The 57,671-nt window shown below is 39.7% G+C and carries 49 protein-coding genes (1 of these 49 running past the window's edge); 13 read left to right on the forward strand and 36 right to left on the reverse strand.

The genetic code is table 11. The annotated features are described in order from the left end of the window. Positions 1 to 86: 86 nt before the first annotated feature. The 12 genes from Q0779_RS15795 to Q0779_RS15850 form a co-directional block, all read right to left on the reverse strand. Positions 87 to 1,391 (reverse strand): inosine/guanosine kinase, encoded by a 1,305-nt coding sequence (locus tag Q0779_RS15795; RefSeq protein ID WP_298773968.1) that lies wholly within the window; start codon positions 1,389 to 1,391, stop codon positions 87 to 89. Between the two features lie 274 nt (positions 1,392 to 1,665). Continuing rightward, positions 1,666 to 2,310 carry an adenylate kinase gene (gene adk, locus Q0779_RS15800; protein ID WP_298773971.1) on the reverse strand — a complete coding sequence of 215 codons (645 nt, stop codon included), beginning with the start codon at positions 2,308 to 2,310 and terminating at the stop codon, positions 1,666 to 1,668. A 118-nt stretch (positions 2,311 to 2,428) separates the two neighbouring features. Next, positions 2,429 to 3,274 carry a tetratricopeptide repeat protein gene (locus Q0779_RS15805; protein ID WP_298773973.1) on the reverse strand — a complete coding sequence of 282 codons (846 nt, stop codon included), beginning with the start codon at positions 3,272 to 3,274 and terminating at the stop codon, positions 2,429 to 2,431. A 141-nt stretch (positions 3,275 to 3,415) separates the two neighbouring features. After that, complete coding sequence (gene htpG / locus Q0779_RS15810) at positions 3,416 to 5,347, reverse strand: molecular chaperone HtpG (protein ID WP_298773975.1); 1,932 nt, start codon at positions 5,345 to 5,347, stop codon at positions 3,416 to 3,418. Positions 5,348 to 5,601: 254 nt separating this feature from the next. Next, positions 5,602 to 6,201, reverse strand: coding sequence for a recombination mediator RecR (gene recR / locus Q0779_RS15815; RefSeq protein ID WP_298773977.1), 600 nt, complete (start codon positions 6,199 to 6,201; stop codon positions 5,602 to 5,604). A gap of 6 nt (positions 6,202 to 6,207) precedes the next feature. After that, entirely contained in the window at positions 6,208 to 6,537 is a 330-nt protein-coding gene (locus Q0779_RS15820; protein ID WP_298773979.1) for a YbaB/EbfC family nucleoid-associated protein, read from the reverse strand. Between the two features lie 91 nt (positions 6,538 to 6,628). Continuing rightward, positions 6,629 to 9,460 (reverse strand): DNA polymerase III subunit gamma/tau, encoded by a 2,832-nt coding sequence (dnaX, locus tag Q0779_RS15825; RefSeq protein ID WP_298773981.1) that lies wholly within the window; start codon positions 9,458 to 9,460, stop codon positions 6,629 to 6,631. Positions 9,461 to 9,668: 208 nt separating this feature from the next. Then, complete coding sequence (apt, locus tag Q0779_RS15830; RefSeq protein WP_298773982.1) at positions 9,669 to 10,214, reverse strand: adenine phosphoribosyltransferase; 546 nt, start codon at positions 10,212 to 10,214, stop codon at positions 9,669 to 9,671. A 168-nt stretch (positions 10,215 to 10,382) separates the two neighbouring features. Beyond that, positions 10,383 to 10,757, reverse strand: a complete 375-nt coding sequence (locus tag Q0779_RS15835; protein ID WP_298773983.1) for a YbaN family protein — start codon at positions 10,755 to 10,757, stop codon at positions 10,383 to 10,385. Positions 10,758 to 11,432: 675 nt separating this feature from the next. Next, positions 11,433 to 12,179, reverse strand: a complete 747-nt coding sequence (locus Q0779_RS15840) for a putative DNA-binding domain-containing protein (RefSeq protein ID WP_298773984.1) — start codon at positions 12,177 to 12,179, stop codon at positions 11,433 to 11,435. Further along, the gene (locus tag Q0779_RS15845; protein ID WP_298773986.1) at positions 12,179 to 13,027 is read right to left on the reverse strand and encodes a DUF692 domain-containing protein; all 849 of its coding nucleotides are present in this window, start codon (positions 13,025 to 13,027) and stop codon (positions 12,179 to 12,181) included. Before Q0779_RS15845 ends, Q0779_RS15840 begins: the two co-directional genes overlap by 1 nt. Positions 13,028 to 13,105: 78 nt before the next feature. Continuing rightward, positions 13,106 to 13,612 carry a hypothetical protein gene (locus Q0779_RS15850; RefSeq protein ID WP_298773988.1) on the reverse strand — a complete coding sequence of 169 codons (507 nt, stop codon included), beginning with the start codon at positions 13,610 to 13,612 and terminating at the stop codon, positions 13,106 to 13,108. 304 nt (positions 13,613 to 13,916) lie between these two features. Between Q0779_RS15850 and Q0779_RS15855 the strand changes: the two genes are divergently transcribed. Together Q0779_RS15855 and Q0779_RS15860 are read left to right on the forward strand one after the other, a co-directional pair. Next, complete coding sequence (locus tag Q0779_RS15855) at positions 13,917 to 14,834, forward strand: tRNA-dihydrouridine synthase (RefSeq protein WP_298774080.1); 918 nt, start codon at positions 13,917 to 13,919, stop codon at positions 14,832 to 14,834. 108 nt (positions 14,835 to 14,942) lie between these two features. After that, positions 14,943 to 15,299, forward strand: coding sequence for a TraR/DksA C4-type zinc finger protein (locus tag Q0779_RS15860; RefSeq protein ID WP_298773989.1), 357 nt, complete (start codon positions 14,943 to 14,945; stop codon positions 15,297 to 15,299). Positions 15,300 to 15,360: 61 nt separating this feature from the next. Here Q0779_RS15860 and Q0779_RS15865 read toward each other — a convergent pair whose 3' ends face one another. From Q0779_RS15865 to Q0779_RS15875, 3 genes are all read right to left on the reverse strand, one after another. Beyond that, positions 15,361 to 15,963 (reverse strand): DedA family protein, encoded by a 603-nt coding sequence (locus tag Q0779_RS15865; protein WP_298773990.1) that lies wholly within the window; start codon positions 15,961 to 15,963, stop codon positions 15,361 to 15,363. A 121-nt stretch (positions 15,964 to 16,084) separates the two neighbouring features. After that, entirely contained in the window at positions 16,085 to 18,274 is a 2,190-nt protein-coding gene (locus tag Q0779_RS15870; protein WP_298773991.1) for a hypothetical protein, read from the reverse strand. Next, positions 18,274 to 19,452, reverse strand: a complete 1,179-nt coding sequence (locus Q0779_RS15875; RefSeq protein ID WP_298773992.1) for an ABC transporter substrate-binding protein — start codon at positions 19,450 to 19,452, stop codon at positions 18,274 to 18,276. Before Q0779_RS15875 ends, Q0779_RS15870 begins: the two co-directional genes overlap by 1 nt. A 185-nt stretch (positions 19,453 to 19,637) precedes the next feature. Here Q0779_RS15875 and Q0779_RS15880 point away from each other — a divergent pair, with 185 nt between their 5' ends. Next, complete coding sequence (locus tag Q0779_RS15880) at positions 19,638 to 20,294, forward strand: methyltransferase domain-containing protein (RefSeq protein WP_298773994.1); 657 nt, start codon at positions 19,638 to 19,640, stop codon at positions 20,292 to 20,294. On the opposite strand, the gene map is transcribed toward Q0779_RS15880, so the two are convergent. Further along, a complete protein-coding gene (gene map, locus Q0779_RS15885) occupies positions 20,257 to 21,084 on the reverse strand; it encodes a type I methionyl aminopeptidase (protein WP_298773996.1) in 828 nt (275 codons plus the stop codon). The genes Q0779_RS15880 and map overlap by 38 nt on opposite strands. Then, entirely contained in the window at positions 21,077 to 21,283 is a 207-nt protein-coding gene (locus tag Q0779_RS15890) for a ParD-like family protein (RefSeq protein ID WP_298773999.1), read from the reverse strand. The genes map and Q0779_RS15890 overlap by 8 nt, the downstream gene beginning before the upstream one ends. 732 nt (positions 21,284 to 22,015) lie before the next feature. Between Q0779_RS15890 and Q0779_RS15895 the strand changes: the two genes are divergently transcribed. The 3 genes from Q0779_RS15895 (at position 22,016) to Q0779_RS15905 (ending at position 25,212) form a co-directional block, all read left to right on the forward strand. Further along, entirely contained in the window at positions 22,016 to 23,536 is a 1,521-nt protein-coding gene (locus Q0779_RS15895) for an APC family permease (protein ID WP_298774000.1), read from the forward strand. Between the two features lie 185 nt (positions 23,537 to 23,721). Continuing rightward, positions 23,722 to 24,732 carry an APC family permease gene (locus Q0779_RS15900; RefSeq protein WP_298774002.1) on the forward strand — a complete coding sequence of 337 codons (1,011 nt, stop codon included), beginning with the start codon at positions 23,722 to 23,724 and terminating at the stop codon, positions 24,730 to 24,732. Positions 24,733 to 24,819: 87 nt separating this feature from the next. Then, on the forward strand, positions 24,820 to 25,212 hold the full coding sequence (locus Q0779_RS15905; RefSeq protein WP_298774004.1) for a hypothetical protein: 393 nt from the start codon (positions 24,820 to 24,822) through the stop codon (positions 25,210 to 25,212). Here the strand turns inward: Q0779_RS15905 and Q0779_RS15910 are convergent. After that, positions 25,188 to 26,909, reverse strand: a complete 1,722-nt coding sequence (locus Q0779_RS15910; RefSeq protein ID WP_298774005.1) for a phospho-sugar mutase — start codon at positions 26,907 to 26,909, stop codon at positions 25,188 to 25,190. The two genes, Q0779_RS15905 and Q0779_RS15910, sit on opposite strands and share 25 nt — an antisense overlap. Before the next feature lie 141 nt (positions 26,910 to 27,050). On the opposite strand from Q0779_RS15910, the gene Q0779_RS15915 reads away from it, so the two are divergent. Then, complete coding sequence (locus Q0779_RS15915; RefSeq protein ID WP_298774007.1) at positions 27,051 to 27,932, forward strand: RNA pseudouridine synthase; 882 nt, start codon at positions 27,051 to 27,053, stop codon at positions 27,930 to 27,932. A 148-nt stretch (positions 27,933 to 28,080) separates the two neighbouring features. Here the strand turns inward: Q0779_RS15915 and Q0779_RS15920 are convergent, their stop codons facing one another. From Q0779_RS15920 to Q0779_RS15930, 3 genes are all read right to left on the reverse strand, one after another. After that, positions 28,081 to 29,205 (reverse strand): alkene reductase, encoded by a 1,125-nt coding sequence (locus Q0779_RS15920; RefSeq protein ID WP_298774008.1) that lies wholly within the window; start codon positions 29,203 to 29,205, stop codon positions 28,081 to 28,083. A gap of 431 nt (positions 29,206 to 29,636) precedes the next feature. Beyond that, a complete protein-coding gene (locus Q0779_RS15925; RefSeq protein ID WP_298774009.1) occupies positions 29,637 to 30,398 on the reverse strand; it encodes a M12 family metallo-peptidase in 762 nt (253 codons plus the stop codon). Positions 30,399 to 30,573: 175 nt separating this feature from the next. Further along, positions 30,574 to 31,320 carry a hypothetical protein gene (locus tag Q0779_RS15930; RefSeq protein WP_298774011.1) on the reverse strand — a complete coding sequence of 249 codons (747 nt, stop codon included), beginning with the start codon at positions 31,318 to 31,320 and terminating at the stop codon, positions 30,574 to 30,576. Between the two features lie 1,145 nt (positions 31,321 to 32,465). On the opposite strand from Q0779_RS15930, the gene Q0779_RS15935 reads away from it, so the two are divergent. From Q0779_RS15935 to Q0779_RS15950, 4 genes are all read left to right on the forward strand, one after another. Continuing rightward, a complete protein-coding gene (locus Q0779_RS15935; RefSeq protein WP_298774012.1) occupies positions 32,466 to 33,590 on the forward strand; it encodes a LamG-like jellyroll fold domain-containing protein in 1,125 nt (374 codons plus the stop codon). Positions 33,591 to 33,973: 383 nt separating this feature from the next. Further along, the gene (locus Q0779_RS15940) at positions 33,974 to 34,696 is read left to right on the forward strand and encodes a hypothetical protein (RefSeq protein ID WP_298774013.1); all 723 of its coding nucleotides are present in this window, start codon (positions 33,974 to 33,976) and stop codon (positions 34,694 to 34,696) included. A gap of 244 nt (positions 34,697 to 34,940) precedes the next feature. Then, entirely contained in the window at positions 34,941 to 36,788 is a 1,848-nt protein-coding gene (locus tag Q0779_RS15945; RefSeq protein WP_298774016.1) for a hypothetical protein, read from the forward strand. Between the two features lie 210 nt (positions 36,789 to 36,998). Then, positions 36,999 to 38,423: a hypothetical protein gene (locus Q0779_RS15950; RefSeq protein WP_298774018.1), complete on the forward strand. Its 1,425-nt coding sequence runs from the start codon at positions 36,999 to 37,001 to the stop codon at positions 38,421 to 38,423. A gap of 306 nt (positions 38,424 to 38,729) precedes the next feature. Here the strand turns inward: Q0779_RS15950 and Q0779_RS15955 are convergent, their stop codons facing one another. The 11 genes from Q0779_RS15955 to Q0779_RS16005 form a co-directional block, all read right to left on the reverse strand. Then, positions 38,730 to 39,224 carry a nitrous oxide reductase accessory protein NosL gene (locus Q0779_RS15955; RefSeq protein WP_298774019.1) on the reverse strand — a complete coding sequence of 165 codons (495 nt, stop codon included), beginning with the start codon at positions 39,222 to 39,224 and terminating at the stop codon, positions 38,730 to 38,732. Continuing rightward, positions 39,221 to 40,039: an ABC transporter permease subunit gene (locus Q0779_RS15960; RefSeq protein ID WP_298774020.1), complete on the reverse strand. Its 819-nt coding sequence runs from the start codon at positions 40,037 to 40,039 to the stop codon at positions 39,221 to 39,223. The genes Q0779_RS15955 and Q0779_RS15960 overlap by 4 nt, the downstream gene beginning before the upstream one ends. Then, a complete protein-coding gene (locus Q0779_RS15965) occupies positions 40,039 to 40,956 on the reverse strand; it encodes an ABC transporter ATP-binding protein (protein ID WP_298774022.1) in 918 nt (305 codons plus the stop codon). Before Q0779_RS15965 ends, Q0779_RS15960 begins: the two co-directional genes overlap by 1 nt. 30 nt (positions 40,957 to 40,986) lie before the next feature. Continuing rightward, a complete protein-coding gene (nosD, locus tag Q0779_RS15970) occupies positions 40,987 to 42,294 on the reverse strand; it encodes a nitrous oxide reductase family maturation protein NosD (RefSeq protein ID WP_298774024.1) in 1,308 nt (435 codons plus the stop codon). 10 nt (positions 42,295 to 42,304) lie between these two features. After that, on the reverse strand, positions 42,305 to 44,203 hold the full coding sequence (nosZ, locus tag Q0779_RS15975) for a TAT-dependent nitrous-oxide reductase (protein ID WP_298774026.1): 1,899 nt from the start codon (positions 44,201 to 44,203) through the stop codon (positions 42,305 to 42,307). Positions 44,204 to 44,254: 51 nt separating this feature from the next. Next, positions 44,255 to 46,372, reverse strand: coding sequence for a transcriptional regulator NosR (nosR, locus tag Q0779_RS15980; RefSeq protein WP_298774027.1), 2,118 nt, complete (start codon positions 46,370 to 46,372; stop codon positions 44,255 to 44,257). A gap of 426 nt (positions 46,373 to 46,798) precedes the next feature. Beyond that, on the reverse strand, positions 46,799 to 47,926 hold the full coding sequence (locus Q0779_RS15985) for an NAD-dependent epimerase/dehydratase family protein (RefSeq protein WP_298774028.1): 1,128 nt from the start codon (positions 47,924 to 47,926) through the stop codon (positions 46,799 to 46,801). After that, positions 47,923 to 49,686, reverse strand: a complete 1,764-nt coding sequence (gene oleC / locus Q0779_RS15990; protein WP_298774029.1) for an olefin beta-lactone synthetase — start codon at positions 49,684 to 49,686, stop codon at positions 47,923 to 47,925. The genes Q0779_RS15985 and oleC overlap by 4 nt, the downstream gene beginning before the upstream one ends. A 47-nt stretch (positions 49,687 to 49,733) precedes the next feature. Continuing rightward, positions 49,734 to 50,639: an alpha/beta fold hydrolase gene (locus Q0779_RS15995; protein WP_298774031.1), complete on the reverse strand. Its 906-nt coding sequence runs from the start codon at positions 50,637 to 50,639 to the stop codon at positions 49,734 to 49,736. Positions 50,640 to 50,734: 95 nt separating this feature from the next. Next, on the reverse strand, positions 50,735 to 51,784 hold the full coding sequence (locus Q0779_RS16000; RefSeq protein WP_298774032.1) for a 3-oxoacyl-ACP synthase III: 1,050 nt from the start codon (positions 51,782 to 51,784) through the stop codon (positions 50,735 to 50,737). A gap of 361 nt (positions 51,785 to 52,145) precedes the next feature. Further along, positions 52,146 to 53,417, reverse strand: a complete 1,272-nt coding sequence (locus Q0779_RS16005; RefSeq protein WP_367180820.1) for a methyltransferase — start codon at positions 53,415 to 53,417, stop codon at positions 52,146 to 52,148. 285 nt (positions 53,418 to 53,702) lie between these two features. Between Q0779_RS16005 and Q0779_RS16010 the strand changes: the two genes are divergently transcribed. Both Q0779_RS16010 and Q0779_RS16015 read left to right on the forward strand, forming a co-directional pair. Beyond that, the gene (locus tag Q0779_RS16010) at positions 53,703 to 54,653 is read left to right on the forward strand and encodes a hypothetical protein (RefSeq protein WP_298774035.1); all 951 of its coding nucleotides are present in this window, start codon (positions 53,703 to 53,705) and stop codon (positions 54,651 to 54,653) included. A 143-nt stretch (positions 54,654 to 54,796) separates the two neighbouring features. After that, the gene (locus Q0779_RS16015) at positions 54,797 to 55,021 is read left to right on the forward strand and encodes a DUF1289 domain-containing protein (protein ID WP_298774083.1); all 225 of its coding nucleotides are present in this window, start codon (positions 54,797 to 54,799) and stop codon (positions 55,019 to 55,021) included. A 24-nt stretch (positions 55,022 to 55,045) separates the two neighbouring features. Here the strand turns inward: Q0779_RS16015 and Q0779_RS16020 are convergent, their stop codons facing one another. The 4 genes from Q0779_RS16020 to pstA all read right to left on the reverse strand — a co-directional run. After that, complete coding sequence (locus Q0779_RS16020) at positions 55,046 to 55,405, reverse strand: YajD family HNH nuclease (RefSeq protein ID WP_298774036.1); 360 nt, start codon at positions 55,403 to 55,405, stop codon at positions 55,046 to 55,048. Positions 55,406 to 55,498: 93 nt separating this feature from the next. Then, the gene (phoU, locus tag Q0779_RS16025) at positions 55,499 to 56,209 is read right to left on the reverse strand and encodes a phosphate signaling complex protein PhoU (protein ID WP_298774039.1); all 711 of its coding nucleotides are present in this window, start codon (positions 56,207 to 56,209) and stop codon (positions 55,499 to 55,501) included. 71 nt (positions 56,210 to 56,280) lie between these two features. Next, complete coding sequence (pstB, locus tag Q0779_RS16030; protein WP_298774040.1) at positions 56,281 to 57,096, reverse strand: phosphate ABC transporter ATP-binding protein PstB; 816 nt, start codon at positions 57,094 to 57,096, stop codon at positions 56,281 to 56,283. 85 nt (positions 57,097 to 57,181) lie between these two features. Further along, positions 57,182 to 57,671, reverse strand: partial view of a phosphate ABC transporter permease PstA gene (gene pstA / locus Q0779_RS16035; RefSeq protein WP_298774041.1) — the 3' end only. The gene runs 1,163 nt beyond the window's last position; the window shows 490 of its 1,653 coding nt (coding positions 1,164-1,653); its start codon lies beyond the right edge, outside the window; its stop codon occupies positions 57,182 to 57,184.

A 57,671-nucleotide genomic window follows, 5' to 3' on the forward strand; every position in this document is an offset into this window, starting at 1 on the left:
AACGAAGTACATGAAAAAGCCAGTCGGGGGTTCCAACTGGCTTAATAAAAACCGTCAACCTATTTTAGGACTAGACAATCAATTCATTATCGTTCCCAATAGCTCTCTTCTAAACTGTCTTCTTTTTCCGGTAAACCACGAGACAGGCGCGGGCTGTGCTGCGCAAGCACTTCATAAGCCACACGGTTTGCATATTTACAAATTTGAGAAAATGAGGAGTAACATAAACCATCACGAGTATGCTTACTAGAGCCGGGGACAATTTGACGATGGAAAGTATTGGATGATAAGTCGTGTAATAATGCCGCTAATGCACCGTCCCCCGCACCATTAGTATTGCGAATTTTTTCAGGTCCGCCCATATAAGGAGAAATATGCGCGTACACTTTCATTGGCGTTTCACACGCTTGCTTTAATTTTGGTCTTGAAAACTCATAACGATTAAATTCAGGAATGGCACCAGGCAATAAAGTATGACTCGTTTCACGCTTTTCTGACTCTTCAGTATATCCCGCGGTATAAAGCCCTAATGGGCCCGCTGTCGTCAGCACCATGTCACACCAATCTAATGCCTCTTCACTGGCTAATAATGGATCTTTAAACCCCGTTAGCGCTTCCCCTTCATCTTCATTCATGGCTAAAATCGTCACATGCTCAGCGATAAAATTCTGCCACCATTTTGGATCTTCTTCAATCAAAAATCGGGTTCCCAGCGTCAATACAACCGGCACATCAGCCGCCTTGGCATACTCAATCGCTGTCATCGCTGCCTGCGTGATCTGATCGTCACCACTCGCCCGCATCAAGTAAGCCGTCAAAATCAGTGCTGAACTCCCTTGCACAATTTGCTTATCAATATACTCAGGCGTGAGCTTATCCATTGCGCCTTTACTAATGGCAAATGTCCGCTCCCCACATTCAGAGATCAACGTAAAGCAACGCCCTATAGGACCATCAACGGGTTGTAAAAAATTTAAATCAACTTTCGATGAAGTGTTGCACAAATAACGATAAGCGTAGCTACCAATTTCAATGTTTTGACTCATCACTCCAAATAAGACAGAACGATCATCGGCTAGTATGGAATAATTGTGTACCGTATTGCCAATAGTACCACCGGCAAATTCATCACTGATCAAAGCCTGCTGTTTTAACTCCGAATATAATGCATGCGCCATCTCATCATTAATGAGTGTGGAGTTTCCCTTAGGTAATTCATAACGGCTTAATAACTCATCATCGACTTTCGCTTCAATATCAACCAAGGTTTGGTCAATTCCTGCAATATAAGTAGAAAAAGGTCTTGGCTGCTGAATAAGCTGAGCCAATAGAGGATCACGATTATTAACAGGAAAATAATGCTTAGACTTACGTTTACCAGGAAACTTCATATAGCGCTCTCTTTATCCAGCTTCCTTGCTAAATATCATTATAAAAATGGCTTAAAACAAATAAGTGTATGACCCATACACTTATTTTACCGTTTAATTGTACAAAAAATCACTCGTCATTCATCAAGTATAAAGACTGACATTGAGCTTGCTGCAATTTAAGCATAATAACAAGAAAATGACTCAGCTAACATGCAGATATAAAAAATCAGGCTCACAAAAAAGTGAGCCTGATCAGAAAATAGCAAAATAAGGTGAAACACCTTGTCAAAAGCTAGCTCAATGCTGCCACAATTTGTTCACTCACTTGAGCGACTGATTGGCTGCCATCGAACTTATTATAAGTGACATCACTGTTTGAAGCGACTTGCATGTAATACTCAACAAGGGGCTTAGTCTGCTCGTGATATATACCTAAACGTTTACGAACCGTGGCTTCTTCATCATCAGGACGAATAGACAGCGCTTCTCCTGTCACATCATCGATACCTTCGACTTTGGGTGGATTAAACACAATATGATAAACACGACCAGAGCCTGAATGGACACGACGGCCTGCCATACGCGCAACAATATCTTCATCCGGTACATCAATTTCAATCACATGATCGAGTGCAATACCGCTTTCTGCCATCGCATCAGCCTGAGGGATCGTGCGAGGAAATCCGTCTAATAGAAAACCTTTTTGGCAATCATCCTGGGCGATACGCTCCTTAACGAGGCCAATAATCAATTCATCAGACACTAATTGGCCTGCATCCATGACTTTTTTAGCTTCTAAACCTAATTGAGTCCCCGCCTTTATCGCTGCGCGTAACATATCACCCGTAGAGATCTGTGGAATACCGTACTTTTCCATGATAAATTGGGCTTGAGTCCCTTTACCAGCTCCTGGGGCACCTAACAGCATAATACGCATCTAAACTCTTCCTCTGTATTGCAACATTGTGATTATGGCGCGATCTTCGCATAATTAACGACAATTTTGAAGCGCTTTATTTGAATATACACATTCATCAATACCGATAAAACCCGCATCAATAAAGCAAAGTATACAATTTACGTCGATATTGATTGGCCAACGCATGGCCCTGACCTAAGGCCGTTAATATTTCAAGAAAAACCTGTTTGATTTCCCCTTCACCCGCTGCCACATCTTTTTTAAGGGGAACGAAAATAAGCTCAAGCGCTTCTTCGTTACGATTCGCTTGATGCAAGGCTTTGGCTAAATTAATCAGCGCTTGGCTATCGTCTGGATGCTTTTCAAATTCACTTTGTAATAAACGAATTTCAGGCGTATCGGCCGCTTCAAGCGCCAGTGCCAATTTGGCTTTCAAGCTTTGATAATAACCATCTTGATCGGCAAGCCCCACAGAATTCAATAAACTTTCAGCCTCAACAAGGCCACCCGCCATCAATTGAGCATCACAAAAAACCAGCGCCACCTCAGCACTTTGGTTTTCATCAAACGCCTGCTTTAATAAAGATAAGGCTGCTTGCCAATCTTGATTAGCCAGCAATATTTTTGCTTCATTTAACTGTAATTGCCACTGAGCGGGCAAATGCTTTTCCAGCAAAGGTAAAATGTCCGCCGCCTCTTTGACACCCGCAAAGCCATCAACTGGCTTGCCCTCATGCAGAATCAATGTGGTAGGTAAATTTTGAATTTGAAAGTAATTGGCGATTTCCATTTCAACATCACAATTCACACGCGCTAAAATAAAGCGCCCTGCTTGCTGCTGCGCAATTTGCGTTAACACTTGTCCAAAACTGACACTTTCAGGACTTTGCTCAGCCCAAAATGCCAATACCACAACTTGCTCCATTGAGGCATCAACAATCTCTTGTATGTTTTCTTTCGTCAATTCCAGAACAGTATCCATATTCTTCCTTTCACACTTGCATCATTTTCAATTGAACGCATAGCCATATCACCTGTATCCCTATGCCCCCATTATATCCCACTATCATGCAGGCATACATAAATAGAAAAAGAGGCAGAAAATCTGCCTCTTTTTTTATCGCTACTTAACGTTAGCCACTAACATTTCATTCATCAACTTAATGAATGAAGATGGATCAGCTAGGCTGCCTTTTTCTGACAACAATGCTTGCTGTAATAACAACTCAGACCATTGAGCAAAGACATCTTCGGCTTGCTCATCATTAAGACGAACAACCAATGGATGCTCTGGATTCAGCTCAAAAATAGGCTTGGACTCAGGCACAGCTTGTCCTGCAGCTTGCATCATCTTCATCATTTGCGTTGACATATCACCTTCACCGGCAACCACACAAGCTGGCGTATCCGTTAAGCGTGTTGTCACTTTCACATCAGAGACTTTATCGCCTAATGCGGTTTTTACACGCTCAATTAACGGCGCAGATTCAGACTCAAGCTTCTCTTGGGCTTCTTTTTCACTGTCATCTTCCAATGAACCTAACTCTAAATCACCACGAGTAACAGAGTGCAGCTTCTTACCGTCAAACTCCGTTAAATGGCTCACCAACCACTCATCAATACGCTCAGACATTAATAATACTTCAATGCCTTTCTTACGTAATAATTCTAAGTGAGGACTGTTGGCTGCCGCCTCATGGCTGTCAGCCACAATATAATAAATCTTATCCTGACCTTCTTGCATACGGCCAACATAATCTGTCAATGAAACGGTTTCAGCCGCTCCTTCGCCTTGTGTCGAAGCAAAACGCAATAAAGCTGCAACACGCTCTTTATTGGCAAAGTCTTCAGCTGGGCCTTCTTTTAGCACTTGGCCAAATTCACTCCAGAAGCTTTGGTATTTCTCTGCATCATTTTTAGCAAGCTTTTCAAGCATGCCTAATACACGCTTGGTCACAGCAGTCCGCAGCGCAGTTGTCACTTTGTTATCTTGTAAAATCTCACGAGATACGTTTAACGGTAAATCATTTGAGTCGATTAACCCTTGTACGAAACGCAAGTAACTCGGCATAAATTGCTCAGCATCATCCATCACGAATACGCGTTGAACAAATAATTTGAGTCCATGCTTACGATCGCGGTTCCACATATCAAATGGCGCTTTTGCAGGTAAATACAATAAGCTAGTGTACTCTTGTTTACCTTCAACACGGTTATGACTCCACTTTAACGGATCGCTAAAGTCGTGAGAAATATGTTTATAAAACTCTTGATACTCTTCATCAGAAATATCGCTCTTATTACGAGTCCAAAGCGCTGTCGCTTTGTTCATCGGCTCCCAAGCACCTTCTGTTGCTGGGATTTTCTCACCGGCTTCACCGTCTGGCCCTTCTGGACCTTCTTGCTCAGGTGTGCCTTCTTTATACATTTCAACAGGCACTGAAATATGATCAGAATACTTAGTGATAATGGAGCGCAAACGATAATCATCAGCGAATTCTTTTTCTTCTTCGCGTAAATGCAATACGATTTCAGTACCACGGTTTGCTTTTTCAATATTCTCAACGGTGAAATCACCTTCACCTGTTGATTCCCAACACACCCCTTCACTGGCGCTATGACCAGCAGCACGAGTCCTTACTGTCACTTTATCTGCCACAATAAAAGAGGAGTAGAAACCCACACCAAACTGACCAATCAGCTGGGAATCTTTTGACTCATCACCTGATAGGTTTTTAAAGAAATCAGCCGTACCCGATTTAGCAATGGTGCCTAAATGCTCAATCACACCATCACGGGTCATCCCAATACCATTATCTTCGATGGTGACTGTACCCGCTTCTTTGTCTGCACTAATACGCACACGCAACTCACCGTCACCTTCATAAAGATCATCTTGAGTTAACGCTTCATAACGTAATTTATCTGCAGCATCGGCGGCATTTGATACCAATTCACGCAAGAAAATTTCTTTATTTGAATATAAAGAATGGATCATCAAATGGAGTAATTGTTTGACTTCAGTTTGAAAGCCATGAGTTTCTTGTTGAGACATGAAATGCTCCCTGGTTAATCGCTAAAACGAATATAAAGTAAGTAATGGTTTAAAGATGGGGCTTGAAAAAAACATTTCAAGGGTAAAAATACAATAGAAAGTTAAATGAACAAAAAAAATCCAGTCAATGCAGCACATTACTGGACTTTTTCATGTTATTTAATTTAAATTCATCAAGGAAAATAAGCGCTTTTAAATATAAAAACTCAATTACGCCTATTTAATGAATGTGTAATGAACAAAGGTTAAACCCATTACAAAGGTAAACGGCCATTAAAGGATAAAGCGAGCGTCGTACTGTCTACATATTCTAGCTCACCACCAACAGGCACACCATGAGCGATACGGCTCACTGACACCTGATAATGCTTAGCGATATCGGCAATATAATGCGCTGTCGCATCCCCTTCAACGGTTGGGTTAGTCGCTAAGATTAACTCTGATATATCCCCGCCAGCTAACTGCTTTTCAAGCAAACTTAATCCCAATTCATCAGGCCCAATACCATCAAGTGGCGATAAGTGTCCTAATAAAACGAAATACCGACCACTGAAATGGCCTCCCGCCTCAATAGCGAGCACATCCGCTGGTGTTTCCACCACACAAATAACACTGGTATTTCCCCGTTTATGACTCACACAAATAGGACACAATGCATCTTCAGTGAAAGTTCGGCAAGATTGACAATGCCCAACATCCAACATCGCTTGGGCAAGGGTATTGGCTAACAAAGTTCCCTCGCTTCTATCACGCTCTAATAACTGAAACGCCATACGCTGAGCAGATTTTGGACCAATGCCAGGTAAGCAACGCAGTGATTGGATCAACTCATCGACCAATGGGCTAAATTTCATCAGTGATTAAAATGGCATTTTCATTCCCGGCGGCAACTGCATGCCTCCGGTCACTGCAGCCATTTTTTCTTTTTGATTCTCATCGACACGGCGAGCCGCATCATTACATGCTGCAGCAATTAAATCTTCTAGCATCTCTTTATCATCTTCTAATAAGCTAGGGTCAATATCCACTTTACGCACGTTATGTGAGCCAGTCATAGTCACTTTAACAAGGCCTGCACCGGCTTCGCCTGTTACTTCCATTTGCGCAATTTCTTCTTGCACTTTGGCCATTTTATCTTGCATCATTTGGGCTTGTTTCATCAAGTTGCCCATACCGCCTTTTCCTAACATACGTATTTTCTCTTCAATTAAAGGTTGCAAGCAACCGGATAAAGTGGATTAATTTTACTGAAATGAGCCCGATTAGCAATAAGACATTCTCTTAGGCAACAATTAATTTATCAAAGCCTTCTATGGTAAGTAATGCAATGTCATTGCTCTTTTCGGTTAATAATGGTGGTGCATAAGCTAACGTGTCATGCTGAATTTGCCCTTGCATATTGTGCATTAACCATTGAATATTTTCATCTTGCTCCAGCGTTTGTGCGGCATCATTAAGCAACTCTTGGTGAAAGCGCTTTCGCACTTCCAGCGGCGTTTCACGGCTAGGGTCTAAACCAACCTCCACCGATAATTGCACCATTTTATCAACGCTTTGACTAATGGCCGTTTCTAACTGGTCAATCGCAATGTCGGCACACAAATGCTTCTGATCCGGTTTCAACTTTAAATGGATCATTTGACCAAATTGAAGACACACTGAATTGACCGCCAATTGCCGAACGCGTCCACCCACCTCTAATGATGCCATAAATTTATACCATAATAGATCCCGATGATCGCCGCTCAAAGGTATCTGTAACGGCTTTGACGCCGGTGTCGAAGTTGGTAATTCGTCCTCAACAGCAGGCGATGAGTCCAGTTTATCAAGACCTTCTTGTCTGTGAGCTTGTTGCGATGGTATCGCTTGTTCAGCTGGATCTATCTCTTGATGTAATAATTCAGGTGAACTAATGGCATCAGCGGGGGCAGATTCCCACGGCGGTCTGTCTTCCTCAAGACGCTGAGTAACCACTTCACTGTTTTGTTTAGCCATTGTGACATCGACTAGATCATCATATGGAGTCACCCTTTCCTGAACGGGGTTTGTCAATCTGTGATTGACTATTGATGGCTTTTTTCCAGTTTCATTGCCATCCTTGTCTTCATCGACAGGGGCGAGTAAAGAATCCCTTGCAGCCAGTACGGCATCTAAAATATCATCTTCTATCACAGGCTTTGATACAGGCTCATCCCCCACACTCAGACTTTGGCCAGCATCAATGCTAGCCAAAGGTGGTATCTTCTGAGGCGTATCTTCAGACATCATGGCTTCTTGAGCCTGGATGATACCTGTCATTTCGGCTTCTAATTCACCGGTGCCATCACTGCTCTCTGGCACCGAGAACACCCCATCATCGAGCATAGACCCAATCGCACTCGGCTCGACATTCACACCTTGAGCTTGCACTATCGCCGCATTATTCATGGCTTCATCGGCAATAGATTCAACAGTAACAGGCTCGACATTCACACCTTGAGCTTGCACTATCGCCGCATTATTCACGGTTTCATCGGCAATAGATTCAACAGCAACAGTCTCAACATTCACACCTTGAGCTTGCACTATCGCCGCATTATTCATGGCTTCATCGGCAATAGATTCAACAGTAACAGGCTCGACATTCACACCTTGAGCTTGCACTATCGCTGCATTATTCATGGCTTCATCAAGCATAGATCCAATCGCACTTGGCTCGACATTCACACCTTGAGCTTGCTCTATCACTGCATTACCCATGACTTCAACAGCAATAGATTCAACAGCCACAGGTTCGACATTCACCCCTTGAGCATTTGCTTGACTCATAATTAATGCCATTTCGGCATGCAGCTCTGCGGGCATATGATCTGAAGAGGCCGACTCTTCATCACTTTCAGGCCTATCCTGCTGAACACTCAAAGCATTCGCATGCCTCAAATTGGATGCATTAGATGAGGTTGCCTGAGTACTGTCAGGCTTCACTCTATCGGCAACAGACGGCCCTTTGTCATCAGACGGTGTATTATCATTTTTCCAACGTGTGATCGGCGTTTCCGGCACAAATGTTACCGCACGCAGCAATGCCATCTCTAGCCCTGACTTAGGATCCGGTGCATGAATAAGATCTTTACGTCCAGTCAACAAAATTTGATAGTAAAGCTGCACTTGCTCCGCATTGAGTTCATGTGAGAAAGTTAAAATCTGCTCGCTGTTAAGCGATAATTGAGCGGCAGCGGGAGCAAACTGAGTTAATGTAATTTGATGCAATAGCTCAAGTAAACTTCTTAATACTTCATCCGCATCCGCTCCAAAAGATAATACCTCATGAACCACTTGCATTAACTGACCGATATCACCACTCATCAATGCCTTCAGTAAATGAATAACATGATGTTCATCAATACTGCCTAACATGGTTTGCACTTGTGAGAGCATCACTTGCCCAGCACCAAAAGCAATGGCTTGATCCGTTAAACTCAACGCATCTCGCATACTGCCATTAGCAGATTTAGCAATCAATGTTAAGGCTTGCTCTTCAAAATGGATTGTTTCTTGTGACAAAACATGCGTCAATTGCGTCACAATGTCTTCATGAGCAATACTTTTCAAATTAAACTGTAAACAACGAGATAAAACGGTGATTGGTAACTTTTGAGGATCGGTTGTTGCCAGTAGAAATTTGACATGTTCAGGCGGCTCTTCCAGTGTTTTTAATAGTGCATTAAAACTGCTGCGAGACAACATATGGACTTCATCAATAAGATACACTTTATATCGACCACGACTCGGTCTGTATTGCACATTATCCAACAACTCACGCGTATCATCGACTTTCGTTCTTGAAGCGGCATCCACTTCAATTAAATCCACAAATCGACCTTGAGCAATCTCAACACAACTGGCGCACAGCCCACAAGGCTGGGCACTCACACCTTGCTCGCAATTCAAGCCCTTGGCAAATAAGCGAGCTAAACTGGTTTTACCGACACCACGCGTACCTGAAAACAAATAAGCATGATGCAACCTTTGCTGAGTTAATGCATTCGTTAGCGCATGCAAAACATGAGACTGACCAACGACTTGCTCAAATTTGGCAGGGCGCCACTTGCGGGCTAACACCTGATATGACATGAAACTTCCTACTATCTAACCAAGATTAGGAGTTGACTCCTCTTAATGAGCCACACAATAACATGCAAGCCATAGAGTTGCTATCACTTCAAGAGGTAGAACAATGTTTGATTGAGCAGAAAAATGGAGGAAAGAATCAATGAAAGGGGAGCATGTATACCCAAGACACTAAAGTGGTCTTGGGTATAAAGTAAATAAATTTAATTAATTATTCACCTTCAAAATCACACAACTTAACCAATTCTAACCCCATGGCTTCAAGGCGCTTCTCGCCACCCAAATCAGGAAGAGAAATCACGAAAGCCGCATGATTAACTTGACCGCCTAAGCGGCGGATCAGTTTCACTGTCGCTTCAATCGTACCGCCTGTTGCCAATAAATCGTCAATCACTAACACTTTATCATCAGCATTAATAGCATCAGTATGGATTTCAAGGACATCTTGACCATATTCTAATTCATAGCTTTCAGAAATAGTCTCTCGAGGTAACTTGCCAGGCTTACGTACGGGCACAAATCCTATTCCTAATGCTAAAGCCAAAGGAGCACCAAATAGAAAACCTCGCGCTTCGGTACCAATCACTTTCGTAAAACCTTGATCTTGATATAACTCGACTAAATGCGCCATTGTCGCTTGATAAGCTACGGGATCTTCCAATAAACTGGTTACATCTCGAAAAAGAATGCCTGGTTTCGGATAGTCTGGAATGGTTTTAATGCTGTTTTTTATAACCGTTAAACGTTCAGTATTCATGGATCTATTTCTTTTCTTAACTAAGGTTAATGCATTCAAAAGCGAGCCGATTATCAACCGACTCCACTGTAAATGTCATTAAAGTGTAAAATCAGAGGGAAGCTTAAGCCCCTTTGCAGCCCGTTGCAACCAAGCAAGCGAAAAAAGCCAATAATAAATCGGTCTCATTTAAGTTTCATCTTCTATTTCTGGCACACTTTTTAAATAACAAAACAAACAAATCGCCGTAAAAAAGAGAAAAATTTTCACCCATAGAATCGGTGCAAAGAAAATACTCACACTAAAACTTAACAAACTCACTAAGTAAGCTTTTCTCTTTAATCCCTTGCGGATAGCCTTATTTTCTTGCCAATTCAATAATGCATCAGAAAACCAAGGATGCGTCATCAGCCAGTGGTGTAAACGTTGACTGGAACGAGCGAAACAATACGCAGCCAATAGAATAAAGGGAACAGTAGGCAGTAAAGGTAAAACAATGCCAATCATGCCGAGAAATAAGCTAAGCAGACCTGCAACTAAAAAAAATCCACGCGTCACGCCCATATTACCTCCCAATGACCTAAACACTTCCTGCCTATTCAACAATAACAGACAATATGGAATTAATCTTGAACAACAGGCAATAAAAAGCCACTCTATACCCGTGATACTTCAAACTGCAGGATTCAGCTGGAATTAAAAGGCTTTTAGACAAGGTCATTAATTGCTCCTGCATAAATGACATTTCCATCGTCCTTGATGGTCAACTTGAATATCGTGCCTAGTCATTCTAAGCCGATATTTAATAACACAATATAAAAGGCCTTGCTTTTACATATAAAGAGGCCAGCCCTTTGGGAGTGTGTAAAAGCACCGACTTCTACGTTGTATCATCTTAAAAGGCAATAAGCATTTCGGCAATGATACGCCTTGAATTAGGCACTTTTACGCACTCTGAAAACATGCATATTGAACTATCACGGGTATAATTGAGTGGCTGTAACTCGATCGCTGATTAAACACGAAATGCTTACAATAATCCGCTCATTTTTAACCAAGATAAGCTCGCTGGCAGTGTTGGAATAAGCAACACTAAAATAAACCCAATAAAATGAAAGAAGTTAAAGGGATCTTTAAAAGACTTTTCCATGACATCCTCTATATTAATACTGCCTGAATATTGATCCAGATCAATTTTTTTGCGTATTATAAAGGCTAGTTAACCAGATAGAAAGAGACTTATACTTTATACTCACAAATGATCCCTTTACCGCTTAATTCTACTAACAAATCTAAACAACCTTGCTGTAAATGACTAGGTTCCATTGCTGTAAAGGTTTGCAGTAACCAAGTATTGATTTCTGCTAAGGTTAAGCTTTCAAATTGCGATAAATATCCTAATACTTGCGCCGTTAATGGCGATAGTGCCAAGAAGTTAACATCATAGGCTTTATCACGATAGACACAAAATAACTGTGGCACTTTCGCAGGCTCTTTGGGCTGGTGATCCACGCTAATATGTTGAACGTCATAAGCATACTGTGCCACTTGAGCCGATGAAGACAAACACAAAGGTTTTGAAGCAACCTCCGTCTTTTCAATGAAGCCATGTAAGGGATTGTCAAGAGCTATCGACACTACCAATTCAAGCCATTCATAATGTGCAAGCTCCAACATAAAAGGCGGATCTTGTTCAAGCATTACATATTCATGCTGCAAAAAAACAAGAAACTCCTCAGCGATATCAGAAAAAAAAGGCGATTGACAATCATGTTGTTTAAAAAAGGTTTGAACTAAAGCCTGCCATTGTAACGAGGAATAAAGACTCTTTAAAACGGGAAAAGCACTGGAGACAAAACCCGAGATATTATTAAAAAATAAATCTCGATACACATCCATTCGCTCTAAGTCCATTCCATCTGGCAAGGGACTTGCGGGATCACGAATATAATCCATAAAGGTGTTTTGTATTGAAATAAAAGACACTAAGCACTCCTTGAAAAAGTCGATGTGGATGAATGCATTTCTCTCTTTTGATGCTGCTTAATTTGCCTTATTTCAATGAGTAACTCTTCCGTTTTTGGAATATTAAAATCCCGTTCAAGTAACGTCGGATAAACACCATGGCGCTGATAGCACTCACTTAATAATCGCCACACTGGATCGCACACATCCGCTCCATGACTATCAATAATCAGATCGGCCGTTTGCTGAAAATGTCCTGCAATATGCATATAATGAATACGCTCTTGAGGAATCGCATTTAAAAATGCCAACGGGTCATAATTATGATTAACGGAATTAACATAAATATTGTTCACATCCAACAACAGCTGACAATCAGTTTCCGCTAATACAGCTTTGATAAACTCAAGCTCCGTCATTTGCGCGCCAGGGGCAGCATAAAAAGACACATTTTCAAGGATCAATGGCCGCTCAATGATATCTTGTACTTGCTTAACGCGATTGGCCACATGAAAAACGGCTTCTTGAGTAAAAGGGATCGGCATTAAATCATATAGATGGCCAAGCCCTGAGCAATAGCTTAAGTGTTCAGAATAAACTTGGATCTGATGCAAATCCAAAAAGGCCTTTATTTCTTTTATAAAACCAATATCTAATTTTTCTGGACCACCAATAGATAAAGACAAACCATGGGTATAAAATTCATATTGTTCAGTTAACGCTCTAAATGATTTCTGAAACTGCCCACCTAATTTCATCCAATTTTCAGGCGCAACTTCAAAAAAATCGATATCAACAGGAACATGATCCTCCATTTCTTTAAGCATTTCCCGCCTAAGACCCAGTCCAACTTTAGGCTCTGTAAGCATAATCATTCCCTCTTAACTTAAAACAAACAAGATCAGTCGAAACTGATCTTGTTACAGGAAGCAAATGTAAGTGTTAAGTTACATACTGCCGCCACATTTCCCTTCACCAGATTTATGCGCAGCGCCGCAAGACCCTTCTTTGCTCTTACTTTCTCCGCATTTACCTTCACCACACTTGCCTTCTGTGCTGCTGGCTTTACTCTTACTTTCTCCACATTTTCCTTCACCACACTTGCCTTCTGTGCTGCTGGCTTTATTCTTACTTTCTCCACATTTGCCTTCACCACACTTGCCTTCAGAGCTCTTAGCCTTACTCGCATGATCGCCGCACTTGCCTTCACCACATTTACCTTCCGCTCCTTTTTTAGCATCTGGAGCAGGCATAGGGGCACCTTGTGCTTCCGCTTCGGCTTGATCTTGAGCTTCTGCCTTAATGCTTCCCTCACCTTCATCGGCAGCAATTTGATAACCCACTCGCATTTCATTAAAACTAAAGGTATCTGCCGTTGCTGAGGAGACAAGCGCTCCACCAACTACTACTGAACCGACAGCAAGCGTCACAGCCGTTTTTTTTGCTAATTTCATAATCCTTTCCTTTTATCGCAATGTTGAGTAACTATAGAGTCAAATAATGTCGACTTAGGTTAATAGACCTAAATAGTCACAATAAAATTTCAACCTTTTTACTAGTATTTCACTTATTACTGATAAAGCAAGGCAACTTTCCCTTTTTGACTGAAACCAATAGCCCTATCGTTTGTGCTTTGAAAAAAGCCCAAACAGACTTAGGTATTGAACTGAAGTTAAGGTAGAATGCCGCGATTTTCTCAGTATATGCGGATTAATAGTGAATGCAGTAACCAGTACGCCACGAGTAATATTAGCCCCTATGGAAGGGGTTGTTGATGATTTAATGCGTGAAATATTATCAGCTATTAACCCTTATGACTTAATGGTCACAGAGTTCATTCGTGTTGTTAATCAAAAACTTCCCAATCGCGTCTTTTATCGTTTATGCCCAGAACTCTTCAACGAAGGAAAGACCCTCTCAGGCACCCCTGTAAGAGTACAATTATTAGGCCAACATCCACAATGGATGGCAGAAAATGCCATAAAGGCGATTGAACTGGGCTCACATGGCATTGATGTCAATTTTGGTTGCCCAGCCAAAATCGTCAACCGAAACAAAGGCGGAGCCGTATTATTGCAATACCCCGAACAACTCTACCAAATCATCAAAGCAATCAGGCAAGCCGTTCCTCAAACACATGCTGTGACAGCAAAAATACGTTTGGGCTTTGAAGATAAAACCCTTTTTTTAGAAAATGCTCAGGCTATTTACGAAGCGGGAGCAACAGAGATTGCGGTACATGCCAGAAGTAAGGTCGATGGTTATAAACCACCCGCCTATTGGGAATACATTACGCAGATTAAACAAGCGCTACCCATTCCAGTCATTGCTAACGGCGAAATATGGAACCGAAGCGATGCATTAAAATGTATGCAACTAACCCATTGCAACGATATTATGGTCGGTCGTGGGGCGATTGCTTTGCCTAACCTCGCCGCTTGCATTAAATCAGACAACCAGCCTTATAAATGGAAGCAAACTTTAGCGCTCATGTTAGACTATACACAAAAAGAGCTAGCAGGCAGAAAAAGCGACTACTATCCTAGTCGGATTAAACAGTGGTTTACCTATCTAAATCGCCAATACCCAGAAGCGAATCAACTTTTTCGCCAGCTCAGAGTCCATAAAACCACCCATGACATTGTGGCTGCCCTAGAAGCCGCCCACCAGCAATAAATCATAGACTGACGATAAAAAACATGACTGAGAATTGATCTCTGTCATGTTTTCATTAGTGTGAAGTCCGTAAACTCATTAAAAATGCGAACTCACTGACAACAAACAATGATGACAAATAATATTGTGGATAGGTTATCCAACATCGAAATAGACCTGAAAACCCAAGCTCAACGCTTTCTCCCTCATAATATGGCCCACCTCAATTTGCAAACCCATACAATGTGTCAATTAATTCAATTAATGGCTGAAACACTGGGTAAAAACCACCCTCTATATTTACAACTCATCCAGCTGGATGCGGCTTGGTGTCAATTAGAGATGGGCTTATATGGTCTATGCTCAGATTGCGAAGCACAAATCGATTATACACTGCTTAAACAATTCCCATTAAGGCAACGATGCTGTTCATGCCAAGAAAAATACCGCCATCTAACCCATAAATGTACACTCAACCATTGTTGAACATATCGAATACTCGGTAACCAACAAATACCCATCAATGAAGGCCGCACATGACAAGCAATTATTGCTTTTGATAACGACGAATAACAAACACAATTCCCACAAAAATCAATCCGGTTACAACAAACCAACTCACAACAGCATAGTGATGATAAAAAGAAAATATTGCCTCTCGTTGACGATAAAGATAAGCAGGCGCAATACCAAAACACAGAACCCAGAGTATCACAGCAAAAGTATTACCTATTAAGAACTCCCTAAAAGGCATTTTTGCGATCCCGCAAGCAAGCGGCATGAGCTGTTTTAATCCTTCAATAAATCGGCTCATTAGCAATCCCCAAACACCATAACGTTCAATAAACGAATGGCATTTATCAATGGTTTTTTTTGACAACCAGTTTTTTCTTATCAAGATATGCTCACATTGAACTCCAATCCAATAGCCGCAAGTATTCCCTAAAAAAGCACTGCTACCTGCCACAACAACAATAAGTGGTAAGGACATTTCCCCTAAAGATGCCAAAATACTGGCCACAACTAATAGAGATTGGCCTGGAGCTGGGATCCCGATCCCCTCAGCTGCAATAGCTAACGCCAATAGAAAATAACCATATTGATGCAATAAAGGGGTTAAATCAGTAAGTAAATGTTCTATGGATAACATAAAAGATCAAAAAATAAGAATATAATACTGTCTATCATAACCTAATCCTTATTTTAATCGTCCTATATGGATAATTTTTTATAAAAATAACCTGTTTCATGTCACTTTAAGTTTAAAATAATTACCAGAATACCACTAAAGTAAAAATAAACAGCAACCCTGTTAATAAAGGCCAATACAATAATTTAGGTAAAGCATTATCGGCATATTGAACAAAGCCAATATTCATTCCCCAACTGAATAAAATCGAATTAACAGACACAATCAAAACCATGGTATAGGCAATAATAAAGAAATATTCCATATAAATAAGCTCATTAGCACCAATGTGAGAACGTAATTCAACATGAGCCAACAAGGCAACAAAAAACAAAGCAGAACAAGATGCCAGCACTTCAAGCGCATTAAATCCAATTAATCCAATACGGCTCTCATCTCTTGAATTTGTGAGCAAAACAGCATACAACATTAGCAGTACGATAACGACTGGGAACAAATAAGACACAAAAGGATCGATAACATTGCGACCAATTTGAATATTATAATGTAATTCAGGAACATACATTTTATTGACTTTACTGTCGATCCCTAATGTAGAGTTGTAATCATTAAATCGAATATCAAAAAAAGCTCTTTTGACTTGCCAACCTGAAATAGAAAAACTGTTTTCTAACCCCGGTTTACTACTGGTATTTAAATTATCGTAAGCCATAGCATCAGGGATCAATATGACATGTTTACGATAATCTTTAGGCCAAAGCCTCAACCAAATAGTTTGTCTATCAAAAGGGTAAGTTTTATAAACAAAATGACCTGATATTTTAACCCGAAAACTCCAACCTATTGTTTCATAATCCCCCTCTTTGTGATCATATATCTGTTGTATTTTACTCTCTATTGAATCAGGAAATGACAACCCTTTACCAATTTCATAATGATTGGACAGCAAATAACGCTGCCATAAATAGCCTGAAATGATCAAATTATTATCATCATCTATTTTTGCCGATTGCACAGTGATCCCTGTAGGAATAAAAATAGGCGGTTCTTTGTGTTGCTGTAAACTACTCTTACTGTAATCACGCACGAAACTGCGTAAGTTCGCATCACTAGTGATCATTTGTGATTGCTTATTACTCGCTTCCAAAACCTCCTCTTGCGAAAGCCAAATATACAAAATCGCACTCACAAAACCAAAGGCAATAATAAATGCTGATCCCCATAATCCTAATTGCAATTTACGATTCAAGAATATATTAACGAATATGACCCAAACTAATAATGTTAAAATAGAAAATAACGTCAGCAAATAAGGGTTACCTTTGACCCAATTTTGCAATGTTGAAAGATGGATCTGTAACACATGATGAGAAAAAAAATTCTTTTCTATTATCACAGCGACTTTCCATTGAGTCTGCTCAATATTAAACACATGTAAATAGGAAGGTACGTGAGTGAGTTGATTTGCAATCACATTAAAATGACAACCTTTGTCTCGAAAAGGCTCATGACAGACTATAGGGCTTTTTTCTTTAAATATATCAGTAAAAGTTAGTCTTTCTTCTTTCACCGCATGAGGGAAGAGAGAATGGTAAATTTGATCATCATTTTGATCAAAGATAATGGCATAACCTTCATCTCCCAAATCAACAGTATTAATTTCATTGTAAAGACTTGATACATCGATATTAACAAAGGAATATCCAACAGACTGGCCTTTTTCCATAATAGGTAGAACATGTTTCATTACCCAATGAAAACTTTGCTCATCATACTGCAATGGCAACCAACCTTGTCCCATTTTTTTAGCGCAATCATACCAATTCCCATTGACACATTGATTAAGCGTTTTAGCAGTGTAATCATACAGTAAATCTATTCGAGTCATTTCATAATGGTGATCTTTTTGGATCATATACGGCGAGAATAAGCGTAACTTGTTATCAATACTGTAAGGCTCATAAGCCACACCAATACCACTAAACCCATCATATATCGCGCCTACATTTTCGATAATAGTAGTAATCGATTTTTCAGTATGACCTTTCTCGGATAACTGCTTTGACAGCTCTTTATTCACATACTCAACTTTATGAAAATGCTTTTCGATACTTTTCTTCACTTTAAGGCTATTGGCTAAAAGGTATTGACGAGTTTGTTCATCTTGAATGCTATTAACTTGCCAATTTGCAACAAAAAGAGACAAAGTAAATGCTGAGATCAATAGCGTGATGAATAACACTGATATCACTACGCGCCGCCGATGCATTCCATACATACGCCAATAAGCTAATATCGCGTTCAGCTTCATTATTCATCCTCAACTTGTTTAATAAACCCCTTCTTATACTGATATTGCAGCATCCACACTTTATCGCTGGCCTGATGATCGTTTCTTGAAAATGAAAGGGATGAACCGAAGTCAATCTGTGATACTGATAGCTCTTCAAGTGCATTTTTAATCCCTTCGGCATTAATGACGCCTTCAAATTGCAACAAAGCTTCAATGAGCAAATTCGCAGACAAGTAACCTTCAAAACTGATTTCATTGGCAACCCCATGAGGTAAGTATTCATGAAGATCATCAATAAACATTTGCTTTAACACTGAATGATGAGCAAGAAAAGGCACCACTTGAGTAATAAAAACACGATCGCTAGAAACAGCTAATTTATTTGATAACGCAGTAGCACCACTAAAAGACAAGTTATAAAAAAGCGTCCTAGGAAATAAATTATAACTGTGGTTAATAAATTTTGCTGAAGCGGCATAAGCGCCAACAATAATGATCGCTTTCGGGGGGTTAACCAAATCCAATAAAGACATAATGGCATCATCAACCTCTACCGTATTTCTTGGATACTTAGTGACTGGCAACTCGTCGATATATCGAAAACCATAATCCATTAACACTTGCTTAGCTGCTGTAAAACCTGCTTGACCATATGCATCATCCTGCAATAAAAAGGCTATTTCCCCAGGCTTAATACCATTTTTAAAAATATGTTTGATAATAGCCTGCAGCTCTTGTCCGTAACTTGCTCTGAAATTAAAAATATACTTATCAACAGGCTGATCACGTAATATCCCTGCTCCAGTATAAGGCGCATAAAACACGCGTTTATGTTGAATAATGAAAGGTGCGGTCAATTTTGCAGTGGGTGTTCCCACATTTCCCATAATAGCCAACACTTCATCTTGTTCAATGAGCCTTCTAACATTCATCAAAGCCGCATTGGGTTGATAACCATCATCTCGAATAATAAGCTTAATTTCTCTGCCATGCACTCCACCTAAACAGTTCACTTTATCAAAGTATACTTGAACACCATCGCGCATTGACTCACCCAAGTATTGCGCAGGACCGCTCAATGCTGTAGACATTCCTAACAATATTGGAGGCTTGTCATTCATTATCAACTGACATTCAGCAACGGATAGGCTTGAAAAAGCCCAAACTAATATTAGCCAGCGCACATGCTTTTCCATAAAAAATCACGCCTTACTCAATACGTCCTGTTAAATTAAGCCTAGTCCTCAAACATTGAAATACAAACCAAAAAGTTAAAGATTTTGGAATAAAAAAACCAACTACTCTATTATTATTTTTAAGTCAATCGCAAGAACGTCCTTAACGTTTGCTATCTTGCATCACAATGAGTGAAGGACATAGCATGACGGCGTGTCAATTACGTTACCAAACCATAGAATTCGATAATATCGATATTCATTTACGAACATTAAAGGATAGAAATCAATTTGATGATCCTAATGGAAAAGCACAAGCACTCGGGATCTCTTCTGCCCAATGGCCGTTATTTGGTGTCATTTGGGATTCATCTCAAATCTTAGCCCATGAAATGGAGCATTATTGCATTGAAAATAAAAAAATTTTAGAAGTTGGTTGCGGTATGGCTTTATCCAGCATGCTATTAAAAAAGCGCAATGCCAACATTACCGCTACAGACTACCACCCAGAAGTTGAAGCATTTTTGCAAGAAAATATAAAATTAAACCAAAGTGGACATATTCCTTTTTTACGTACCAACTGGAAAGATACACAAGATAATTTGGGGTGTTTTGATCTTATTATTGGCAGTGATCTGCTTTATGAAAAAGAGCACATCAACCTTTTATCCGCTTTCATTCACCGGCACGCCAACCCACATTGTGAAGTGGTCATTGTCGATCCTGGTCGAGGAAACCATGCCGCTTTTAGCAGAAAAATGAAGCAACTTAATTATTCTTTTACCCCCTATCTCCCAAAAAGCGCTTACCCCCTATCACATGCTTTTAAAGGGAAGATATTGCATTTTCTACATCAAGATTAATGTTATTATCATCAAGGACAGCTTTTTCTTCTTCTCTTAAAGTCAAAACTTCAAAACCTGTTTCAGTCACCAAAACCGTATGTTCCCATTGTGCTGATAACTTTTTATCACGAGTCACCACAGTCCAACCATCTTTCTTTATTTTAACCTTTTCCTTTCCCTGATTAATCATAGGCTCGATAGTAAAGGTCATATTCGGTCTTAACTTCACCCCACTATTTGGACGTCCAAAATGTAATACCTGCGGCGCTTCATGCATTTCTCGCCCAATTCCATGACCACAATAATCCCTGACAACACTGTAGCCCGAATGCTCTACATGTGTTTGTATAGCATGACCCACATCACCAAGCGTAGCACCAGGTTTCACACTTTTAATACCTTTCCACATTGCTGCATAAGTGACATCCACCAGCTTTATCGCCAAAGGACTTGCCCCCGCTAACACATACATTTTACTCGAATCGGCAATAAACCCCTCTTTTTCAAGCGTAATATCTACATTAATAATATCAGTCTGTTTAAGCTTATAATGAAGACTAGGCACGCCATGGCAAACAACATCATTGACTGACGTATTTAACACATATTGATAACCATACTGACCTTTACTGGCTGGACGTGCTTGTAAATGATGAATAATAAAGTCTTCTACCTCATCATTAATGGCCATTGTCGTGATCCCAGCTTGAATAAAATTATCTAGCATGGCAAATACCTGAGCCAAAAGCTGACCAGATTGACGCATCAAAGCCACTTCCTCAGGTGACTTAAAACAAATGTCACTCATAGATCAACTCCCCCAAATCAACCTGTTCCTTTTCAAGTTCAAGCTTAATCAGTGATTGAAATGTCATAGACGGATTCAGTTCAGCCAACATGCCCATTTTTATCCAAAATTCAGCTTGAGCGTTAATCGAACGAGACATCACTTGGCTCGACTTCCTAATTTCTTCGTGTAATACATCTGAAATCTTGACTATACCCACGTTAATTGCCTTCGTTTATACGTTTTATAATGAAACATATACTAAATGTATAATTTTAACAAGGATAGTTTGCTGTGACAGTCCCTTAATTTAACCTGAATAACCTCATTTAAAACCAAATAAAAAACGTTTTATAATAAAAAATGCAATAAAATACGTTTAAAATAAGTAATAATTAGATATTATATGTAATTAAGTTGATAAAAATAATTAACACATTGAAGGATCACACCTCAAAGTAAACTTAACTTAACCACAAAACCACTTTTAATATAAAAAAAAGCGACTGTAATAAATAGATAAATTCTATTTATCACAATGGGAAATTAATTTTTATTATATTTCCATCAAAAAATCAACCTTACATTAAAAAAAAGAAACACGGAAAAATAAAAATATAAAAATATAAATCAACAACTTAAAATTAAATAATTTTAAAACCAAAAAATAGCAAGAGTCTCATTAACAATAAGAAGAAAACCTTCAATATTAATTACTTTATTATTTACAGGAAAAGATAAATACCGTTATATTGATTATCAGACATGAGTCACCATCAATATTCCACATTGATGAAGTTGAAAAAATCCAATAATACAAATAGTAATAATAAAAAGCATGGTAATACATATATAGAATATTGCTCAATCAACCATAAATAAACTGCTATTCAATATTCTCTTGTATCCCTCGCTATCCCCATAATAACGATAATTGAAGTAAGAGTTCACAATGACAAAGACAAGAGAAAAACATAAAATATCACTCTTTAGTGCTGTTTTACTATGTTGCACCTGTATGGTCGGTTCAGGTTGGCTATTTAGCTCCCAGTTAGTCGCTCAAAAAGCAGGAAACTATGCCTTTCTATCTTGGATAGTCGCGGCCATTATCATTATTGGAATAGGGATGTGTATTGCCAATGTGGTTTCCGATCATCCCCATCGAGGTGCAACCACTCGAATGAGTGCGATCAGTCACAATGCCACCTTTGGGATGCCTTTTGCTTTTGCAAACTGGTTTAGTGTTGCTGTAGTAATCGCAACAGAAGCCCAAGCAACAACCCAATACCTTGCCCCTTTTCTTGGTAAAGGCGTGATGCAAAATGGGGCGCTCACCCTCACAGGAAAAGCAATAGGCATAGGCCTACTCTGTGTCTATTTACTGATTAATTGGTACGGATTAAAACTCCTCGCACGAATCAATAACACCATTACCGTGTTAAAGATTTTTACGCCAGTATTTGTTATCGCCATTTTGTTAGCCTCTCACGTCGATATCAGTAATTTCACCCAAATAAATAATGCACATTATTCCCCAACAACCATTCTCACCGCGATTGTTTCTTCTGGTATGATTTACGCATTTAATGGCTTTCAAGTTGTTGCTTCTTTTGCAAGCGAAATTAAAAATCCAAAAAGAAATATTCCATTAACGATTTTAATCTCCGTCGGCATAGTACTTGCCTTCTATTTATTATTACAATTCGCCTTCATGGCTGCGATTCCTAAAGACATGCTTTCTCAAGGTTGGGCAGGGGTAAACATGGCATCTCCCATCGTTGGGTTAACTATGGTACTCGGATTGAACTTCCTAACCCTCTTACTCCTTTCTGATAGTATCATCGCACCTTCTGCTGTTGGGTATACCTATTTAGGCACCTCATCGAGAATGCTCTATGCCATGTCAAAAGAGAAACAAGCCCCCAGTTTCTTAAGTCGATACATTAATCCAAACAGAGGTTTTTCAGTTCCTTCTATGATGATTAATTTCACCATAGCAGTGGCCTTTTTATTACAAGCTCAAAGCTGGGCAGGCCTGATGGTCATCGTCACTATGCTACACTTGATTGGTTTTATGGCTGCGCCGGTGAGCATGTCAGCCCTAAAGCCCAAAACAAAACCATTTGGTTTAGTTATCTTTGTCACCATTACATTGCTCATGATGACCGTGCCTTCTCATGATATTCTATTAAGTAATCTAGTCATAACAGTTTTATCCATAAGCTACATGGTAATAAACGGCCGTAAACATATTAAAGAAAGCCTTATTTTCGGTACTCCAACACTCATTTTCTTCTGGTTAATCTATTTTAGCCATTCCATGATCATTGCTGCTATATTAGCCACGTTATTCTTTCTTTTCGTTACAAACTCTCGTTATGTGGATACTTGTAAGCAATTTAAAAATCTGCACAGAGAGCACAACAATCCCAGCGAAAAAATAGACAATAAAGAACACGCCACTCAAGTTTAAGTCCATTATACATGCCAGCTGCAATACTGATTGCAGCTGGCATCAATTTGTCAAATAAAAACTGTGCATCCATATCAACTCTCACTCACCTAACCGACTAATAATATCAGCATCGACTTCAATTACTGCCATAATAAATTCATAACTTACGCCTCATTTGGCCACGAATGTGACGACCATAGAAAATGCCTCATTCAAATACACACAAATTATCACTTTTAAGTAGCATTTTACTCTGCTGCACGAGCATGGTCGGTTCTGGTTGGCTTTTCAGCGCACAACTTCTGGCTAAGAATACTGGCAATTACGCCTTTATTACGTGGATTTTTGCTGCTCTATTTATTATTGCTATTGCATTATGCTTATCCCACGTTATCGCGCAATATCCTTATCGAGGCGTCAATGCAAGGATCACCGCCATTAGTCATAATGCTGTATTTGGGATCCCATTTGCCTTTTCAGCCTGGTTTGGGATTGCCATTGTTATCGCCACAGAAGCGCAAGCTTCTACGCAATATTTAGCCCCCTTTATGGGAGAGCTGATAATGGTCGATCGTCAATTGACTGGCTTAGGAAAAAGCCTTGGCGTTGCTTTCATTTGCTTCTATTTATTAATCAACTGGTATGGGATAAAACTATTATCTAAAATCAATAATATCATTACGCTTCTAAAAATTTTTACGCCTTTATTTGTAATAACAGTCCTTTTAGTCTCGCATATCAATACCGATAACTTTACTCAAATTGATAATAATCATTATTCAATGAGCGATGTCTTTCCAGCGATAGTCTCCTCGGGGATCATTTACGCATTTAACGGCTTTCAAATCATTACAGCTTTTGCCAGCGAAATCCGCGATCCAAAACGCAATATCGCACTGAGTATTGTGCTCTCTATTATCATCATCTTGATTTTCTATTTACTGCTTCAATTTAGTTTTATGGGAGCCATGCCCAGTGATAAACTCACACAAGGCTGGCAAGGCCTCAACATGAGCTCCCCCATCGTTGGACTCACTCTAGCCTTAGGGCTACATTTTCTTACTTTATTACTGCTGGTAGACAGTGTTATTACCCCCTCTGCTGTAGGATATAGCTTTTTAGGCAGTGCATCACGTATGCTCTATGGCCTGTCAAAAGAAAAGCAGGCACCACATTTTTTAAGTCGACAACTCCATCCGACAAAAAACATTTAAATTCCGGCTATGCTGACTAACTTTTTTATCGCCGTAATATTTTTAATGCAAGCCCAAAACTGGTCAGAGCTTATGGTCACTGTCACAATGTTGCACCTTATTGGTTACATGGCTGCCCCTATTAGTATGGCAGCCTTAAGCCCACACACTAAAATATTCGCCTTTCCCGTTTTTATTGCCACATCCATCATCATGTACACCCTCCCCAATAAAGACATACTGTTAGTCAATATATTATTATCAATATTATCAGTGAGCTACACCTTAACACAAGGAAAGGAACAGTTGAAAAACAGCCTACTTTTCAGCTCTCCTTTCGTCATTTTTCTTTGGCTATTATATTTTAACGAAGTTTTATGGGGGCACATTATTATCTCAGTGCTCTTTTTTTTACTGGTGACCGACTCCCGTTATGTCACACTTTGTAGACAGCACCAAAAACACCCACAAGAGGATCACTCAACCGGTAACCCAGCTTGATGTTCTTGGATCAGCACAGCCATATTCATTTTTGCACGAGATTGAACTTGCACCAATGATTCATTTGCTCTCATCGGCTCTACTATCTCATAATAACATTTCACTTTTGGCTCAGTTCCAGATGGTCTAACAATAACACGCGCCCCTTTTTCCAATTGATAAATCAACACATCACTGAGTGGAAGCGATAATAATTCTGTACTGCCATCAAGATTGAAACGTCTCGAAAGACTCAAGTCATCAATGGATAAAACGGTTAAATTGGCAATTTTTTCAGGTCGATGTTCTCGTAAATAAGCACCAATATTCGGCGTGCTCTCTTGCAGTGCGATACTGACTTGCTCATTAAGATGAAAACCATACTTTTGATAAATATGATAAAGACGATCCCAAATAGTTTGCCCTTGGCTGGCAAGTTCAGCGGTGAGTTGCGTAAAGGCCAATAATGCAGAAAGTCCATCTTTATCTTTAACCATCCCGCCAATGCAATAACCTAAGGCTTCCTCATAAGCGAATAAAAATTGCCGTTCAGGCAGGCTTTCAGCCATCGCTACATTCATTAACCACTTAAAACCCGTCAGCGTGATACAGCAATGTCCATTAAAATCAGCAGTAATTTTCGCCAACAAACTCGAAGACACAATAGTCGTACAGATCAATCGTTGATAAGGAGCAGAAAAACTCAACAAATAATGTCCTAACAACACTCCAACTTGATCACCTGTTAACATTTGATATTCATCATCAAGCCTTAATGCCACAGCAAAACGGTCTGCATCAGGATCGTTGGCACAAGCTAACATGGCTTGCTGTTTTCTCGCCTGTGCTATGACTAAATCCATCGCGCCTTTTTCTTCAGGATTAGGAAAATTCACTGTTGGAAAATGACCATCTGGCTCACGCTGCTCCTTTACACTGTATACCGCATCAAAACCCGCCTCTTTCAATAAGGCCTCTGCCAATTCAGCCCCCACGCCATGCATGGCCGTGTAAGCTAAGCTCACTAATGATGGCTGAGTATGATTACTCAGCTCTTTTGATTGTAATATCGCCCTCAAATACGTTTGATAAAAGACTTCATCAAGTTTCTCTGCCTTTTTACCTTCAACACCAATGTTTAATGATTGCCTAAAGAGGGGTTTCCTTGCCGCTTCTTCAATACACGCAGCAATGCCAGTATCATGAGGTGCAATAATTTGCGCCCCATTCTCCCAATACACTTTATAACCATTGTACTCAGGAGGATTATGGCTCGCCGTAATCACCACCCCCGCAGCAGTCTTTAAATGCAAAACCCCAAAGGCAACGAGAGGAGTAGGCGCTGTTTGATAAGTAAGATATACGTTAATGCCCATTGCCAATAGCACATCGGCCGCATCTTCGGCAAACTGTTTAGAGTCATGACGACCATCATAACCAATGATGACACCTTTATTTTCAGCATGCTCAATATGCTGCATCAAGTATTTTCCTAACCCTGCTGATGTTTGTTGTACCACTAAACGATTCATTCGCATTGGACCCGCCCCCACTTTCCCTCGAAGACCTGCTGTACCAAAGGCTAATCGGCTTGAGAAACGATCTAGCAGTTGTGATTCATTACCTTCATCAATCAAATGCTGCAACTCTTGCTGCGTATTGACATCACAATCCCATTCAAGCCATTGCTGCACACTTTGCATTAATTTTGTATTCATCAAATTTCCCCTTATCAGATCGCGTTAATTGTCCATCAAGCTTATGAACGCAATAACATGAGATTAGTTTAGATAACTATACCCATAGTGTAATGAATTGATGTAAAATATGAGCCGAAATAAAAACTATCTGCGTGATCTATGCCCGCCTCAAAACAAGAAATTCACATTAAAATCGATAGCCAACAACAAGACGGCCTAAAAATCCTTGCCGACACTGCTAACCTTTCGCTACAAACCCTTAAGAAGTGCATGAAAAAAGGTGCGGTATGGTTAACCAGAGGAAAACAAACTCAACGTTTAAGGCGCGCGAAAAAACACTATTGCATCAATGATGAACTTCATCTTTATTACAATGAAGATGTGCTCAATGAAACCGTGTCAGCTGCGAAATTATTATTTGACGAAGGAGAGTATAGTCTGTGGTATAAGCCTTATGGTATGCGATGCCAAGGCTCGAAATGGAGCGATCACACCACTATTCAGCGTTTTGTGGAAACTCAAACAACACCCTGTCGTCCCGCCTATATCGTGCACAGATTAGACAGAGCAGCCACAGGGCTTATCATTATTGCCCATAGTAAAAAAATGGCTGCAGCACTGGCCAAGTTATTCGCATTACGCACACTTAAAAAATATTACTATGTCATTGTTGAAGGTGATATTCGAAACGGCTCGCATTTAATCCCATCATTAGGTGAAGCGAAACAACAAAAACAACTGACCATTTCTACTCCCGTCGATAATAAAAAAGCCATTTCTTATATCGAACCTGTTGAGTACTGCTTAGATAAAAATCAGTCATTGGTGAAAGTCACCATAGAAACGGGTCGAAAACATCAAATTAGAATCCATATGGCCAGTATTGGGCATCCCGTTGTCGGCGATAGGCTTCATGGACATGCAGGCAGCAACAGTATCAATTTACAACTCACCTCTAGTTTTTTTGAATTTATTTGTCCACTCACCCATCAGCAGAAACAATTTTTGCTGCCTGAACATTTCAGGCCAAGTCTGAAATAGCACCTTAATCGCTATTCTATACCCGTGAGCACTCTTGGCATAAAACAGCGACCCTATTCAATCACCCTTCACTTTTTCATCTCTTTTTCCCTGATTTCTCAGAGTAAAGCACTATAAATGTATGATGAAAAATCAATGATATAAAAATTTAAAGTTGATAATAAGGGTAATCAGTATAACCCTTATCATTACCACCATATAAACTTGTTGTGTCTACCGTATTCAAAGGCCAACCATTACGGATCCGCTCAGGCAAATCCGGATTAGCGATAAAAGGACGCCCAAAACCAAAGATGTCACCAAAGCCTTGATCGAATACATGCTGCGCTTTTTCGGCTGAATAACGACCCGCATACATGATACAGCCATTAAAGATATCACGCACATCTTGATAGAAATCCACAGGCAGATCAGGCGCATCATTCCAATCAGCTTCCGCCAATGATAAATAAGCAACCCCAGCTTCATTTAACACTTTAATGGCTTCGATGTAGGTTGTATGAGGATCACTCTCGACTAACCCCAAATAGACACGATCTTCATCCGTACTCTCAAATAAGGGAGCAAAGCGTACCCCTAATCGATGACTGCCTACAGCTTCAGATACTGCGGCCACAACTTCTTTTAAAAAGCGCAAGCGATTAGTTAAATTACCACCATATTCATCATCGCGACGATTGGTATGTTCAGAGATAAATTGATTGACCAAATAACCATTTGCACAATGTAACTCGACACCATCAAAGCCTGCTTCGATTGCATTTCTTGCCGCCTGAGTATAGAAGCGAACTAAATCTTTTACTTCATCAGTACGTAATGCCCTCGGCACACTCGGACAAGTCAATTCACCTTTTCCCGGTCCCGTTTCAACGAAGACCTTCACTGCATCGGCACGAATAGCCGAAGGGGCAACAGGTGCTTCTCCACCGGGTTGCAAAGAGGTATGTGACACTCGCCCCACATGCCAAAGCTGTGCAAAAATAATCCCCCCTTTCGCATGCACCGCCTTTGTCACTTTCTTCCAACCTTCTATTTGTGCTTGTGAATATATACCTGGTGTCCATGCGTAACCTTGCCCGCGAGGTTCAATTTGTGTCCCTTCAGTCACCATAAATCCAGCTCCCGTTCTCTGTTGATAATAATCAGCCATTAATGCATTAGCAATATTGCCCGGTTGAGTACTGCGTGAACGTGTTAATGGCGGTAAGACGAAGCGATTTTTCAAAGTATATTGACCCAACTGGACTTCACTAAATAGTGCGGTATTGCTCATGATGACTTCCCTAATAGAAATGACATTAAAAATATTGAAACTATCGATCGATAGCGAATGATAAGAAAATTAAGATACAATTAAAAACAACTAATAATTGTTTTAGATACCATTAATTTTGGTTATATTAATATGAACGTCGTTAATGCCATTTGAACTAGGATCTATAAGAAGAAAGGAATAAAATAAATCAATATAAACAATTTTATATGACTATCATATATTATCAATGAAAAGATAAAAGTGACTTTAACGAGAATAAGCCCGCTGTGTAAAAAACAATCCCATTTAAATAGTGTAAAATCTCGCTTCAATGATTTAAAAATACAAAATTTAATCGAAAGCTAAACGCTTTTAGGCTCAAAAATATTAAAACGAGATAAATTCGAACATTCAAATTTATCTCGACAGTTTATGCCTCTTATGTGAGCTTATCTAAATGCAGCAATGGCATTGGTGACAAGACTTAAGGCTTTTTGAGCATCAGCATCACTGCGACCACAGGCATAACCAGATGTACACGTCCTATCAGGATCCGAAAATACCGCTAACTGATTAGTCGTGTTAAATTCATGCGGGTACCCCATGATTGTTGAAAATTCATAATCAACACCATAGCCCACACCATAATCATACACTCCACCGACAGCGCCTTGTTTAACCGAATGACCTAGACCCATGTTATGCCCAAGCTCATGGATAAATGTCATGGTTGTATTACCGCAGTTTGTCCCTGTAACATTGAAAGCATAACTGTCGTAGTTACTATAATCAAATGGGAAAATCTTCATGCCATATATATCGCCAGCGATACCACATGTCACAAAGCCATTCCCTGCAGGTGCGTAGGAACCAAATACCACAACGAAATCTTCTTTATATTCATCCCTCCAATTTCGAATAGTTGAATCTCGATAAATGCTTCTAAGACTCGCAGTTGAAGCAATAATATTCTGATCTAATCCATAAGGCGTCGCCGATAATTTTAAATTAATGGATAAACCACTATTCGCATAATATTGATTCGCAGTCGCCACCATATTTGAAATTTCTGCCTGAATATCAAAACTTCTGCTCGCAGCATCAGGCGTATAATAAGCACCAACGATAACATCCGTTGCCAATGCTGATGTCGACATTAATGCCGAAATTGATAGGCCTAATAATGCTTTTTTTGTAATAACATTTATCATAATAACTCTCCGTAAATTTATTTTTATAATAATTTTTATAGATTTTATTTTTATTTATAGACTTGCACTACTTTAGTCATTTATAGATCTACTACATGATCATTAATTTAACTTCACCTCCATTGATACTCTATAGTTTTAATTAACTTGTTATTAGATTCATTATTATGCTTTATCATTGAATCTCGATTCTTTCTTTATTCATTCCACTAGCCATAGGTTTCAGCACTTCTTGATGTTCATGTTCATAGTCATGTGGATTATCCGTACTATTATTTTCGATGGAATCCATAATAACATCACGACTTAAATCATTCGTTTCAGCCATCCATGCATATTGACCATTGCCCTGCATGACATATATTCCATCCGGCGTCGATACATTGGCATAAATAGCACGCTCATTAATTGTGAATACTGAGCTATATATCATATCTTGATCAGGCACTAATGCTTTAATCGTTTTATTACCAAATTGATCTTCAAATGTATCATTTACTTCAATATCATAAAAAATATCTAACTCAGGTATATCTAATCGGAAAGTATCTCCTATATTTAATGCCAACAGCTCTTTAGCATTTATATTTAAATAAACTTCTCCTTCAAGGTTTTCTCGAAGTTTACCAGATGCTTTTAAGACATCCTCAGCCTCTGGTGATGACAAAAACATGAGCTCATCAATATACTCACCTTCTTTAAGTACTTTTTCCTCTAAGTCCTCATCAACAGTAAAATGTTGTTTTTCTTTTGATAATACAGGTACAACCTTTGAATTTGACATAAGCTCTTTAGTCGAAACAATATTGACCTTAGAGGATAAATTGTCTTCGTTCGTATGACTAATTTTTAAGTCATATAGATAAAAACCAAGGGAGCAGATGGTGATCATACTTCCCATAATGAATACTTTTTTTCTCATAAAAAGTCCCCTATTAAAATCTATTACTACTATACTGTTACCATCATAAAAACAGTATTATTAAAAACACAATCGGCAACTTCAATATTTAAAAACCACACATATCAATGACCATTAAATATTTTATGAAATAAATTCTTGAAAATAACATTGACCAAACTTTTTATCGTGATTAATAGATAACGAATACTGTCAGTGTATAAAACCTATTCGCACTTACTTTGTTGATAATTCAAATCTACCTTTATGTTATATCGATGTAAAACGATAATTACATCGCAATACTTTATTATTTAATTAAACTTAAAAAAAGATATAAACACTTATAAATTATGTTTGATACTCATTTAAAATGGGAAATCACACCTATTCTGGTTTATAACACCAAATAAAAACAGCTTGTCAGCGACTATTTTCACTTTCATTTTCATATAGAGACCTCACAACGGAAAAACTAACCTGATGAAAACAATGTAAAAAAAAGTAAATCACTGTAAACAATATATAATTAATATATGTTATTCTAATAATGCATTAACGTATTTAAGTATATTGCAAATCAGACAAAAAGCAGTAATTAACACTAATTAAAAGTGAATCATCAGAGTATAACGTTAAGTTGCGCGTAATTTTGAACCATTACAGCTATACAATTATTTTTGAACTTTTTATTAAACTTTAGTTAATGTTACGGTTTTGGATCCGCGCAACGACATTGATCAAAAATACAAACACCTTTAGGGGCTATAGGATCACTTCGCTTTAGTAGCGCAATGAGTTGGCTACATCAAATATTCTGATGATACTGGGATTGTTGACTTTGATGATCCCCTATTAGAAATACAATTCAGTCACATTCAGTGAGGAAGAATCAACCGGCTCCCCAAGAGGTTAAGCCCAATGAAAAATATCAGCCCATAATCATCAATATTTCACTCTCATTGCAGCCTGAAAAAAGAAATGTCGCCATCGAATATGGAAATAACAGCAATAAAAAGTTAAATCGTTACGACAAGAGATAGCTTTTCGATTCCAGTCAACATTCACGCAGTCTATCTCAAATTAAATAACACTTGACGTTACTGTACCTAGCTTGAATACTTACACCTTTAAAAGATAGACCGCATTACTGAAAGGAATCAGCCATGCACCAAGCATTATTACAAGGACATCCCATTGATGAAAACAGTGTCAGTGGTGTAAAAATAAGTGAATTATATATTTGCTTTAAAAAACAAAAAGTTTTTCATCATCATACTGAAATTATATTATCAGACTTATCATTTCAATTATTAAAAACATTGCTCTTGCATTCTCCGGTTCCTCTATCATGTGACACATTACTCACTTTAGTATGGAAGAATGTGATCACTGGAGAAGAAAATGTCAAGCAAAGGATAAGTTTACTGCGTAAGTCTTTAGCGCCCTATCAACAAAGCCTGTCTATACAAAATCGGCGGGGACAGGGGTATTACATAGATAACGCATTAACTTGGATTAAATCCGCTCCGCCAAAAAGAAAATCAAAATACCTTTCTTTGCATCAATATACCGTGATCAGCTTGACAATACTTTTGAGTTTAATGAGCTTGGCTTTTATTAAGATTAAAGGCACTAACCAAGTCTCATTGGATATGAGTATCGATAACAGTGTACGGCTGGCTAAAAAGCAAGTAGATTTGGCTTTTTGTCTTGATGGACTCGATGATTACATCGAAATTGAAGACCAAGATAGACTCGATATACAGGAAGAGGATTTTGCTATCGATACTTGGATCCGCACACAAGCGATGGGCCAAAGAGTCATTGTCGATAAACGCTTTGAAGATCAAGAAAAAGATGTCAAAGGCTATGTACTCTATATCGATGACGGTTTACTCTCTTTTCAACTCGCCACCGGCAATGGTACTTGGTATTGTTTGCAACCTCACTCTTCTTGTAGCCTTTATCATTCAAATGGCTTTATCGCCGATGGTGACTGGCACCATATCGCCGTGTCCATTGATCGAGATAGCCCTCAAGGCATGCGTTTTTATCTAGATGGAAAACTGATTGCCATCGCCGATCCCACTGACAGAATGACATCACTGGCAAATGATAAACCACTCAGAATAGGCAGTCGCTCTTCTTATACTACAGGCTTATTCAAAGGGGCTATCGGCGCAATTAACCTCTATCACAGACAATTAAGTCAACATGAAATCAGCAGTCTCTTTAAGCAAGGCAATCCTAGACGTTGCTACAGTATTGCCACCAAAGGTGGTGTATAACCCACAACCTTAATTCAATTCACCATCATTCCACCCAACTCGGGATCTTCCCGAGTATATTCTCACACTCTTTATACCGATATACCGACATAAAAATCACATTAAAAATATGACTATTTTGTGACCAAAGAAAACAATATATTGCATAAAAACAGACAATTAAAAAGGTAACAGCACTTTTACCTTATTTTTATTTTGTTTTACTGTTAATACAACTTCCATTCTACCAATCTCATACTCCAACAGAGTTAAGGCTCTTTAGGAGATAAGCAACACCCAATTGATAAACAATGAAACACAATCAATTTTAATTTATTTCTGACACTCATTATTTCGTGTCCAGATTAATTACATTTTTATTCTTTAACTATAAGGAGGTAGTAATGAAAAAAGTGGTAGCGGGTCTTTTTTGTGGTTTTGCTCTGCTTGTAATGATTCTTGTCACCTTTTATAACGACGACAAAGCGCAAAAGCCAAGTCTCGTTAATGAGAATGACGCCGAGCAGCAAATATCATTAAGTAAAAAGAGTGATAAGCCTGAGTGGAATTGGGATTCAAATGAAATGCTTGCTGAGAGTGTTCATTTAGATGGTCATCATGATATCAAAGAAGCACTAAAAGAAAAAAAACAGTCACAAATCGTCAATAAGCTATCTGAGCTTGATAGTGAAATAGCAAGATTATTTCTAGCACTTGATGACGTAAAGGTTGTAGACACCTTAGATCATCAAAGCTTAGAGGCACTCAATGAAAGGCTGAGTCAATTTTATATGGATCACGATATTGTTAACAGGATCAATAATGGCGGCGTTAACGGAGATGATAGGCAAGCCGTTTCCATGTTGTTTGCCTATACCGCCAAACTCAGGGAATCAATATCGGAAAAAAATATCGCAGTATTAACATCTCAAGTTAATCAACTGCAAGAAGACATTAACAGTGGCGAGTTTCCCTTACCGCAACCATTGTCCTTGGCTCAGCGACAGCTCATAGAACAGCAGGTAACAGAAAATTACCAACAACGCCTGTTAGAACGAGAGGCCAGAAGAAAAGCAGAAGACGAGCAACTGGCTGAAGAAGAAATCGCATTTTTAAGTGGTAAATAAGAGTGATAAATAAGAGTCGTAAATATGAATGGTAAATAAGAATCGTAAATAAGAATCGTAAATAAGAATTGTAAATAAGAATCGTAAATAAGAATGGTAAATAAGAGCAGTAAATAATAGTCGTAAATAAGAATGGTAAATAATTTTTGTATCGAGGCTCAACAGCACTTGGTACAGAAAGAGTATGTTTGGCAAATGTGCCGCCGAACATTTTTAATGAGTGTCATTATAAAGGAATATATACATGAGTGTTAATTTTAAAAAATTGCTACTAGCAAGTGTTATCTCTGTGGCGGGAGGACAGGCATTTGCAACGCCTGTTATTAATCCAGATTATGAAAGTGATGTAAACGTGCCGAGTAGTCATGTTGATAGCACTCGATGGTTTCACGGTGCGAGCAGTACTGACATATATATTGCGCCACCTGAAAAAGGTGCCGTATCACTCACAAGTTACGCACCACAAAATCCAAGTTATTGTACTGATTTGGCCATTGTCAGAGCCAGTGAACAAAATGCAAACACCATGCTTGTTTTGTTAAGTGAGCAGTTATTTGCAAATATGGTTGATTATGGATTGTATGAGTTTGAGCTAGACGACAGTGGTCGCCCAGTCATTGAAAATAATTTGCCTGTCTTTCGTCTCGATAACAATGGCCTGAAAATTCCAACAGATTTCAAGGTTGAAATAGATACCGCTGGCGCACAAGTGTCTCATACAAAAGCGGTCATGGATATCGCTAAGAGGGCGGTGAAAGATGCAGAAGATAATGAGCGAGCAGCGGAAAATGCCCAGATAGATGCGAAAGATGATTTTTATCAATGCCGAGAAGATGCAGATTATCGAGGAGTAGATTGGCGTGATTATTGTTCTCTCGAGTATGAGGATTACAAATTTGCAAGAGATGAGTACACCCTAGCAAGAAACGTCTTGCGAGATACTCAAGACAGTTTTTACGATGCAGAGTATGAGTATGAGACAGCAGACGGTATTTTGGATGGCTTTGAAGATGAACTCCTTGAGAACGCCGGCAGAATTCAAAGTATGAGGATGTTAGTAACTCAGGAGAAAGTCTTTCTTGCTGGCATGTATAAAGAGATCGCAGGCATTTATGGCGGTCAGCTTAATATGGAATACCAAACGCTTTGGGGTGATGAAATTGCGGCCTTTGCAGCACTTAACCCCGGAAAAAATATTCGCCGTGTCGATGTCTATAATCCGGTGATTTCAATTGGTACGTCACCAGAAATTTTGGTGAATAGCCCTGGACTTGCTAGCGCACCCGGTCTTGCCTGGACCTATTTAAATATTGGTGGTATAGGTGCCAGACACGATTTTGAAGATATGCCTGATGGTTTAGGTGAGGGCCCTGAAGATAATGTTTTAAATGGATGGTCAGATAGTTTTACCGGCCAGACGGGTCTGTTGTTAAGATCTTCTTGCACAATGATTGAAGGGACTGATGGCTTACCTCAGGATGAAAAGTTCGCCGTCTACGCCAATAATTTTAGCGAGTATTTAGCCCCCAAAATTGCCTATTCATTTGATGTCAGAGCCAATGCGTCTTATGAAGCGACTTATAACCGCAGTGAGTTTTTAAAAGTGGTTAAAAAAGTCACTCAATCACGTGGTTTCTTTAACAGTAGCAGCAAAAACGAAGTCACAGAAGAATTTAAAGATAGCCGAGCGTTTGAAATGACCTTTACCGCCGATGCCGTTAATGACAAGCTTAGTGATGATGACAAAAAAGCGCTGACAGAGGTTGTTCGTGCTCGGTTGCTTACAGATGTGCTTGATGCAGTCGGTCGTCGAGGTATGGTAGAAGATCCTAATCTGGACTTTGTACCAGTGCCTGAGTCTTATACCGTTCAGCTTTCCAATCAACTTCAGCGCACTTGCCTATTTGGTTGGGGTTATCGGTGCTGGGGTGGATGGTTTTTCTATGGTATAGGCTCCATTTGGGGGGGGAGTTCTACTGCGATGACATCCTATGAGCAAAGCCATGATTATGAGTCAAGTGAAACAGTCACTGACTATTTCTTTATTAACTATGACTACGCCATTAACTTTCCCCCAGAGCGAAGTGAATAGTCGCTAAAGGGATTAAAAGGGATCTGGATAAACTGGGTCCCTTTTACTTATGTTGAGAAAGTTAATCGTTACATCAAAAATAAATGATTATTTCTCAATTAATAATGCATTGAAAAATTAACATAAATTGGCGGTTTAAATATGGACATTAAAGCAAGAGAATTCACCCTCAGACGATGTTTCCCTCAGCTTCTACTTGGCATCCTGGGGATGTTGAGCGCTGCTAACACCCATAGTGTGTCAGCAGTTAATGCAACATCCAATCAAGCTTACGCAGGCTATGAGTTGATTAGTCGCACCGTGTTCAGCGATGAAAGATCCTGTGAAACCATAGAGCAGGCAAAGCTGGATTTAGAATATTCGATTATGCTTAATGAGGTATACCGTCAGCAGCGTGAACAGAAACAACTAAGCTTTGACCAAAAAACAGCCCAGTTACAGTTGCAAACAAGTCAACTAGAGGCGTTTACTCTCAATAGGCTTGAGCGAGTACAAACGCTTTTATTGGCTCACGAGCACCTTGAGCGATTGCAAGAAGAAACAGCACAGGCAAAACAGCTTTATCGTGAATGTACTCGGGAAGATTGTAGCGCTGAATATCAACACTATAGAGATCTTCGAAAAAGAGAAAGAGACTATGAACAGGGCACAGTTAACCCATTAGAGGCTATCATCGCTGATCTTGACAGGGATATTTATCGACTAGAGGCTGATATTGTAGACCTTGAAAGCGACGTTTATGATCTGGCGCAGTTTTTATCCCAAGCAGATGCTGCTGCAGCGGATCTTAGTGAAAAACAGGCACTGTATACGGCCACGTTTGAATCGATGGGTGAATTGACTCAATTTAGAGGATATGGCGATATCGAAGCGTTTGATTTTGTAAACACTGCCAGATTATTATTACATCGAGAGCAAGCTTACCCCCCAGTTAACGGCGTACCGATAGGTATTGTGAGTAGCATTGAAACACTCGCGACACCATTAATCGGTAATGTCATGCCAGAAGGCGTTTTTGAGTGGCCTTTGACAAACGACTCCAGCAATATAGCCACTGAGCTACACACTCTACTTAACCAAACCTTTAATGCTGATCTTTATATTGATGAACACTATACTTGCGATATTTCACATGAGGGAGATGTTGAGGCGTTTATTCCGACCTTTTCACTGATGGTCAATGTGGCGGAAGATATAACCTTGTTAAATCAATACCGCATCAGTGTTGATCCACAGCTTGCTGTTGATGAGCTTGCTACTTTGATAAAGGATGTCGCTTATCTCTCTACTGCGACTCTGGAGACGTTTTCTTTTTCAGAGTCAGCATTTTTGGTTGAAGCGATAACTGTATCAGATGAAACAGAAGCCGACTTAATACCGGGGTTATTAGCGCGTGATTTTCTTCATGCCTTGCTTGACCAATTCGCGGTTCCTGCACCCGATATTGACAATGTTCAATGCACTTCACAGATGATGAGTTCAGGATGTCAATTAGCGGGTTGGTGGCTAAACGGTCTAAATGCAGAAGACTTACCCAATGTGACGACCTCACCTTATACCATTGAACTCAGTGACACCGTCAAATTGAGTGAGCGTATTTTTCTTTCTATGACTAAGGATGCTCCGCTTCCATGATTGGTGCCAAAGATGAAGTACGGGTAAATAGTGAGTGTATGATGGCGTCGAAATAAGGGCCAGTTCAATTTGGATTCAATTTATCTCGATTTAGTCGACCCTTGGGTGCTCTTCGTCATCATTACTCACTCGCCTCAAAGATTATGGCAGAATACTTAACCTGAAAGATGGCGACACCGCCATTATCCTGATGGTATAAAGAAAATCCAACTAAACGTCATTCAACCACAAAAGATCAACCCCCTTGTAATGGTCAATATTCATTGGCCATTACAAGCCGCATTTTATAACACATGCTGCATATGCTTAAGGTCTTAACATTGTGATATTAATGTCATCATATGTGTATACTTTCCCACCGTTTTTTTTCATGAATCTATCGGCATCTTTCTTCATGGCAAAGCTGGCCAGTGTTTTCCCCATGGAGCCTAATTTGCTCGACCCTACCACATACCAAGCGGTTCGAGCATCAATAAAGTCACTGTCTTGAGGCGCTTCCCATGGAGTTTTTCCCATATCATGAACATAAACCTCTTTTATTTGATATTGATATTCGGGATCGAGCAAAAAGCTAAATAAATCTAATGTGGAACAAAACTTCTTCACCTTAGTCGAAGTTTTAGTATAAGCCTCTCCCTTAGGTCCTGGAAAGTTAACAATAATCATGCCACAAAGATGACACTCATCTTGCGGCCCAATCTTTACCGCAGGATGGGCGGATTGAGCAGAAGGATCACCGCAAGCAACAATAAACAACAGCATAATCAAACTAAACAGGCTTTTTATATAACAGCACTTCATAATGTCTTCCTCTTTAATATCAATGCAGCAATCAGCAAGGGAAGAATAATCCAACTTAACATCGCAAACATTAACATCGATGATGATAAATTCGAATTAATTGCCACAGCCAAGACCCCATTAATATCCTCCGTCATTAAGCTAGCAAAGTTAATCAATCGAAATAAATCAGCGGGGTTCAATAACATCACATTCACCATTTGTTCCTGCGTTAATCCCTCTTTTATGCCAATCAACATGGCTAACAAGGCGAAATCGAAAACAAAAATAAAGAAGAACCAAACAATCAGTGACACTCCAACAGCCTTTGAGACTTCATTTACCGATAAACTGATCACATAAGCAATGCTAATAAAACACAAGCCGAGTAAAATTGCCGTGCCAATAAACAGACTAAAAGCTGGAATAATATTGTCTAAAGAAGACTGCATAAGCAGTAATACCATAGCACTGCCAAATCCTAAGCAAGTCGATAAACTGATGATCAGTCCATGGCCTAAAAATTTACCAAAAAGTAATTGATTGGGGCTTATTGGATAGGTAAATAATAATAGTAATGTACCTGACTCTTGCTCTCCGACAAATGCATCGTATGAAAGCAATAGCGTAATTAAAGGAATAAGGAAAACGGCCAGACTCGACAAACTCGCCATAATAGACGAAATCGATGTAAATTGAAGTTCCCCTGAAATAATCGCTCCGTAATAACTTAACCCTAAAGATAAGATTGAAAATATAATCGTAATAGAGACAAACCAACGATTTCTGACTCCATCTTGAAATTCTTTTATTGCGATCGTTAAAATTGTCCCCATTATTTCCCCCCAATAATGTCAGATTGCTGAGTTGTCATTAAGTAATATTGATACAGTGACTCTAAACTCGGTGAATCGATATTAAAATCATGCAATGTCTCATACTTTAATAGCGCTTTCATTGTTGGTATTTTATCTTTTTCATTCACTTTTAAGATGGAAGGTGTCACTAGAAAATGTCGCAGCTCCTCATCATTTTTAAGATAAGCATCAATACCTTGAGTTTTAATTTTAATGGGCAAATTAGCCTGTTCTCTCAATGCATCTACAGTTCCCATCGCAACTATCTTTCCTTTACTCAAAATTAAGGCTTTATCGATATAAGGTTCAAGCCCCCGTAGTACATGCGAGCATAAAAGAATACTGGCACCATCACGCCTTAACATTTCCACACTCTGATAAAACTCATGGGTTGCAATAGGGTCTAACCCCACAGTCGGTTCATCTAACAACAGTAATTTAGGCCGCCCTAAAAAGGCTTGAGCGAGCCCTAAGCGTTGTCTCATACCTTTGGAATAGGTTTTAACAGGATCATTCATTACAGAATAAAGCTCAACCTGCTTCAAAAGTTCAATGACTTGGGTACGATTGACAGACTTAAGCCTCGCAAAAAAAGTCAGCACTTGTTTTGCGCTTAATTGCTCATAAAGTTTGACGTTTTCCGGTAAATAGCCAATATTTTTACGAGTGGAAATGGCCGTTGCTAAATAAGGATTTAAACCAAAAACATTCACCTCTCCCTGAGTCGCATTAATGACACCTAGAATCAACTTCATCATTGTCGTCTTGCCTGCACCATTATGGCCCAACAATCCCAGTACCTCCCCCCTATTAACTTGTAAGCTAATATTATTTAAAGCCTGATTTTCCTTATAAAAATGACTCACATTTTTCAGTGATACAATTGTTTTCGTCATAATTGGCTGCTTATCTGTTTACTTAAATCATTATGGATAGGGTGAGTTAAATTGCATCATAGGGAAATCATCTTGGATCCCCTGTGATTGAAACAAAGGAAATTGGGCTTGTATCCATCTCAACATCAATATGGCAGGACTATTAATTAAGATCTGTGTTTCTGGATATTGCCAAATCAGTTTATCGATCCCATCATTAGGTTTAAAAGGAGTATCACCGATACCATCTTGATTTAAATCCCAACCTAAATAATTATTCCAATAATTTCCTTGTCCGTTTAAACTCCATTTTTCAAGTCGATTAGCAACAAACTTTACTTGCTGCCTATTATTAATAAACGCATTATTAAATATGTTATTATTCTCTGATCCCGCAGTCAGATTAAAACCAATTTCGGCATTTTCGATGATATTATGACTAATCACATTATTATATGAATTATAAATAAAGAAGCCTTTACCATCACGCCCAATCACTTTATTTTCAGGTTTTGTGACAATATTTTTTACTGTATTATGACGAATAGTGGATGACGTAATAAAATTCATTAAAATACCATAATCTTCACAATCCCTGCTGATATTATTTTCAACAATAAGTGATTTTGAGCTCATCAATGCATATCCCGCACGTGCTTGATAAACCACATTCCACTCTATTTTATTGCTATGGGAATACATGTAATGAATACCATAACGTAAATCATGCATTACATTTTTATCAATGATATTATCTTGGCTCGAAATAATATAAATACCATCTCGAGTGTCACTGATCTCATTGCCTATCACCTCGACATTCTTAACAACGGATAACTGTATTCCATTACCTCTATCCGATGAACGTAAAGAAGGATCACCTTTAATAGTATTCCCAACCACATTGATATCTTTCCCTTTTTGTAACCAAACACCAAAACCGGGACCTCTTAGTGTATTGTTACGAATAATGATATTACTGACTCTAGCATCAAGATAAATCCCCGCATTTTGCTCCGTTAAATCATCCCCCCAATTAATAATAGTCAGTTCTTCAATAACCACATTTCCACTTTTTAGCAATAAGCCATGCCCTCTCCCTTGGGCATCAATCACCGCTTTTTGGTGACCATTAACAGTCACCGCTTGAGTGATGATAAAGTTGCCATAAAAAACACCTTCCATTAATGAAATGGTATCGCCTTCTTTTGCCACATCTAAAATGGCTTGCAGATCCGCTTCAGGATCCACACGAATAACGTCAGCAACACTAACATGGGAATACAAGGACAGTATTAACAATAATAACGTCCTAGTATTTCCTCTATAGTTAAACAAGGTTAAAAAAAATAAATACATGTGATGCCCATTAAGCTTCGACTAACATTCTGCCTCTCATCTCCATATGTAACGCATGGCAAAACCAATTACAGTAATACCAATACACACCCGGCTTATCAGCCACAAAGGTTATTGAAGACGTTTCATAAGGACTTATTTCCATCTGCACACCATAATTGGTCACACAAAACCCGTGTGTGACATCCACAACTTGTTCAAGGTTAGTCACCACAACGGTAACAACATCACCCAACTTAACCTTAAACTCTGTCAGCCCAAATACAGGCGCAACAGACGTCATGTATACGTTAACCTTATTACCCTTGCGAATGACTGTATTATCCGTCATGACATCCACGCCATCGGCTTTAGCCATCTCGATTGTTTCTGCAAAAATAGGATCATTACGGTCCCAGATTTTTTTAGGATGGACTTTACTTCTGTGTACCATAATACAGTCATGAGGCTCAGCAAAAGCGGGACCATCATGCACTAATTTCATTTCATCACCAGAAATATCAATGAGTTGATCATTTTCAGGATGTAAGGGTCCCACAGGTAAAAAACGATCTTTAGAAAACTTAGATAAACAAACTAACCATTTTCCATCAACATCACGTGTTTCTCCTTGAGAAGTATGGTTATGCCCTGGTTGATACTGTACATCGAGTTTTTGACGAATATAGTTAACCTTTTCGCCTTGATGCGCTTTTATTGCGTCCGCAACACTCCATTTAGCGATTTGGCTATCAATGAATAATGTCGTATAGGCATTACCTTTATTATCAAAGGCGGTATGTAATGGTCCTAATCCGAGTTCTGGCTCGGCGACAATCGTTTCTCTCGGTTTTATTTTGTCATTAAAAAGAGCATCCAACTTGGCAATCGCAATAACAGAAACCGTAGGAGATAACTTTCCATTCGCCACAAAATATTGACCATCCGGTGACGTATTTAATCCATGAGGCGATTTAGCAATGGGAATGTAGCGTGTCAGTTTCGACCCTTTTCGGCCATCTAACACTGGAATTTTATTGCCATTATAGAGGGTAAATTCTCCCGCTTTAAGCGCAGCTTCACATCGTTCTAGATTAAAAACCACCACATGATCACGCTCAGCACTGATCATTTCTCCTAACGTCACTCCATGCTCGGAGTTATAACAGGTTGAAGCAAAGTACTTACCATCAAAATCCGCATCGGCATTGTCAAGGTTACCATCCACCATCACTTGAAATGCCACTTCCATTTTTTCCGCATCAATCATATTAAACACTGAACGATAACTATCCACATCTTCTAATGATGCTTTACCGTCATTATTCATTGGAATTTCAAATTCACCATTACAAAAGACATACTTGGTTTCAGGGACTTTTTGCACTCTTAAGCCATGAATAGCTTGCGCATTCGGCACCGTTAATATTTTGTCCGTTTTCATGACATCACAACGAATACGCGCGACTCTAGAATTTGATTTATCGTTTATAAAAACATACTTCCCGTTATAACGCCCATCAGTCATACTCATATGAGGGTGATGAGCATCCCCCACCATTATATTCGCGCTGTCACCTTTAATACGTTTACTTTCATTGGTTAACCCCCAGCCTGTAGCACTATCAAAATTAAAAACAGGAATACGCATGAGTTCACGCATCGATGGCACCCCTAAAATACGGATCTCCCCCGATTGCCCCCCACTCCAAAAACCATAATATTCGTCTAATTCACCAGGATTGACTGTCGAACCATGTTCATTTTCTTTTCCCTTTGCTTGGGCCAATGAACTAAACATCGCAGCACTCAGCGGCGCCGCCACAGCACCTGCACCAATCACAGCCGTTTTACTCATAAAATGACGTCTGTCTTTATTTTTAAGCGTTAATTCACTCGATTTCTTCTGAGTGTCATCATTATTACTCATTGCACCACTCCCTTTTAAAATAAATCATCTGTAATTCATCGATTAAAATAGTTAAAGCATCCTTGTTGGAATGACTTCTTGTTTGCTCTGCTGTTTTTTATAGGCTTTTTTCTTTAATGGTGGACATTTAGCGTCATTAAAATAGGTGACCTGACAATCTAAGCAGTAGTGACATTCTCGAGTATTTATTACCCCGCTTGGTTCAATGGCTTGAATTTCACATTCTTTAGCGCACGTTTTACACGGCGTACCACATTCAGGTCGCCGCTTTAACCAATCAAATAATTTAATATTCGAACTCACCGATAAGGCTGCGCCTAACGGGCATAAATAGCGACAAAATGCTTTACGATGAAATAAACTCAATAAAATAAGAAAGACTGCCCAAGCAACAAATGGCCATTGACGATTAAACTTCAACAAGAAAGTCGTTTTAAAGGGTTCGATTTCAGCAAACTGTTCCGCAACGGCCAACGAATCCAGCGAAAGCCCAAATAGCACTAATAAAATAAGATACTTAAGTGCCCATAACCGCTCATGCACTGCAAAAGGGAATTCCACTTGAGGTAGTTTGACATAGCGGCCAAACACATTGACTAACTCTTGTAAGGCGCCAAAAGGGCATAGCCAGCCACAATACACCCCTCTCCCCCATAATAAGCCCGTCACGGCTGCAGCGCACCAGAGTATAAAAATAACGGGATCAAGCAAAAATAGATCCCAAGAGAAATGCGACATCAGTGATTGTAAAAAGGTGAACACATTCACAATAGACAGCTGTCCTCCCCAGATCCAACCGATGCAAACAACCGTAAAAACGAGAAAAACATGTCGAAATGGATTAAAGAAACGGGGATAACGAACCAACACATCTTGCAGAAAGAGCACTAAAAATAATATAAAAATAAGCCCTAATAACAGTGTCACCTCAACAGCATTATTTGCCCATACTTGCTCTGTTAACGATAACCTCGGTACTTCATTCACTGAAGCAGGATTATTGATATACTGAGGTAATATCTTGTAATTGGCTTGAAAACGAGTAAAAACACTCTCTATAGGGCCTGTTTGCCGACGTATTAATAAACTTAATTGCCATTCCTCTCTAGGATTAAAGTCATAGCTCTTTTTTATTTTAAACGCCGACATTTCACTAAATTTTGGCACCCCATTAATATAAAGGTCCATAATCCTTTCTTGATCAACATCTCGAAAAGAAATACTTTTCCCTTGTTGATGTAACTGAATACGATCAAATATTCCCCCTCTAACATAACCAGAACCTTTAAAAGAATACCCATTACCAAACACACCGAGTAAATACTCGCCCTCTTTAAGCGTACCCACTAAGCGCTGATAGTTCTCATCTCCTAATAAATTGCGTCCAATAGTGGGTATATCTAATAATGTAAAATAAATATCAGCAAACACCTCTTCTTCAGAATATTGTTTCTTATTGTCCCCCTCGGCTAAGGTACCGATAAATGCAGTATCAACTTCTTTCCTAGTAAGATGAAGTTGTTGAATTGAGCCGTTACTTGTCAATGTTTGCCAGTCTTCTATTTTAAATAAGGTTTTATTGATAGTCGCTAATGATTGTTTCGTATCATCAGGTGCCTTGATGAGTCCCAATTTAATCGCAACTTTAGTCGCCGATCTAGTGATCGACTCATTCATGACCATGACAGTCACCGTCGCCCCCGATAAACCGTCTATAACCTCATTATCTTTATTCTTACTTTCACCGATACTGACATTGTCTTTTATCGATAAGCCCACATATTGCTGAGTAAATTCAGATAACTTAGACGCAGGAATGCCCACCAACAAAATGGGCTCATGATATTCTAATACTCGAGCCGCGATATATTTCCCCTTTGGACTGATCGACACGAGTACATTAATAGGTTTTCCGGAATAAGCTGGAATGGGATCTATATCATTAGTTTCAAAAACATATGCCAAAATATTACTACCTTGAAAAACCGTTCGAATAGGGATAGAACCCTGCTTAGCCGAGATATCCGTTGCTGTAGGAAAAAGTGATTTAATGATCGGTAGAGGGGCTTTAGCTGGGGCGATAAAAACAGCATAACTAGGAGAGATAAAAATAAAACAAAAGAAAGTATTCAAGCTTATTTTTAATAAAAACCGATATATTATGGGCATTACAGAGTTCCCTTTAACAATAAAGCCTCACAGTGATAGAGCAATAGCTAAATCTAAATCCATCTAAAAAAATAGAGTCATTAATAACGACCATAACATCAAAGCATGTCAACCAACTAATATAAAACCACAAATAATATCTTAGTTTATTTTGATAATTCGTTTATCTTAGTAATAAACAATACAGTAATTAAATATTACGGTATGTGACATTCATCTAGAATACTATTTTTTATTTTTACTGTTAAGGTGAACCAATAAGTCACATTAGCCAAATGTAATAGAATTAATTAATAATGACTAATACGTATCAAACCTAATAACAATAAGGGAAAGCAGAATAATAAAGGCAATAATAAAATTCATTTCATTCATGCTAAGAGTTAATATCAATGAAAAAATAAGCTCACTCTTAGCATTAAATTATTAATACTTTTTTTGATCTCGATCAAGCCAGTCTTTCAACAGCACCATACCTTGATCAATACTGATTAAGGCTTCATATCCTAAATCTTGTTTGGCCGCAGTAATATTAAAATAATGATGTGTTGACAACTGTCTTGCCACAAAGCGGGTCATAATCGGCTCATTTTGTTTATTCAATAAACCATAAATCATTTCTAAAGCCCCACCAACAAGATAAGCAAGACCAGCAGGTACTCTTTTTGTCACCTGAGGTAATCCTTTACAGCTTAAAATACGATTTAACATATCGCTCATAGTGATGGGTTCATCATTGCTGATAAAATAAGCTTTACCTGCCGCTTGAGTATCGGCTGCTTGATTTTTAAAACTCGGTGAAACCAAGGCTAGCGCCGCTAATACATGAGCGTAAGCCGCATTAGCAATATACAGCGTATCGACTTTCTTATCTTGCATACCCACCAATTTTAACTTGCGCTTTTGTGCTCTTTCAATCACTCGTGGAACCAAATGCGGATCCTTTGGCCCCCATATAAGATGCGGCCTTAATGCCACTGTGAATAACACACCATGATTAGCTAACGCACTGCCATTGGCTGCAAGCATTTTTTGCTCTGCTATGGCTTTAGACTCACCATAATGATTTAAAAATTGACTAGCATAAGGGGCCGTTTCATCAATATTGATTTCGTCACTCCCTGAAAATGTCACACTCGGTGTACTGGTATACACAAGCGTTGGAATAGCGCACTCACGACAAACGGCAATAATGTTCTCAGCCCCAAGAACATTCGCACTCCAGTAACTTTGCTGACTGCCCCACACTCCCGCTTTAGAGGCCACATGAAAGACTAGATCACAATCTTGCATGGCGGATGTCAGCGCGACTTTATCACTAATATCCCCTTGGATCATGGTCACGCCAAGTGTTTCCAACTCAGGATAACGCCCCCTTGCAAACCCTGTCACCAAAATGCCAGCAGCAATCAAGCGTTCACAAATCGCCCGCCCCAAAAAGCCGCCTGCGCCAGTGACAAACACGCGGTTCACTTGTGACTTAAGCTGAATTAAAGCGGCTTGCTCTTTGTGATGTAATTGTTCAAAAAGAAGGACTTGTGTTTGTATTGTCATTGACCGCTAGCCACCATTTCTTGTTGCGCCCATACGGCTAATTTCTCTCTAAAAATTTTAGCATTGTGACGAATATCAACGGGAAACCGTTTATGAAACAAAAAATGGACAATCCCCAATGTGACTTGATGTTCACCAGCCAATAAAGTGAGCTCTGCAATTACCGTTTTTTGTGCTTCTTTTGTTAAAGCCGTTTCACTCTCAATGCAAATTAACGGTGTCGTATTACCATCGACTATCACGCCAACCAAGGCTGAACGTTTCACACGAACATGAGTATTAAAAATGCGTTCACAGGGAATCGAATAATAATTTTTTATCTTCTCACCTGATTGAACAACCACTCGATGCGCTTTTCGACCACACATCCACAGTTTTCCTGCGTCATCCAGATAACCTAAATCCCCCATTCTATGGCGTATTGCATTACCATCAACAATTTTGGCTAACTGATTCGCCTGCTCTCTTCGATAGTATGATTGACTGACCATAGGCCCTTTAACGACTATTTCGCCCACCTCATAAGGCTTCAAGCACAAATGGTTTTGCCATTGCTTAATGGGGTGCTCAGTAATATCAATCACGTTAATTTCAACACCGCCAATGGCTTCGCCCACACAGATCCCACCACCATTATCAGTCACATCACGAGTATTGAGGAGATCATGATGACTAATTTGACTTAAAGGGAGAGATTCAGTCGCACCATATGAAGTTAAAATTTTGGCTTCTTTAGATAATAGTTGCCCAAATCGCACCACAGAACTGATCGTCGCCGGCGCACCAGCAGAAATCACCCTTTTGATACTGCTTATACTACTAAGCCCTTTCGTTTTTTGCTCTTGAACTTGCGCTAATCCCGCTTTGCCTAAACGCTCAATTAATGCGGGATTAATAAACATATTGCTGCATTGATAACGCGCTATTGCCGCAAAAATGAGTGCTGGATCGGCGGTAATAGGTTTACTGGCATCCATATCAGGCACAATCGATGCCATTCCCAATGCGGGACCAAATAATGAAAACAATGGAAAAGTGGCTAAATCTCGCTCTCCCACTTGAATATCATAATCATCCTTTAAAGCACGAATTTGTGCTTCAAACATACCATGAGAATAAACCACACCTTTAGGTGTCCCGGTACTGCCACTGGTAAATAAAATAGCGACCATATCATCTTCATCGAATCTCGCCATGCTAAAGCGACCCGATTTAGGTGTCCGCTTAATCAGCTGCTCTAGCTGCACGCCCCCCCATGGGCTGAAGCGCCCGATGTGAGTTCCCCCCACAGTAATGAAATGTTTTACGCTTTTCTTACCCCATCCAAGCAAACGCCTTGCCAGATGTGCTTTAGGGATCCCGATAAAAATATCGGGCTCGGCCTCATCAAAGCATTGTTTAAGATTTTTAACTCCCATGCCAGGATCGACAAAAATAGGAATAATACCCACTTTAAACAAGGCAAAGGTTAAGACGAAAAAATCGATGCTAGGCGTCACCATTAATACGGCTTTCATTCTAGGCTTTAAGCCATAGCCTAATAAAGAAAAAGCCATATGATCGCTTTTGAAATTCAACTCCGAAAAGGTCATTTCATCATAAACTAATGATTGTAAGCTACGAATATGCTTTTGTTTTTTTTGCACTGCCACCGCCAATAATGACGGTGTTTCTTTCGCCGCACGCACCAAATGACGACATAAGTTCATACGTGTCTGCTTGTGAGAACCTACAGCCTCATCGACGCTATTCAATGGCATGGCTTTTGCCTTCGGCTCAGCATTTGAACTTATTATTGGGTTTAACATTAGGCTGCAGTCACAGTATCAGTCTTAATAGGATTCGCTGACATAAAAGCATCAATATGATTGACCACCTCTTCAGTGGCATCTTCAAGAATATAGTGGCCACAATCAGCAAATTCATGAACCTGTGCTTGAGGAAAACGTGTACGCCACTCGGCTAAAAAATGTTTATCAAACACAAAATCTTTCAATCCCCAACAAATCACCATAGGAATATCATTAAATTGCGATAAACTCTCACTGATCTCAGAGACTAATTCATAATTACGATCCCCTTTTACTAAGGGAATATCTTGTACAAAACGCAATGTTGAAATACGGTTTGCCCAAGAGTTAAACGGTGCCACATAGGCTTTACGGATAGCGGGCGCCATGGGCTTTCTTTTCACTCCCACATAAGAGGCGATAGAAGAAAAAGCATTAAAACCTCTTACCAACACAGAGCCTAATAGCGTATTACGGCAAACCCATAATGGCCAAGGAAAAGCTTTCTCTTGAGGTAAATGAAAAGCACCGGTATTAAGCACCACTAAGCGTTTGATTCTATCGGGATAACGCGCGGCATAACCCATGCCAATCATGCCCCCCCAATCGTGAACCACTAAGGTGATATCTTGCTTGACGCTTAAACTGTCTAATAAAGCTTCAAGATCATCAATACGACTTTTCAACGTATAATCATAATCAACATCATTGGGTTTATCTGATAAGCCACAGCCAATGTGATCAGGTACAATACATTGATACTCACCACTTAATTTAGTGATCAAATTACGATAGTAAAATGACCAACTCGGATTGCCGTGAACCATCACAACAGGCTCACCAACCCCTTCATTCACAAAATGTAACTGATGACCATTTCTATCCAAAAAATGACGTTTAAACGGATGCAAATCTTCTAACATGTGTGTCCTATTGTACAAATTCTCACTGTGGGAAAAGGCCATACGCTTATTGAATGACACTCATCACGCGCATGATAATATTCCTTTCTTTAAGGCTACCATTTAAGCCCTAACATCATACAATTTAATCCACTTCCAATTCCAAGAAAACTCACTCTATCACCTTTATTTAAAAAGCCTTGATCATGGGCCATCGCAGCACTGACAGGTAAAGAGACCGTGCCCATATTGCCCAATGTCTGATAAGTAGGGAATTCTTTTTCTTGTGAAAGGTTAAGAGCCTTAAGCACTTGCCTACGATTAGACTCGCCTACTTGATGACAAATCACTTTATCGACTTGCTCGACACACCAGTTTCGCTGAGATAAAAAGTGCTCCCAAGTCTGACGGGCAAGTGCGACGCCTTCTTTTAACAGGCTTACGCCATTCGTGCGCATAAATTCTCTATAAAGTTGTGGGCCCGCTTCTTCTAATCCCCACTGACACAAGTCATGGTGTTCCGGCGCCGATAAATGACTGGCGCCTAACAACTGATGACTACGTTGATTAATTAACGGCAAACTGCCATCAGTCAACAACACAGCAACGGCACCAGAACCTCCCGTTAAAGTCGCAAGTGATTGAGCATAGTTTTGCATTGACGGCTCAGCTAACATTTTATCAATGGTAATATCAACAATATGGCGAGCTGATTCACAAGAAACAACGAGGCCCGCTTTGATTTGTCCAAGCTCAATACGATTAGCAATATCGAGTATGCCTGATAATACGCCTAGACATGCATTACTGATATCATAAATCGCCGTATTTTTAGACATGCCAAGTTCTGCTGCTATGCGGCAAGCCGTTGCAGGCTCATGCTGATCTCGACACACACCCGTATAAACAAGCGCACCAATATCATCGACTTCTACCCCAGTTTCTATCAGGGTTTTATGGGCAGCAGCTAAAGCACCATCAGATAGCCGATGCCCCTTTGGCCACCAGCGACGCTCCCGTATACCCGTTAATGCAGCTAATTGCCCCATAGGGATCCGAAATTTCTGGTATAAAGGGGCTAACCTAGACTCTAATTCGGCAGTAGAAACCACTTCCGGAGCCAATTCATAGGCCAGACTATTGATAAAAACGCGGGAATATTTCATGAAGTCTTATTATTCACTCACCAGTACCAACCCGATCCCGAGTCAATACCTTAATTATTTACTGATAACCGCTCATTTGACCAAGAAAGCAGGGAAGTTTCAATAAAAACCTCAAATAAAACACAGTAAAAATTCCCATCAAGGCCCCCATCAAGAAAAAGTAAGCAATATTGTCATTAAACGACGCTCATCATTTTGACTTTGACTGAACAAATATTAAACACCTTTTATTCAAAGCCTCATTTTCCCCTTCCAGTTAAACAATAGCTAAACAATAACTCAACAATAGATAAATCATTTCATCATACTTTTACACCAAAACAAAAGGATGAGAAAAAGGCAAAAAATACTCCCCGTGATATCACCGCCTTGATGCCATAATCAATGCATTACGTGGAGTAATACTGACATCACAAAAACGAGATAAATGCACTTGATAATCGGCTTCTTGCAAAAAGCACACTCTGTCCAGCAATAACCAACGCTCTAATAAACCGCGAAATAAATGTGCCACCAAATCAATGCGTCTGGTTAACCGTTGGCGTTCATAGCCCTGATCTAACAAGGCGTCAAAATTAACATTATCGGGTAAAACGAGCCCTTTTTGGGTTGCGGCCCACCAACAAAATTCACTAAAAGTCCCGTTTAACTGACTCTGCTTCATGCTCGGTACAGGCAGATAATCATGACGCCCTCTTATTTGTTTTTGTAAGGTATCAAAACCCAGCCGCCAAGCAATTTCCTTTAGGCGATAGTCATTGTGTTTTTCACTGGCAATAACACTGTGCTGAAGCGGTAATTGCAGATCATGTCGGCTAAGTTGTAAATGGCTCATTTGAGCTTGTTGAGAAAGAGGCTGATAAACTTTCTCTTTGATTAAATGATAACAACAAGGAGACAAGGCAATGGCTTGAGTGTGCCTTTCGGTTGCTGACTGCAACAAGTTTATATGTAGATCGCCACAGGCATGCAGGGCAACGGCAAGTTGCTTTTCTTTGACATAATCCCTCCCCTCAGCAAAGGCATCAGCACAAATAAACGTTTGTGGCAGTGCCCATTTTTGAGCAAAAGTGATTCCTGCTTGACACAAACTATCTTGCCATTCAAGGCTCAATACGCTGACGCCTTTCGCCTTGGCCATTAAACGTCCTAAGTGGCCTTTTCCTGCACACCACTCAAGTACAGGTAATTGACAGCTGGATAAAGCATTAAAAACAGCTTGAGAAAAAGCCGTAATTTGTTGCCATTTACGCCCTTTGATATGCGCACTAAAATGCGCTTCATCACGAGAAGATAAAAGGACGGAGTCTGATTTAATGCTAGGCTCAAGAGGAATAAGTAATTGACTCAATAAAGACAAATCCCATGATAGATCAAATTGCCGACAATCCTCTTGCAGCGCAGGTAATAGAGCGGATAACAAATCCTTCGGCGATTTATCAAGCGTATCTAACTGGATATCTTCCAATTTCCACACCCGTTTTGCAAGGGCAGGAAAGCGATTTTGCCAAGGCAAAGCGTCACTGTGAAATGCCATCACTTGCCATAAATCACGGCTTTGGTAAAGCAAGGCATCTATACTGGCCCATTGTGTTTTAAAATCTTGGGTTTTCATCTTCTGTTGCTGTGTCACCCACCCCAGCGCTCCTCAATCGTCAATGACATTCTCAAAGATGAGATTATAAAACACATTTTAGAGTAATAAATAGCACCTTTTCCGCTCATACATTTGAATGACAAAAAAACAGCCGAAAGCATAATAGACAAATCTTTTATTCATCTCTAATATGGACGTCGACATTAAACTTATTATCAAATAATATTCAGATATTCGATAATAAGCGACCACATCTGATATGGATACATCGGATATTTCAAGTTGATAAAACTTGTCATCACTAAAGGACTAGGACTTATTATGAAAACACGTTTCAAAAAAACAAAAACAGCAAGCTCTTTCGCCAAAACAACACTAGCATGCACAACATTCTGTACAGCCTTATTAGCCGCTCCCATGGCCAATGCCCTTGATGTTGTGATCATCATAGACACAACGGGCAGCACAGGTGCATTACTACCTAATTGGCAAACTCGAATGCAAGAAGAAGTCATTGATCAATTCCGCTTAGCCGATCCCCATACTCGTTTTGCATTGGCCTCACATTTAGATTTTCCTTTCTCCCCTTACGGCGGCAGTGATGAATATGCCTACCGTCTGGATGCACAGCTAGACAGCAATACAGAGCCTTTCATTTTAGCGCTCAATAATTTAGAGTCTGGCTGGGGGGGCGATGGGCCAGAATCACAATTAGAAGCTCTGTATCAAGTCACAACAGGTCACGGGCGGGATCTTAATAATAATGGCAGCTTTTTAGATCACGGCGATATCAGTCCAACCAATACAGGGTTTAATGACAACTCACCCTCGATTGTCATTCACTTCACTACGCCAGCTGTGTTTCATAACGAGCCTTTTGAACCTAACTATCCCTACAATGGGGTCATGAATCCCCCCGCCGATTTTGACAGCGCTCTCACAGCCATGATGTCAAAAAATGTGATTTATTATCAAGTTGAACCCAATGCTTTACCGTCAGCAATGGGGGGTGACAAAACATATATGGATTTTCAAATGCAGCAACCACTGTCTGTGAGCCTACAGCAAGCGGCATTAACTGCAGCTTCAACACCGGGTGAACGATTAGCACAAGAGACAGGAGGCGATGTACTCCATGTAGGTTACGATTTATCAGGGCTTGCAGACGCCGTTGAAGAGATTGTTGATGCAGTCAGACCGTGCCCAGCAGGCTTAGTCCCCGTTTATTTGCCATGGGCTACCTATTGCGTGCCTGATCACGGTGATAAATAAGAAGCCTACCTTTTAAAGCAAAGAGAAATTTAAAGACCGCTTAGTTTAAAGCGGTCTTTAAGGCTACCTGTCATACTCAATAAAATGCTAAACTCACAAGCTGCATAATTAGGCGGTAAGGTATTAGCTTGAGTAAAACAAAAATCGACTCTCCCTGCGTTGCTCATTGTGGCTTAGATCAGGATGATTATTGTATGGGGTGTTTTCGTCACATCGATGAAATTGTGGCCTGGAGCTGCGCAAGTAACAAACAAAAAAGTCAAATTATTGCAAAACTCCCCTTGAGAAAAAAACAAATGCAAGGTGGAGAAAACACGCAACTGATCAGCCGAAAAAAATGGCTCGCAGCTGAAAAGCGCCTGAAATAAACCATCAAACGCTTTTCAATCACATTATTTTTTATTCAACATGCTCTTGAGATCGGCAAAAGGATTATAGGTCGCCGACTCCAGTTTGGTCTCTGTTGTCGAACCATATTGGATCAGCTCTTCAAATTTAGAATGTTCATTGTCATGGCAAAACAGGCATAACAATTCCCAATTTGAGCCATCGCTAGGGTTATTATCATGATTATGATCTCTATGATGCACGGTTAATTCACGCAAATTTGAATGGGTAAACTCACGAGTACAACGTCCGCATACCCATGGGTATAGCTTTAAGGCTTGCTCTCGATAACCGGTTTCACGTTTGGCTTTATACTCTCTGGCTTCTGCCAATACCTTATCTAATTTACTTTGACCTGTAGACATAGCTTTATTTCCAATTCCATCCTGCCAAGATAGTAACATTTTTAAAAGGTCAACACACCCTGCTGAGACTGAAATAAAGCATGCCGTTAACCGTTATAAATCGAGATCCTTTTCCATTTCTTCATATGAAATATGGCGCACATCCTTACCTTTAACATAGTAAATAATGTACTCACAAATATTTTGACATCGATCGCCCACTCGCTCAACCGCTCTCGCAGCCCAAAGCACATCAAGCACTTCTGGAATAGCGCGGGGATCTTCCATCATATAAGTCATCAACTGACGAATAATACCTTCATATTCACGATCAAGCTTTGAGTCTTCTTTATGTAATTCTAACGCCACTTCGGCATCCATTCGCGCCAATGCATCTAAAGTCGCATGCAGCATACGGGTCGCATGTCGGCCCATGTTCTCAATACTAACCAGTAAAGGCTGCTGATTTTTAAGCCTTTTATCTAATGCTGTTTTGGCTATTCTGACACACGCATCACCAATACGCTCAAGATCGGTAATGGTTTTTGTAATGGAAATAACCAGCCTTAAATCACTGGCTGCAGGTTGTCGCTTAGCAATGATCCGCGCACATTCTTCATCAATAGCCACTTCCATTCCATTCACTTGATGATCGCCAGCAATGACTTTTTGAGCCAACTCACCATCCAGCCCAGATAACGCGTTTAATGCTTGTTCTAGCTGACGTTCAACTAAACCGCCCATCGTTAAGACACGATTACGGATATCATCCAACTCAGCATTAAATTGACCTGAGATATGTTTGTTGAGATTCATATTTTCCATGTATATCTAGCCTTAATATATGCGTTAAAATAAAACTCAGTCTGCCTGCCCATTATGACCTTTATCGAACACTAACCATAACGCCCAGTAATATAATCTTCCGTTTTACGTTGTTTAGGTGTAGTAAAAATACTGTTGGTGTCACCATATTCAATGAGCTCACCCATATACATAAAAGCGGTTTGATCCGATACTCGGGCCGCTTGCTGCATATTATGGGTCACGATAACAACCGTGTATTTATTCTTTAATTCAGTGATCAACTCTTCAATCGTTAAGGTTGAAATAGGATCCAAAGCTGATGTAGGCTCATCCAGCAATAATACTTCTGGCTCAATCGCAATCGCCCGTGCAATCACTAATCTTTGTTGTTGCCCACCCGATAATCCAAATGCATTGTCATGTAGCCTATCTTTCACTTCATCCCAAATCGCCGCACCACGAAGCGAGCGCTCTGCCGCATCATCGAGTTCTCGACGATTATTCATCCCTTGTAACCTTAAGCCATAAACCACATTTTCATAGATAGACTTAGGAAAAGGATTGGGTCTTTGAAACACCATACCGACATTCCGGCGAAGGGCCGCAACATCCACCTTTTTATGGTAAATATTTTGCCCGTTAAGTAAAATTTCACCTTGAATATGACAATTTTCAACTAAATCATTCATACGGTTAATGCAGCGCAATAAGGTTGATTTACCACAACCACTGGGCCCGATAAAGGCCGTGACTTGCTTAGTCGGTATTTGCATCGATACATCAAATAAAGCTTGTTTTTCCCCATACTTTAAATTGAGATTTTTAATTTCAAGCGCCATTTGTGCTTGACTCAGTTGAGTCAAATCTAATTTTTCTTGATTACTAGAACTGTCTACTGAAATCATATTCTTTCCTATCACTTAAGGATAAGGCTTATTAGCCTTAAGCTATACTAATTCATGCTAAAATGTGTTCATGTCCACTTAATACTTAGTGCTCAAGTGAACGATACTTCTCGCGTAAATGATTTCGCACACCTATTGCCGTTAAATTTAATCCCACAATCACAGACACTAACAGAAAAGACGTGGCGTACACTAAAGGCCTTGCCGCTTCCACATTCGGGCTTTGAAAGCCCACATCATAAATATGAAAACCTAAATGCATGAACTTTCTATCCAAATGCACAAAAGGAAAATTCATATCAACAGGTAAAGTCGGGGCTAACTTTACCACCCCCACGAGCATCAATGGTGCCACTTCTCCTGCCGCCCGTGCCACAGCCAAAATCAACCCTGTCATAATCGCAGGGCTAGCCATAGGAATAATGATCCGCCATAAGGTTTCAGCCTGAGTCGCGCCTAACGCAAGGCTACCTTGCCTAACCGAGCTGGGAATACGGCTCAAGCCTTCTTCAGTGGATACAATAACCACAGGTAAAGTCAAAATCGCCAAGGTCAGTGCCGACCAAAGTACCCCA

This window comes from uncultured Shewanella sp. (assembly GCF_947491715.1).
Lineage (GTDB): Bacteria > Pseudomonadota > Gammaproteobacteria > Enterobacterales > Shewanellaceae > Shewanella.

What these genes read in the sequence shown, in the direction of transcription:
- Q0779_RS15795 (WP_298773968.1), bottom strand. Translation starts at nt 1,391, where the DNA reads ATGAAGTTTCCTGGTAAACGTAAGTCTAAGCATTATTTTCCTGTTAAT.
- adk (WP_298773971.1), bottom strand. Translation starts at nt 2,310, where the DNA reads ATGCGTATTATGCTGTTAGGTGCCCCAGGAGCTGGTAAAGGGACTCAA.
- Q0779_RS15805 (WP_298773973.1), bottom strand. Translation starts at nt 3,274, where the DNA reads ATGGATACTGTTCTGGAATTGACGAAAGAAAACATACAAGAGATTGTT.
- htpG (WP_298773975.1), bottom strand. Translation starts at nt 5,347, where the DNA reads ATGTCTCAACAAGAAACTCATGGCTTTCAAACTGAAGTCAAACAATTA.
- recR (WP_298773977.1), bottom strand. Translation starts at nt 6,201, where the DNA reads ATGAAATTTAGCCCATTGGTCGATGAGTTGATCCAATCACTGCGTTGC.
- Q0779_RS15820 (WP_298773979.1), bottom strand. Translation starts at nt 6,537, where the DNA reads ATGTTAGGAAAAGGCGGTATGGGCAACTTGATGAAACAAGCCCAAATG.
- dnaX (WP_298773981.1), bottom strand. Translation starts at nt 9,460, where the DNA reads ATGTCATATCAGGTGTTAGCCCGCAAGTGGCGCCCTGCCAAATTTGAG.
- apt (WP_298773982.1), bottom strand. Translation starts at nt 10,214, where the DNA reads ATGAATACTGAACGTTTAACGGTTATAAAAAACAGCATTAAAACCATT.
- Q0779_RS15835 (WP_298773983.1), bottom strand. Translation starts at nt 10,757, where the DNA reads ATGGGCGTGACGCGTGGATTTTTTTTAGTTGCAGGTCTGCTTAGCTTA.
- Q0779_RS15845 (WP_298773986.1), bottom strand. Translation starts at nt 13,027, where the DNA reads ATGCTTACAGAGCCTAAAGTTGGACTGGGTCTTAGGCGGGAAATGCTT.
- Q0779_RS15850 (WP_298773988.1), bottom strand. Translation starts at nt 13,612, where the DNA reads ATGAAATTAGCAAAAAAAACGGCTGTGACGCTTGCTGTCGGTTCAGTA.
- Q0779_RS15855 (WP_298774080.1), top strand. Translation starts at nt 13,917, where the DNA reads ATGGAAGGGGTTGTTGATGATTTAATGCGTGAAATATTATCAGCTATT.
- Q0779_RS15860 (WP_298773989.1), top strand. Translation starts at nt 14,943, where the DNA reads ATGATGACAAATAATATTGTGGATAGGTTATCCAACATCGAAATAGAC.
- Q0779_RS15865 (WP_298773990.1), bottom strand. Translation starts at nt 15,963, where the DNA reads ATGTTATCCATAGAACATTTACTTACTGATTTAACCCCTTTATTGCAT.
- Q0779_RS15870 (WP_298773991.1), bottom strand. Translation starts at nt 18,274, where the DNA reads ATGAAGCTGAACGCGATATTAGCTTATTGGCGTATGTATGGAATGCAT.
- Q0779_RS15875 (WP_298773992.1), bottom strand. Translation starts at nt 19,452, where the DNA reads ATGGAAAAGCATGTGCGCTGGCTAATATTAGTTTGGGCTTTTTCAAGC.
- Q0779_RS15880 (WP_298773994.1), top strand. Translation starts at nt 19,638, where the DNA reads ATGACGGCGTGTCAATTACGTTACCAAACCATAGAATTCGATAATATC.
- map (WP_298773996.1), bottom strand. Translation starts at nt 21,084, where the DNA reads ATGAGTGACATTTGTTTTAAGTCACCTGAGGAAGTGGCTTTGATGCGT.
- Q0779_RS15895 (WP_298774000.1), top strand. Translation starts at nt 22,016, where the DNA reads ATGACAAAGACAAGAGAAAAACATAAAATATCACTCTTTAGTGCTGTT.
- Q0779_RS15900 (WP_298774002.1), top strand. Translation starts at nt 23,722, where the DNA reads ATGCCTCATTCAAATACACACAAATTATCACTTTTAAGTAGCATTTTA.
- Q0779_RS15905 (WP_298774004.1), top strand. Translation starts at nt 24,820, where the DNA reads ATGTTGCACCTTATTGGTTACATGGCTGCCCCTATTAGTATGGCAGCC.
- Q0779_RS15910 (WP_298774005.1), bottom strand. Translation starts at nt 26,909, where the DNA reads ATGAATACAAAATTAATGCAAAGTGTGCAGCAATGGCTTGAATGGGAT.
- Q0779_RS15915 (WP_298774007.1), top strand. Translation starts at nt 27,051, where the DNA reads ATGCCCGCCTCAAAACAAGAAATTCACATTAAAATCGATAGCCAACAA.
- Q0779_RS15920 (WP_298774008.1), bottom strand. Translation starts at nt 29,205, where the DNA reads ATGAGCAATACCGCACTATTTAGTGAAGTCCAGTTGGGTCAATATACT.
- Q0779_RS15925 (WP_298774009.1), bottom strand. Translation starts at nt 30,398, where the DNA reads ATGATAAATGTTATTACAAAAAAAGCATTATTAGGCCTATCAATTTCG.
- Q0779_RS15930 (WP_298774011.1), bottom strand. Translation starts at nt 31,320, where the DNA reads ATGAGAAAAAAAGTATTCATTATGGGAAGTATGATCACCATCTGCTCC.
- Q0779_RS15935 (WP_298774012.1), top strand. Translation starts at nt 32,466, where the DNA reads ATGCACCAAGCATTATTACAAGGACATCCCATTGATGAAAACAGTGTC.
- Q0779_RS15940 (WP_298774013.1), top strand. Translation starts at nt 33,974, where the DNA reads ATGAAAAAAGTGGTAGCGGGTCTTTTTTGTGGTTTTGCTCTGCTTGTA.
- Q0779_RS15945 (WP_298774016.1), top strand. Translation starts at nt 34,941, where the DNA reads ATGAGTGTTAATTTTAAAAAATTGCTACTAGCAAGTGTTATCTCTGTG.
- Q0779_RS15950 (WP_298774018.1), top strand. Translation starts at nt 36,999, where the DNA reads ATGTTGAGCGCTGCTAACACCCATAGTGTGTCAGCAGTTAATGCAACA.
- Q0779_RS15955 (WP_298774019.1), bottom strand. Translation starts at nt 39,224, where the DNA reads ATGAAGTGCTGTTATATAAAAAGCCTGTTTAGTTTGATTATGCTGTTG.
- Q0779_RS15960 (WP_298774020.1), bottom strand. Translation starts at nt 40,039, where the DNA reads ATGGGGACAATTTTAACGATCGCAATAAAAGAATTTCAAGATGGAGTC.
- Q0779_RS15965 (WP_298774022.1), bottom strand. Translation starts at nt 40,956, where the DNA reads ATGACGAAAACAATTGTATCACTGAAAAATGTGAGTCATTTTTATAAG.
- nosD (WP_298774024.1), bottom strand. Translation starts at nt 42,294, where the DNA reads ATGTATTTATTTTTTTTAACCTTGTTTAACTATAGAGGAAATACTAGG.
- nosZ (WP_298774026.1), bottom strand. Translation starts at nt 44,203, where the DNA reads ATGAGTAATAATGATGACACTCAGAAGAAATCGAGTGAATTAACGCTT.
- nosR (WP_298774027.1), bottom strand. Translation starts at nt 46,372, where the DNA reads ATGCCCATAATATATCGGTTTTTATTAAAAATAAGCTTGAATACTTTC.
- Q0779_RS15985 (WP_298774028.1), bottom strand. Translation starts at nt 47,926, where the DNA reads ATGACAATACAAACACAAGTCCTTCTTTTTGAACAATTACATCACAAA.
- oleC (WP_298774029.1), bottom strand. Translation starts at nt 49,686, where the DNA reads ATGCCATTGAATAGCGTCGATGAGGCTGTAGGTTCTCACAAGCAGACA.
- Q0779_RS15995 (WP_298774031.1), bottom strand. Translation starts at nt 50,639, where the DNA reads ATGTTAGAAGATTTGCATCCGTTTAAACGTCATTTTTTGGATAGAAAT.
- Q0779_RS16000 (WP_298774032.1), bottom strand. Translation starts at nt 51,784, where the DNA reads ATGAAATATTCCCGCGTTTTTATCAATAGTCTGGCCTATGAATTGGCT.
- Q0779_RS16010 (WP_298774035.1), top strand. Translation starts at nt 53,703, where the DNA reads ATGAAAACACGTTTCAAAAAAACAAAAACAGCAAGCTCTTTCGCCAAA.
- Q0779_RS16020 (WP_298774036.1), bottom strand. Translation starts at nt 55,405, where the DNA reads ATGTCTACAGGTCAAAGTAAATTAGATAAGGTATTGGCAGAAGCCAGA.
- phoU (WP_298774039.1), bottom strand. Translation starts at nt 56,209, where the DNA reads ATGGAAAATATGAATCTCAACAAACATATCTCAGGTCAATTTAATGCT.
- pstB (WP_298774040.1), bottom strand. Translation starts at nt 57,096, where the DNA reads ATGATTTCAGTAGACAGTTCTAGTAATCAAGAAAAATTAGATTTGACT.